54 protein-coding genes and 1 tRNA gene (1 of these 55 only partly in view) are annotated in these 57,671 nt (G+C 49.1%); 35 read left to right on the forward strand and 20 right to left on the reverse strand.

Features of this window, described 5'->3' with window-relative positions; genetic code table 11:
• Positions 1-42 precede the first annotated feature (42 nt).
• Together Q1B04_RS14210 and cdd are read right to left on the reverse strand one after the other, a co-directional pair.
• Positions 43-690 carry a phospholipase gene (locus Q1B04_RS14210; RefSeq protein WP_299759876.1) on the reverse strand — a complete coding sequence of 216 codons (648 nt, stop codon included), beginning with the start codon at positions 688-690 and terminating at the stop codon, positions 43-45.
• A 177-nt stretch (positions 691-867) separates the two neighbouring features.
• Complete coding sequence (gene cdd / locus Q1B04_RS14215; RefSeq protein WP_299759878.1) at positions 868-1,350, reverse strand: cytidine deaminase; 483 nt, start codon at positions 1,348-1,350, stop codon at positions 868-870.
• 130 nt (positions 1,351-1,480) lie between these two features.
• Here cdd and Q1B04_RS14220 point away from each other — a divergent pair, with 130 nt between their 5' ends.
• On the forward strand, positions 1,481-2,821 hold the full coding sequence (locus tag Q1B04_RS14220) for a saccharopine dehydrogenase C-terminal domain-containing protein (protein ID WP_299759880.1): 1,341 nt from the start codon (positions 1,481-1,483) through the stop codon (positions 2,819-2,821).
• A 9-nt stretch (positions 2,822-2,830) separates the two neighbouring features.
• The gene (locus tag Q1B04_RS14225) at positions 2,831-3,217 is read left to right on the forward strand and encodes a nuclear transport factor 2 family protein (RefSeq protein WP_299759882.1); all 387 of its coding nucleotides are present in this window, start codon (positions 2,831-2,833) and stop codon (positions 3,215-3,217) included.
• A 77-nt stretch (positions 3,218-3,294) separates the two neighbouring features.
• On the opposite strand, the gene Q1B04_RS14230 is transcribed toward Q1B04_RS14225, so the two are convergent.
• The 5 genes from Q1B04_RS14230 to aroQ form a co-directional block, all read right to left on the reverse strand.
• Positions 3,295-4,011 (reverse strand): methyltransferase, encoded by a 717-nt coding sequence (locus Q1B04_RS14230; RefSeq protein WP_299759884.1) that lies wholly within the window; start codon positions 4,009-4,011, stop codon positions 3,295-3,297.
• Positions 4,012-4,185: 174 nt separating this feature from the next.
• Positions 4,186-4,650: a ribonuclease HI gene (gene rnhA / locus Q1B04_RS14235; protein ID WP_299759886.1), complete on the reverse strand. Its 465-nt coding sequence runs from the start codon at positions 4,648-4,650 to the stop codon at positions 4,186-4,188.
• A gap of 79 nt (positions 4,651-4,729) precedes the next feature.
• Positions 4,730-5,290: a MarC family protein gene (locus Q1B04_RS14240; protein WP_299759889.1), complete on the reverse strand. Its 561-nt coding sequence runs from the start codon at positions 5,288-5,290 to the stop codon at positions 4,730-4,732.
• A gap of 142 nt (positions 5,291-5,432) precedes the next feature.
• Positions 5,433-6,494, reverse strand: a complete 1,062-nt coding sequence (locus Q1B04_RS14245; protein ID WP_299759891.1) for an aminotransferase class V-fold PLP-dependent enzyme — start codon at positions 6,492-6,494, stop codon at positions 5,433-5,435.
• 80 nt (positions 6,495-6,574) lie between these two features.
• A complete protein-coding gene (gene aroQ / locus Q1B04_RS14250) occupies positions 6,575-7,021 on the reverse strand; it encodes a type II 3-dehydroquinate dehydratase (protein ID WP_299759893.1) in 447 nt (148 codons plus the stop codon).
• 183 nt (positions 7,022-7,204) lie between these two features.
• On the opposite strand from aroQ, the gene xerD reads away from it, so the two are divergent.
• From xerD to Q1B04_RS14325, 15 genes are all read left to right on the forward strand, one after another.
• The gene (xerD, locus tag Q1B04_RS14255; protein WP_299759895.1) at positions 7,205-8,104 is read left to right on the forward strand and encodes a site-specific tyrosine recombinase XerD; all 900 of its coding nucleotides are present in this window, start codon (positions 7,205-7,207) and stop codon (positions 8,102-8,104) included.
• Positions 8,105-8,136: 32 nt separating this feature from the next.
• Entirely contained in the window at positions 8,137-8,856 is a 720-nt protein-coding gene (locus Q1B04_RS14260; RefSeq protein WP_299759897.1) for a VIT1/CCC1 transporter family protein, read from the forward strand.
• 192 nt (positions 8,857-9,048) lie between these two features.
• Entirely contained in the window at positions 9,049-10,080 is a 1,032-nt protein-coding gene (locus tag Q1B04_RS14265; protein WP_299759899.1) for a quinone-dependent dihydroorotate dehydrogenase, read from the forward strand.
• 75 nt (positions 10,081-10,155) lie between these two features.
• Complete coding sequence (locus Q1B04_RS14270) at positions 10,156-12,786, forward strand: DNA translocase FtsK (protein WP_299759901.1); 2,631 nt, start codon at positions 10,156-10,158, stop codon at positions 12,784-12,786.
• A 25-nt stretch (positions 12,787-12,811) separates the two neighbouring features.
• The gene (locus Q1B04_RS14275; protein ID WP_299759903.1) at positions 12,812-13,456 is read left to right on the forward strand and encodes an outer membrane lipoprotein carrier protein LolA; all 645 of its coding nucleotides are present in this window, start codon (positions 12,812-12,814) and stop codon (positions 13,454-13,456) included.
• A 155-nt stretch (positions 13,457-13,611) separates the two neighbouring features.
• Positions 13,612-14,439: an orotidine-5'-phosphate decarboxylase gene (gene pyrF / locus Q1B04_RS14280; RefSeq protein ID WP_299759905.1), complete on the forward strand. Its 828-nt coding sequence runs from the start codon at positions 13,612-13,614 to the stop codon at positions 14,437-14,439.
• A gap of 162 nt (positions 14,440-14,601) precedes the next feature.
• Positions 14,602-15,450 carry a hypothetical protein gene (locus Q1B04_RS14285; protein WP_299759907.1) on the forward strand — a complete coding sequence of 283 codons (849 nt, stop codon included), beginning with the start codon at positions 14,602-14,604 and terminating at the stop codon, positions 15,448-15,450.
• 130 nt (positions 15,451-15,580) lie between these two features.
• A complete protein-coding gene (locus Q1B04_RS14290) occupies positions 15,581-16,081 on the forward strand; it encodes a hypothetical protein (protein WP_299759909.1) in 501 nt (166 codons plus the stop codon).
• Positions 16,082-16,146: 65 nt separating this feature from the next.
• A complete protein-coding gene (locus Q1B04_RS14295; protein WP_299759911.1) occupies positions 16,147-16,488 on the forward strand; it encodes a zinc ribbon domain-containing protein YjdM in 342 nt (113 codons plus the stop codon).
• A 106-nt stretch (positions 16,489-16,594) separates the two neighbouring features.
• Entirely contained in the window at positions 16,595-17,059 is a 465-nt protein-coding gene (locus Q1B04_RS14300; protein ID WP_299759913.1) for a DUF1456 family protein, read from the forward strand.
• Between the two features lie 112 nt (positions 17,060-17,171).
• Entirely contained in the window at positions 17,172-18,455 is a 1,284-nt protein-coding gene (locus Q1B04_RS14305; RefSeq protein ID WP_299759915.1) for a DUF2851 family protein, read from the forward strand.
• Positions 18,452-19,750 (forward strand): hypothetical protein, encoded by a 1,299-nt coding sequence (locus Q1B04_RS14310; RefSeq protein WP_299759917.1) that lies wholly within the window; start codon positions 18,452-18,454, stop codon positions 19,748-19,750. The genes Q1B04_RS14305 and Q1B04_RS14310 overlap by 4 nt, the downstream gene beginning before the upstream one ends.
• A gap of 58 nt (positions 19,751-19,808) precedes the next feature.
• Positions 19,809-20,444 (forward strand): NeuD/PglB/VioB family sugar acetyltransferase, encoded by a 636-nt coding sequence (locus Q1B04_RS14315; RefSeq protein ID WP_299759919.1) that lies wholly within the window; start codon positions 19,809-19,811, stop codon positions 20,442-20,444.
• A gap of 244 nt (positions 20,445-20,688) precedes the next feature.
• Positions 20,689-21,657 (forward strand): rhodanese-related sulfurtransferase, encoded by a 969-nt coding sequence (locus Q1B04_RS14320; RefSeq protein ID WP_299759921.1) that lies wholly within the window; start codon positions 20,689-20,691, stop codon positions 21,655-21,657.
• Between the two features lie 169 nt (positions 21,658-21,826).
• Entirely contained in the window at positions 21,827-22,684 is an 858-nt protein-coding gene (locus Q1B04_RS14325) for a nucleoside phosphorylase (protein ID WP_299759923.1), read from the forward strand.
• A gap of 110 nt (positions 22,685-22,794) precedes the next feature.
• Here Q1B04_RS14325 and Q1B04_RS14330 read toward each other — a convergent pair whose 3' ends face one another.
• The 3 genes from Q1B04_RS14330 to Q1B04_RS14340 form a co-directional block, all read right to left on the reverse strand.
• The gene (locus tag Q1B04_RS14330) at positions 22,795-23,094 is read right to left on the reverse strand and encodes a hypothetical protein (RefSeq protein ID WP_299759926.1); all 300 of its coding nucleotides are present in this window, start codon (positions 23,092-23,094) and stop codon (positions 22,795-22,797) included.
• 136 nt (positions 23,095-23,230) lie between these two features.
• Positions 23,231-23,530 carry a hypothetical protein gene (locus Q1B04_RS14335; RefSeq protein ID WP_299759928.1) on the reverse strand — a complete coding sequence of 100 codons (300 nt, stop codon included), beginning with the start codon at positions 23,528-23,530 and terminating at the stop codon, positions 23,231-23,233.
• An 81-nt stretch (positions 23,531-23,611) separates the two neighbouring features.
• The gene (locus Q1B04_RS14340) at positions 23,612-24,622 is read right to left on the reverse strand and encodes an acyl-CoA reductase (RefSeq protein ID WP_299759930.1); all 1,011 of its coding nucleotides are present in this window, start codon (positions 24,620-24,622) and stop codon (positions 23,612-23,614) included.
• Positions 24,623-24,737: 115 nt separating this feature from the next.
• Between Q1B04_RS14340 and Q1B04_RS14345 the strand changes: the two genes are divergently transcribed.
• The 3 genes from Q1B04_RS14345 to Q1B04_RS14355 all read left to right on the forward strand — a co-directional run bounded on the left by Q1B04_RS14345 (position 24,738) and on the right by Q1B04_RS14355 (position 28,519).
• Complete coding sequence (locus Q1B04_RS14345) at positions 24,738-25,088, forward strand: 4Fe-4S dicluster domain-containing protein (RefSeq protein WP_299759932.1); 351 nt, start codon at positions 24,738-24,740, stop codon at positions 25,086-25,088.
• A 73-nt stretch (positions 25,089-25,161) separates the two neighbouring features.
• Positions 25,162-25,740, forward strand: a complete 579-nt coding sequence (locus tag Q1B04_RS14350) for a pentapeptide repeat-containing protein (RefSeq protein ID WP_299759934.1) — start codon at positions 25,162-25,164, stop codon at positions 25,738-25,740.
• Positions 25,741-25,882: 142 nt separating this feature from the next.
• Positions 25,883-28,519, forward strand: a complete 2,637-nt coding sequence (locus tag Q1B04_RS14355; protein ID WP_299759936.1) for a valine--tRNA ligase — start codon at positions 25,883-25,885, stop codon at positions 28,517-28,519.
• Between the two features lie 87 nt (positions 28,520-28,606).
• On the opposite strand, the gene Q1B04_RS14360 is transcribed toward Q1B04_RS14355, so the two are convergent.
• From Q1B04_RS14360 to Q1B04_RS14385, 6 genes are all read right to left on the reverse strand, one after another.
• Positions 28,607-29,269 (reverse strand): hypothetical protein, encoded by a 663-nt coding sequence (locus tag Q1B04_RS14360; RefSeq protein ID WP_299759938.1) that lies wholly within the window; start codon positions 29,267-29,269, stop codon positions 28,607-28,609.
• A gap of 215 nt (positions 29,270-29,484) precedes the next feature.
• Positions 29,485-31,536: a S8/S53 family peptidase gene (locus Q1B04_RS14365; RefSeq protein ID WP_299759940.1), complete on the reverse strand. Its 2,052-nt coding sequence runs from the start codon at positions 31,534-31,536 to the stop codon at positions 29,485-29,487.
• Complete coding sequence (locus Q1B04_RS14370) at positions 31,479-31,871, reverse strand: S8 family serine peptidase (RefSeq protein WP_299759942.1); 393 nt, start codon at positions 31,869-31,871, stop codon at positions 31,479-31,481. Before Q1B04_RS14370 ends, Q1B04_RS14365 begins: the two co-directional genes overlap by 58 nt.
• 89 nt (positions 31,872-31,960) lie before the next feature.
• A complete protein-coding gene (locus tag Q1B04_RS14375) occupies positions 31,961-32,218 on the reverse strand; it encodes a hypothetical protein (protein ID WP_299759944.1) in 258 nt (85 codons plus the stop codon).
• 467 nt (positions 32,219-32,685) lie between these two features.
• The gene (locus tag Q1B04_RS14380) at positions 32,686-35,616 is read right to left on the reverse strand and encodes a glycosyl hydrolase (protein WP_299759946.1); all 2,931 of its coding nucleotides are present in this window, start codon (positions 35,614-35,616) and stop codon (positions 32,686-32,688) included.
• A 509-nt stretch (positions 35,617-36,125) separates the two neighbouring features.
• Positions 36,126-37,406: a polysaccharide lyase gene (locus tag Q1B04_RS14385; protein ID WP_299759948.1), complete on the reverse strand. Its 1,281-nt coding sequence runs from the start codon at positions 37,404-37,406 to the stop codon at positions 36,126-36,128.
• 748 nt (positions 37,407-38,154) lie between these two features.
• On the opposite strand from Q1B04_RS14385, the gene Q1B04_RS14390 reads away from it, so the two are divergent.
• From Q1B04_RS14390 to Q1B04_RS14400, 3 genes are all read left to right on the forward strand, one after another.
• Positions 38,155-38,610, forward strand: coding sequence for a hypothetical protein (locus tag Q1B04_RS14390; RefSeq protein WP_299759950.1), 456 nt, complete (start codon positions 38,155-38,157; stop codon positions 38,608-38,610).
• A gap of 196 nt (positions 38,611-38,806) precedes the next feature.
• A complete protein-coding gene (locus tag Q1B04_RS14395) occupies positions 38,807-39,610 on the forward strand; it encodes a carboxypeptidase-like regulatory domain-containing protein (RefSeq protein ID WP_299759952.1) in 804 nt (267 codons plus the stop codon).
• Between the two features lie 169 nt (positions 39,611-39,779).
• Positions 39,780-39,861: transfer RNA gene (locus Q1B04_RS14400), tRNA-Leu, on the forward strand.
• Between the two features lie 140 nt (positions 39,862-40,001).
• On the opposite strand, the gene Q1B04_RS14405 is transcribed toward Q1B04_RS14400, so the two are convergent.
• Positions 40,002-41,438, reverse strand: coding sequence for a cation:dicarboxylase symporter family transporter (locus tag Q1B04_RS14405; RefSeq protein ID WP_299759954.1), 1,437 nt, complete (start codon positions 41,436-41,438; stop codon positions 40,002-40,004).
• A 302-nt stretch (positions 41,439-41,740) separates the two neighbouring features.
• Here Q1B04_RS14405 and Q1B04_RS14410 point away from each other — a divergent pair, with 302 nt between their 5' ends.
• From Q1B04_RS14410 to Q1B04_RS14430, 5 genes are all read left to right on the forward strand, one after another.
• Positions 41,741-42,730 (forward strand): enolase C-terminal domain-like protein, encoded by a 990-nt coding sequence (locus tag Q1B04_RS14410; RefSeq protein WP_299759956.1) that lies wholly within the window; start codon positions 41,741-41,743, stop codon positions 42,728-42,730.
• A 155-nt stretch (positions 42,731-42,885) separates the two neighbouring features.
• A complete protein-coding gene (locus tag Q1B04_RS14415) occupies positions 42,886-43,335 on the forward strand; it encodes a MarR family transcriptional regulator (protein ID WP_299759958.1) in 450 nt (149 codons plus the stop codon).
• A gap of 31 nt (positions 43,336-43,366) precedes the next feature.
• Positions 43,367-44,026, forward strand: a complete 660-nt coding sequence (locus Q1B04_RS14420; RefSeq protein WP_299759960.1) for a YceI family protein — start codon at positions 43,367-43,369, stop codon at positions 44,024-44,026.
• 91 nt (positions 44,027-44,117) lie between these two features.
• Entirely contained in the window at positions 44,118-44,786 is a 669-nt protein-coding gene (locus tag Q1B04_RS14425; protein WP_299759962.1) for a YceI family protein, read from the forward strand.
• A 123-nt stretch (positions 44,787-44,909) separates the two neighbouring features.
• Entirely contained in the window at positions 44,910-45,668 is a 759-nt protein-coding gene (locus Q1B04_RS14430; protein ID WP_299759963.1) for a DUF6503 family protein, read from the forward strand.
• A 104-nt stretch (positions 45,669-45,772) separates the two neighbouring features.
• Here Q1B04_RS14430 and Q1B04_RS14435 read toward each other — a convergent pair whose 3' ends face one another.
• The 3 genes from Q1B04_RS14435 to Q1B04_RS14445 all read right to left on the reverse strand — a co-directional run bounded on the left by Q1B04_RS14435 (position 45,773) and on the right by Q1B04_RS14445 (position 49,202).
• Complete coding sequence (locus Q1B04_RS14435) at positions 45,773-46,318, reverse strand: hypothetical protein (RefSeq protein WP_299759965.1); 546 nt, start codon at positions 46,316-46,318, stop codon at positions 45,773-45,775.
• Between the two features lie 4 nt (positions 46,319-46,322).
• Positions 46,323-46,934: a hypothetical protein gene (locus Q1B04_RS14440; protein WP_299759967.1), complete on the reverse strand. Its 612-nt coding sequence runs from the start codon at positions 46,932-46,934 to the stop codon at positions 46,323-46,325.
• Positions 46,935-47,036: 102 nt separating this feature from the next.
• Positions 47,037-49,202: a S9 family peptidase gene (locus tag Q1B04_RS14445; protein ID WP_299759969.1), complete on the reverse strand. Its 2,166-nt coding sequence runs from the start codon at positions 49,200-49,202 to the stop codon at positions 47,037-47,039.
• A gap of 230 nt (positions 49,203-49,432) precedes the next feature.
• Between Q1B04_RS14445 and Q1B04_RS14450 the strand changes: the two genes are divergently transcribed.
• From Q1B04_RS14450 to Q1B04_RS14480, 7 genes are all read left to right on the forward strand, one after another.
• On the forward strand, positions 49,433-49,720 hold the full coding sequence (locus Q1B04_RS14450) for an ATP-dependent Clp protease adaptor ClpS (RefSeq protein WP_299759971.1): 288 nt from the start codon (positions 49,433-49,435) through the stop codon (positions 49,718-49,720).
• A 19-nt stretch (positions 49,721-49,739) separates the two neighbouring features.
• Positions 49,740-50,348 (forward strand): recombination mediator RecR, encoded by a 609-nt coding sequence (gene recR / locus Q1B04_RS14455; RefSeq protein WP_299760099.1) that lies wholly within the window; start codon positions 49,740-49,742, stop codon positions 50,346-50,348.
• A gap of 338 nt (positions 50,349-50,686) precedes the next feature.
• On the forward strand, positions 50,687-52,657 hold the full coding sequence (locus tag Q1B04_RS14460) for a gliding motility-associated C-terminal domain-containing protein (protein ID WP_299759973.1): 1,971 nt from the start codon (positions 50,687-50,689) through the stop codon (positions 52,655-52,657).
• Between the two features lie 10 nt (positions 52,658-52,667).
• Positions 52,668-53,669, forward strand: a complete 1,002-nt coding sequence (locus tag Q1B04_RS14465; RefSeq protein WP_299759975.1) for a type IX secretion system membrane protein PorP/SprF — start codon at positions 52,668-52,670, stop codon at positions 53,667-53,669.
• Between the two features lie 193 nt (positions 53,670-53,862).
• Complete coding sequence (locus Q1B04_RS14470) at positions 53,863-55,077, forward strand: pyridoxal phosphate-dependent aminotransferase (protein WP_299759977.1); 1,215 nt, start codon at positions 53,863-53,865, stop codon at positions 55,075-55,077.
• Positions 55,077-56,096 carry a bifunctional ADP-heptose synthase gene (locus tag Q1B04_RS14475; protein WP_299759979.1) on the forward strand — a complete coding sequence of 340 codons (1,020 nt, stop codon included), beginning with the start codon at positions 55,077-55,079 and terminating at the stop codon, positions 56,094-56,096. The genes Q1B04_RS14470 and Q1B04_RS14475 overlap by 1 nt, the downstream gene beginning before the upstream one ends.
• Before the next feature lie 40 nt (positions 56,097-56,136).
• A protein-coding gene (locus Q1B04_RS14480) for a potassium transporter TrkG (protein WP_299759980.1) crosses the window boundary here: on the forward strand, positions 56,137-57,671 show its 5' portion. It continues 205 nt past the right edge of the window; the window shows 1,535 of its 1,740 coding nt (coding positions 1-1,535); the start codon lies at positions 56,137-56,139; its stop codon lies off the right edge, out of view.

A 57,671-nucleotide genomic window follows, 5' to 3' on the forward strand; every position in this document is an offset into this window, starting at 1 on the left:
CCAAACTAGTTATATCTTCTTCTATTTAAAACTGCAGTTCACCTACAACTCTCCATCCACCAACTCTAAAATTTCAGGATGCAAAGTATGGCTGCCCTCAAAAGTATAAACCTGAGGCTCAATGCCAAGTTCCTGCATCAGCTGCTGTTTGCGCTGAAGGGCTTCAGGAGTGATAAATTCGTCTTGAGTGCCGTAGACCATGGCAACAGGCAGGTTGTTAAAAGCAGCTTTCCCGGCGGCAAAGTCAATATCTTCAGGGAAGGAGGCGGCCCAGAGGATGAGGCGGTGCACTGGCACTTGCTGCGTGGCAAGCCAGCGGCTAACGGTAGCGCCGCCCTGCGAGAAGCCAAGCACGGTAATACGTACGTTCCGGGGTAGTTGCCGGAGCTGTTCCTGCAGGAGCAGGTTGAGGTAATTGGCCTGGTCGTTTATTTCGGAGAGGCGGTCTTCTTTGGTCATCCAGGTGGCGCCAACACGGCCCGAAAACCTCTCCAGGTAAAACCGCGACAGCGCCTCCGGTGCCACCACCAGCGTATGGCCGTCATCCAGCACACTGAAGTGCCGCAGAAAGAAACGCGCCAACTGCCCATAGCCGTGGCACACGATCCAAAGGTCTTTTATACTTTCAGAAGGCATACCTAAAGTATAAAAGCGAGCGGTGCGGGGTACAGTCAGGTTATGTTCAGTCATAGGAACGTAAGTTAATAAAGCCGTTGTGTTTGCACAAATTCAACTCTTGCCTACGTCCTACAAGTATGGCTTGCTGAGTTAAAAACGCAATACCATATCAAGGCACGGGTTACAAACCCGCGCCAGCGAAAAGTGCAGGAAGCAGCAGTTTATTTAACTTTCTAACTCCTAAACTTCCTACAAGTGTTCTTTATTGAACTGGAAAGGCAGCAGGTCGGCTACAGATTTAAAACGGTAGAACTTGCCATCTAAGGCCTGCAGCAGCACCGGTATCGGCTTTTGCTGCTTGTACTCGTACTCGGCCATTACCTGGCGGCAGGCACCGCAGGGCATAGCCGGTAAGAAATCCTTTTCCTGGCGGCGGCGCGCCGTTACAGCCAATAACTTTATTTTAGCTTTAGGGTGATGGGCGCTTAAGGCGAAAAGTGCGGTACGCTCAGCGCAAAGGCCCGAAGGATAAGCCGCGTTCTCTTGGTTACTTCCCTTAAACATGGTGCCGTCTTCCAGCACTAAAGCTGCCCCAACTAAAAAGTTAGAGTACGGGGCATAAGCATCGTTGGCGGCCTCCTGGGCAACTTGTATAGCCTGGCGCTCCTCAGCTGTTAACTCCTGCGGCTCCAGCACATCAACACTTATTTGTACTTTCAGTTCACTTGCCATTTTATTACAAGTAGGTTCAAAAATTAGAAAAGGGCTATAAATTTAAACTAATATTCTGATAAATCCATACTTAGTGTTTGCCTTGCCAAAGGTAATTTCTAACTTAAGACAAAACCCACTAACCCATACTATGAAAAAGATTTTGGTACTAGGCGCAGGCCGCTCGGCTTCATCGCTCATAAAATATCTCTTCGATAATGCCACTGCCGAGAACTGGCACATAACCATCGGCGACATTTCTGTTACACACCTGCAGCCGCTCGTGGAGCCTATTTCTTTTGCTGATACCATTACTTTTAATGTGCACAACGCAGAGCAGCGGGCAAAGGAGGTGGCAAAAGCCGACCTGGTGATTTCGCTGTTGCCGGCCATTTTCCATATAGAGGTGGCAAAAGAATGCCTGAAGCAGCAGAAGCACCTGATTACCGCCAGCTACGTGTCTTCCGATTTTCTGGCACTGCATGCGGAGGCGCAAAAGAAGAACCTGACCATTATAATGGAAGCCGGCCTCGATCCGGGCATAGATCATATGTCTGCCATGCGCATTATCGGAAGTATAAAATCGAATGGCGGAAAGCTTACTTCTTTTAAATCCTACACAGGCGGGTTGGTAGCCCCAGAATCAGATAACAACCCCTGGAACTATAAGTTTACCTGGAACCCGCGCAACGTGGTGCTGGCAGGGCAGGGCACAGCCAAATACATCAAAAAAGGCCAGTACAAGTATATCCCGTACCACAAATTATTTAAGCGCACCGACGAATTTTATGTAGAAGGCTTTGGTCATTTTGAGGGGTATGCCAACCGCGACTCCCTGAGCTACCGCGAGCCTTACGGCCTGCTCAATATCCCAACTATGCTGCGGGGCACGCTGCGCCGCAAAGGCTTTTGCGAGGCTTGGGACGTGTTTGTGCAGCTCGGCCTCACCGACGACAGCTACACCCTGGATGGCTCTGAGCGTATGACACACCGCACTTTTGTAGAATCATTTCTGCCTCCAGCGGCCTCGCCGAGCCAAAGCATGGCCGAGCGTGTTAGTTTATACTTAGGTATACCTTTAGAGGGCGTGGTGATGCAAAAACTGGAGTGGCTGGAGCTGTTCGAAGATACCCCTGTAGGGATAGAAGCTGCCACACCTGCACAAGTGCTGGAAAAAATCCTGAAACAAAAGTTATCGCTGGCCCCCGGCGACAAAGACATGATTGTGATGCAGCACCTGTTTGAGTATGAGCTTAACGGCGAGCAGCACGAAATTAGCTCTACGCTGGCTGCTCTTGGCGAAGACGAAGTACAAACCGCTATGGCCAAAACCGTTGGCTTGCCGGTAGGCATATTGGCCAAACTGCTGTTGCAGGGCAAAATAACGCATCGGGGCATCGTCATACCAATTCATCCGGAACTGTACGAGCCTGTGCTGGCAGAGCTGGAGGAACACGGAATTGTATTTGTGGAGACAGAGCGGGCGCTTTAAAAGTATGAGATGAGTAACGAAACGCAAAAAAGACAGATAATAGAAAACTACGTAATAGCCTACAACGCTTTTGATGTAGCTGGCATGAGCAAGCACATGCACCCGGATGTAGTTTTTGAGAACATCTCTGACGGCATCACAAACCTCAGGATTCTGGGTATTTCTGCTTTTAAACAACAGGCCGAGGCCGCTGCCGAATACTTTCTGGAAAGGGAGCAGCAGGTTAAAAGTATAAATTTCAACGATGATGTGGCAGAAGCGGAGATTAATTACAGCGGCATTGTGGCAATGGATTTGCCCAACGGAATGAAAGCCGGAGACAAACTAACCCTATCCGGCAAATCAATCTTTTACTTTGAAGGCGATAAAATTAGTAAGCTGCAGGATATCAGCTGACTTCTGCATAATCCTTCAGCGTGAAAGAAGCTTGCAATGCCGGAAGGTGCTGGCGAGTGCTTTGCCCAACAAGGCGCTTACAAGATGAGGTAATAGGCCTGTAGCAAGTCTGCAAAGTCAGAAGTATAGGTTGCCTTGTCTTCTTCTCTGATGAAAAACTCCTTGGTAACGGGTGCTGCAACAGGGGCAAAAGCATACGCCTGGATGTGGCGGATGCATTTACCGCCGTGGTAAGTATACACCTGCAGCACCTCCTGCAAGTATAAATCAGAGGCTAAGGCCAGTTTGGCAAAGTATAATGCTTCGGGGGGAGGTAGCAGCAAGTATAACTTCCCTTGCTCCGTCAGCTGTTGCTGGGCAAAGTATAAAATATCCTCAAACAGCAGTTCTCCAATATGCTTTGCTGTATTTTTGGCAGCATCCGGCGATTTTAGGGAGCTTAAGAAGAAAGGCGGGTTAGAAAGTATAACATCATACTTTGGGCGCTTCTGCCTGGCAAATTCCTGCAGGCTTATGGGGTGCAGGTGCAGTCGTGCTTGCCAGGGGCTGGCGGCAAAATTCTCCTGCGCCTGAAGCTGCGCCTCCGGGTTAATTTCCACGGCATCTATACTTGCCGCGCTCCGCTGTGCCACCATCAGCGAGAGCAGCCCGCTGCCAGTGCCAATATCCAGTATCCGCTGCGCCTCTTTTACGGCAACATGAGCCCCAAACACGCAGGAGTCGGTGCAAACCTTCATGGCGCACTTGTCCTGCTCCACCCGGAACTGCTTAAATTGGAAGTAGGTGTTGGGCATGGGAGGTTGATTTTGGATGAGTGATTGGTCTAAAGTATAACGTAACGCTATCGCTTCAAAAGCATTTTAGTAGCAAGCCGCGGCTTCAATAAAAATCTCCTGACTGTTCAGGTGTGCCACCTCTAGAGGTATAGCGAGCATCAAGTTTTCTCAATCACGCATTCTCTCCTTAAATTAACTCGGCTGGCATGCCCCGGACTCAAAGCCCTGATCTATGAGCAGGTTAGAGGATAGGGCACTGGCTACGGCAAGTTCATCGCAGCGTTCGTTTTCCGGGTGGCCTGCGTGGCCGCGAATCCAGACGAATTTTACTTTATGCTTCGGGTACACGCGCAGAAAGCGAGACCACAAATCGGAGTTAGCCTTGCCTTTAAAACCTTTCTTCTGCCAGCCAAACACCCAGCCTTTCTCCACGGCATCTACCACATATTTAGAGTCGGAGTAAACGGTAACCGGCATGCCCGGTTTGGTAATTGCCTCCAAGCCCTTGATCACGGCAAGCAGCTCCATGCGGTTGTTTGTCGTTTTACGGAACCCCTCTGTCAACTCCTTCTCATGCTGCTTCCAGCGCAAAATAGTGCCGTAGCCGCCCGGCCCCGGATTGCCTCTGGAAGCTCCGTCTGTATATAATTCGATCATAGTATAAGTGGTGAATGAGTGGTTGGGTGAATGAGCGAATGTTTTGTACTCACTCATTCACTCAACCACTCATTCAAAATTACAAATTTGTTTTAAACAGTTTGATGGCGATAGCCAGCAGTATGATACCGAACACCTTACGTAGCACGTTGGCACCGTCTTTACCCAGTTTACGCTCTATCCAGCTGCTTGCCTTCAGTACAATGTATACAAACACTAGGTTCAGCACAATGCCTACCAGCACATTCGGGAGCGAGTAAGCCGCGCGCAATGAGAGCAGCGTCGTCATGGTGCCGGCACCTACAATAAGCGGAAACGCCAGCGGCACAATAGATCCGCTCTTGCTTTCCGGGTCAGAATGAAAGAAGTCTTTGCCCAGGATCATCTCCAGACCTATTAAAAATATAATAATGGCACCGGCCATGGCAAAAGACTCGAAGTCGATACCGAACAGGCTCAGGATAGACTGCCCCAGAAAAAGAAACGCAATCATCAGCACCCCTGAGATAACCGTTGCTTTCTCCGACTCAATTTTCCCCTCCCGCTTGCGCAGGTCAATTATGATCGGGATAGAACCAATGATATCAATCACGGCAAACAGCGTGAGCGTAACCGACGCTATCTCTTTTATGCTAAACACAGTGAGTTAGGAAGTTAGAGAGTTAAAGAGTTAGAAAGTTAGAGCATCTGGAGCTAAAGTGTTAAAAAGTTAGGGATGGTTTGAGAGGCTATAGACTTGCCATGCAAAATAACTCCTAAACGCTCTAACTCCTCAACTCCAATCAGGCGTAGTAATGCAGGAAAAAGCGCTTCAGCTCCTCGTACTCCTCATCCTGTATGGCCGGGAAGTTAGCGATGCGAAACGTATTGCGTGCCCATGCCCCGTAGCCGTTGCCAAGGCGAATGTTGTGGTGCAGCGCGCGCTTCTTGGCATCTTCTACCAGTTTATCGGTGCCCTGCAGCGTTATAACAGTTTTAGACCGGACTTCCTCATTTTCTATCAGCGGCTTAAAATCAACAAACTGCTCAAAGAAAGTATACAAGTCCTGTGCGCGGTCTGTCAGGTGCTGCTCTATGCCTTTTATGAATGGGCGGTCTTCGAGCATACGCTTGAGCAGGTAAATGTTTAGCTCGTTGGGCGTATGAGTGGTCTGGTAGTTCAGCATCTTCTCGTACATCGGCACAAGGCTGTTGTAGTGGTTGCGCTCGGCCATCTTTTTGGCCCTGAAAATAGCGCGTGGCGAACAGGCCATCACTGCCAGCCCCGGAGGCAGGCCAAAGCACTTTTGCACGGAGGCAAACCAGATATCAGCCTTAATCAGCTTCAGGTTTAGCCCAGCCATAGAAGAGGTGGCGTCCACGGCGATTAGCGTGTCGCGGAAGCGGTTGTGTAGGTTCAGGATAGTGGTAGGGCTTACCTGTGTGCCGTTGGAGGTTTCGTTCTGCGTAAAGCAAATCAGTTCTGTATCCGGGCTAATCTGCAGGTCGCTCACCGGCATCGGCTCGTTCACATCAAACTGTAAACCCTCGGACGCAGAACGCAGCTTTTGGGCATACTCAAACCATTTCTCCCCGAAAGAGCCGTTGTAAATATGGTAGCTTTTGTGCTTCGTCAGGCTCTGGATCAGGATTTCCCAGCATTCTGTGGCCGAAGAGGCGAAGAAAATGTAGTAGTCCTGCGGGATGTTGAGCTTGCGCTTGATAGAGTTCACCACCGCCCGCGACATCTGCACAAACTGCTCACTCCGGTGGGGAGTGTTCAGAATGCCCTCGTCGTACGCATCTGCCAGGTAAGTGCGAACTTCAGGGTATACTTTAGATGGGCCAGGATAGAAGTTAAGCATGAGGCGGTGATTTTATATAGCTTTTATACTATATTTTAAAAGTCGTAATAACGAACCTATAACGGCCCGGGTTACATGATTTATACATTAAAACCGATCTGGTTTGGCTTTAGGCGCTCAAAGTGCTGTAGGGCAAGTCGGTAACTTTCTAACCCGAAACCGCTGATGCTGCCTTTGCAGTAAGGTGCAATCATACTTTTCTGGCGCCAGGCTTCGCGGGCGTACACGTTGGATATGTGCACCTCCACCACCGGCGTGTCAATGGCCTTAATGGCATCAGACAAAGCCACCGAAGTATGAGTATACGCACCAGCATTAAACACAATGCCTTTGTGGCTAAAGCCTACTTCGTGCAGCTTATCTATAAGCGTGCCCTCTGTGTTTGATTGGAAATAAGACAGCTCCAGCCCCGGAAAGGCCTCTTTCAGCTCCTCAAAATAATCTTCAAAAGAGCGGCTGCCATAAATTGCTTTTTCGCGCACCCCCAGCAAGTTCAGGTTTGGGCCGTTTAGAATAAGTATCTTCATAGTTTTAAGTATGCAAATTTCCAATGTCACAAAGGTAAGGATTAACTATCTTTGCTGTTTAAAAATTGTTTGATTGTTGGATCAGGATTTACAGGATGGAAGGATGAACAGGATTAAAATCCACTCATTCACACATTCAGGATTCTCTAACTCCCAAACTTCTTAACCATCTAACTCTCTAACGTGAACTGGCGCATCTGTTTAAAGCAATTTGAGGAGTACCTGAAGCTGGAGAAATCGCTGTCGAAGCACTCTGTAGAGGCTTATGGGCGCGATATGCGCAAGCTGGTGGAGTTTTTGGATGCACGGGGGCTGCAGGTGGCGCCGGAGAATATCTCGCCGGCCATACTTCGTGATTTTCTGGAGTGGATAAATGAACTGGGCATGACGCCGCACTCGCAGGCCCGCACGCTGTCTGGCATACGTGCCTTTTACAAGTTCCTCATCATGGAAGACATGATGCAGACTGACCCCACCGATACCATTGAAGCCCCGAAGCTAAGCCGTAAACTGCCTGATACGCTGGCTTTTCATGAAATAGAGCAATTGCTGGCCGCCATTGACCTCTCTACGCCAGAGGGCACCCGCAACCGCGCCATACTGGAAACGCTCTACAGCTCCGGCCTGCGTGTATCCGAACTGCTTGACCTGCGCATCAGCAATTTGTACGAAGATGCCGGTTTTCTCAAAATAGCGGGTAAGGGGGAGAAAGAGCGCCTGGTGCCGATTGGGCGCGATGCCTTAAAGCACATCAAACTATACCGTGAGGGCATCCGCTGCCACCTTACTATTAAAAAAGGCCACGAAGACATACTTTTCCTGAACCGCCGGGGAGCAAAACTGACCCGCGTAATGGTGTTCACCATCATAAAAGACCTGACAGCCAAAGCCGGGATTCAGAAAACCGTTAGCCCCCATACGTTCCGGCACTCCTTTGCCACGCATTTAATAGAGGGCGGCGCTGATCTGCGCGCTGTGCAGGAGATGCTGGGCCACGAGTCCATCACCACCACTGAGATTTACACGCACCTCGACCGCGATTATCTGAAGCAAGTGATCAAAGATTTCCACCCAAGAAGCTGATACTGCGTTAGAGAAACCAAAACCATACGGTTATGGAAGAACCTCATGCAACAGGCGGCACCGGTTTACTGAGCAAAGCGTTTTTGCCGGAGTTTGTGTACGGCGGCATAGACGGAGCCATTACCACTTTTGCCGTAGTGGCCGGTTCTACAGGTGCCAACCTCGATATTCCGGTCGTTATTATACTTGGTTTTGCCAACCTGATAGCAGATGGCTTCTCTATGTCGGTAGGTAATTTTTTCTCCACGAAAGCAGAGATTGATAATTACGATAAGCACAAGGCCACAGAGTATTGGGAGGTGGAAAACCTGCGGGAGACGGAGGTAGAGGAGATCCGCAGCATCTACCGGAGAAAAGGCTTTACAGGCGAACTTCTGGAGCAGGTGGTAGAGGTAATAACATCCGACAAAGAAGTATGGGTGGACACGATGATGAAGGAGGAACTGGAACTGTCCAAAGATCATAAATCGCCCTACCAGACCGCTGGCATGACCTTCGGCTCTTTTCTGCTGATTGGCTTTATACCTTTGGCGGCTTATGTTTTCGCGCTGCTTTTTGACACAAGTAAAGATAGCCTCTTTTTGTACGCCTGCCTTCTCACTGGCCTGGCGCTAAGTATAATAGGTGCGCTTAAAAGTACGGTTAACAATAAAAACGTGCTGCAGGGCATCGCTGAAACACTTTCTTTGGGTGGCATAGCCGCTATTCTGGCATACTTTGTAGGTGATGTGCTGGAGAATCTTTTCAGGTAAAGTATAAATAGCGCTGCCTAACTACAAGCTGCAAGCATACATTCGGGCATCCCAGTAAACGCAAAGCATCGGCCTTAGCAAGTATAAACAAGCTTTAGTTTTACCCTCGCCATCTAAAAAATCCTCTTTACCCAACAATCATTAAATCCTAATCCTATCTTTGCAGGCAAGTATAACCTAACCTGATACACCGTGTACAAAAGCCTCCTGCGCCCGCTGCTTTTCCAACTCGATCCCGAGAAAGTGCATTACTTGTCTACCGACGCTTTACGTGCTTCCCTGAAGCTGCCCTTTGCCAAAAGCATTACCGAAAGTATGTTCAAGGTAGAAAACCCGAGGCTGGAACGCGAGCTGTTTGGCCTGAAGTTTCCGAACCCGGTGGGCCTTGCCGCTGGCTTTGATAAGGATGCAAAACTGGTAGACGAGCTGGCTGAGTTGGGTTTTGGCTTTGTGGAGATCGGCACGCTGACCCCCAAACCGCAAACCGGAAACGAGAAGCCGCGCCTGTTCCGTTTGCCGCAGGACCAAGCCATTATAAACCGCATGGGCTTTAACAACGAAGGCGTAGACGCTGCTGTGCGGAGGCTGGAGAAGCGCAAGAGCAACATTATTGTGGGCGGCAACATCGGCAAAAACAAAGTAACACCTAACGAGGAGGCGCTCAGCGATTATTTATACTGCTTCCGGGCGCTGTTCCACGTGGTAGATTACTTTGTGGTGAACGTGAGCTCGCCTAACACCCCGGACCTGCGCGCGCTGCAGGACAAGGAGCCGCTGCAAAAACTGATGGTGTCGCTGCAAGAGGAGAACCAGAAGATGGGCACGCCTAAGCCGCTGCTGCTCAAAATTGCCCCGGACCTTAACCTGAACCAGCTAAACGATATCATTGAAATTGCGATAGAGGCCAAGCTGAGCGGCATTATCGGTACAAACACTACCATCAGCCGCCAAGGGCTGCACACACCGGAGGCACAGGTAACAGAAATAGGAATGGGCGGCCTGAGCGGAAAACCACTCACCATTCCATCCACACAAATTATACAGCACCTGCGCACGTTTTTACCCCCGGAGATTCGTTTGATTGGCGTGGGCGGAATAATGACAGCCGCCGATGCGGTTGACAAGCTGAATGCCGGCGCTGATCTGGTGCAACTCTATACTGGCTTCATCTACGAGGGACCATCCCTGGTGAGCCAGATCAACAAAAAATTACTTTCCAGGTAAGCTACATTCGGGCAGTTAGGCTAAGGCTTTGCCACGAAAAAGTGTAAATTTGGGATTCTAACGATAGCTGAGGGTATGGCCAAAAACACTTACAGAGACGACACGCTGCAAGCAGGGCGGAAGAATGAGGTGCGTGGTAAGAATGAGCCACGTGGGGCAAATGTGCCAAAAGGGCAGAAGCCGAAGAAAGAAAAGAAAAAATGGTCTTTCCGGATTCCGAGGCCCCGGATTAATCTAAGAATCGGTTTTCTGCAGGACCGTCGCTTTAAGCTGACGATGGGCTTCACGTTTCTGCTTTTCTCCTTTTTCCTGACGATTGCCTTCGTATCCTACCTGTTTACCGGCAACGCTGACCAGAGCGTAGTGGAAACCGTGAGCGGCTCCGGCCTTAAAGAATCCGGGAAAGAAGCAGAGAACTGGCTGGGCCTTTTCGGTGCCTGGCTATCGCATATCTTTATAAATGACTTGGTAGGCATTGGCGCCTTCTTTTTTATACCTGTCCTGTTTTTTACAGGCTCTAAAATCGTTTTTAAGCGGGTTAATGTATCGCTGAGCTATGTGCTGGGGCTTTGCAGCTTCAGTATGCTATGGCTGAGCCTGCTTATGGGCTATATCGTGTTCTCGATGGATGCCGTTGGCCCTTTTGGCTTTTTAGGCGGAGCTGTGGGTATAGAAACAGCCATCTGGCTAAACAGCCTGATAGGTTGGGGCTCCTGGCTGCTGCTTGGGTTCCTGCTGTTGGTGTTTGTGGTAAGCTTCTTCAATATCACAAATGTTAACTGGGGCACTTCTAAGGCTGCAACACTGGCTACCGAAGGTGCCGGCGCAGAACGAAACTACGCCGAAAGCCTGGGCGATGTGCTGGGCGCAAAGGCTAACAGCGTAAACCACAACGCAGACCCAACGGCCTCGCTGGAGTATGAAGACGATGAAGAGGAGGTGCCGTTTGATGATAGCGACGACGCAGAAATAAACCGCGCCCTGGAAATGGAGCTAAGCGCCCTGCAGCAGCAGGAGCAAAAGCCTGAACCGCCAGCCGCGCCCGAGAAACCTGCCGCACCTGCTCTGGAACTGGATATCGACCTGCCGGAAGATACGTTTCTGGATGATGCCATGGCGGACGACGAAGACGAGGAGCCGGAAATGGCGCTGCAAATTGAGGAAGTGCCGGAGGAGGAGACCGCCATCGGCAACATGGAGAACTATGACCCGACGCTGGATCTGGCCCGTTACCAATACCCGCACATCGACCTGCTGACGGACTATGGTGTAAATAAAATTCAGGTAAGCAAGGAAGAACTGGAGGCCAACAAAGACAAGATTGTTGAAACACTTGGCCACTACAACATAAGTATAGCCAGCATTAAAGCCACCATTGGCCCAACGGTTACGCTGTACGAGATTGTGCCTGATGCCGGAGTGCGAATCTCCAAAATCAAAAACCTGGAAGATGATATTGCTCTAAGCCTTGCCGCGCTGGGTATCCGTATTATTGCCCCGATTCCGGGTAAAGGTACGATTGGTATTGAGGTGCCGAACACCAAAAAGGAGATGGTATCTATCAAGTCCATACTTTCCACGGAGAAGTTTATGAAGAGCGACATGGATCTGCCGATCGCTTTTGGTAAAACCATCACCAACGAGGTGTTTGTGACGGACCTAGCCAAAATGCCGCACTTGCTCATGGCGGGTGCCACGGGCCAGGGTAAATCCGTTGGCTTAAATACCATACTTACCTCTTTGCTGTACAAGCGCCACCCATCGCAGCTCAAGTTTGTGCTCGTGGACCCGAAGAAGGTAGAATTATCGCTGTTCAACAAGATTGAGCGCCACTTCCTGGCCAAGCTGCCGGATAGCGAGGAAGCCATCATTACCGATACCAAAAAGGTAGTGAACACGCTGAACTCGCTCTGTATGGAAATGGATATGCGCTACGACCTGCTGAAGGATGCCGGCTGCCGCAACCTCAAAGAGTATAACCGCAAGTTTGTGGAGCGCAAGCTGAACCCACAGAAGGGCCACCGCTTTATGCCATACATTGTGCTGGTGATAGATGAGCTTGCCGACCTGATGATGACCGCCGGTAAGGAGGTGGAAACCCCGATTGCGCGTTTGGCACAGCTGGCCCGAGCCATTGGTATACACCTGGTGGTGGCTACGCAGCGCCCATCGGTAAACGTAATCACGGGTATAATTAAGGCGAACTTCCCGGCGCGTATCTCCTTTAAAGTAACTTCTAAAATTGACTCACGCACCATTCTGGATGCCGGTGGCGCTGACCAACTTATTGGCCAGGGCGATATGCTCTTCTCCATTGGCTCAGACATGATCCGTATTCAGTGTGCCTTTGTGGATACACCGGAGGTAGACAGGATTTGTGAGCACATTGGCGAGCAGCAGGGGTACAGCGATGCTTACCTGTTACCAGAGTTTGTGGGCGATGAAGGCGGAAACGATAAAGCCGACTTTGACGCCAGCAACCGCGATACCCTGTTTGAGGAAGCCGCCCGCGTTATTGTGCAGCACCAGCAGGGAAGCACCTCGCTGCTGCAGCGCCGCCTGAAGCTGGGCTACAACCGCGCAGGCCGCCTGATAGACCAGTTGGAGTCGGCGGGCATTGTTGGTCCGTTTGAAGGAAGCAAGGCGCGCGAAGTTTTAATTCCGGACGAGTACAGTTTGGAACAGTTATTGAATACCCTCGGGTAGAATGTTTAAACGACTTACTTACGACATGAAAAATTTACTATCTCTACTGCTGGTTATGCTGATGTTTGTATCTGTGGCGAATGCGCAGCAGGATCCTCAGGCCTCAAAAATCCTGAACGCCATGAGCCAGAAGTATAGAAGCATGAAAGCTTTTAAAGCTGATTTTGCGCAAACCCTAGAAAATCCTTCCGCTAAAGTAAAGGAAACCATGAACGGCAACATTACCGTAAGCGGCGACAAGTATAGACTGGGCGTTAGCGGCCAGGAGATCATCAGCGATGGCAAGAACATGTACACTTTCCTGAAGGATGCCAACGAAGTAACTATTACTGAAGCCGATGAAGAGGCAGAGGCTATGGCACCAAGCAAGATCTTCGACATGTATAAAAAGGGCTACAAGTATGCGTATGCCGGCACAGAAACCCTGGGCGGCGTGAAGCACGACGTAATCGAGCTTTCTCCTGAAGACCGTAAGAACCCGATCTACAAAGTACGCCTGTACATCAGCCAGAAAGACAAGACCCTGAAAAGCTGGAAAATGTTCCGAAATAACGGCAACCAGTACAGCTACACCATCAATAACTTTCAGGCAAACCCAACCCTCGCCTCCGATGCCTTTACCTTTAACAAGGCCAAGTATAAAGGCGTAACCGTGGTTGATTTAAGATAACATAACCTCTATGATATAGAAAAGGCTGCTCCGTGTGGGGCAGCCTTTTCTGTTACAGACCCGTGTTAAAGCATGCATCCCGTAAAATAGACTGCTAAAGTTTCCGGCTGTGCGCCAAATTCATACTTTTGTAGAAACCAAACAGCCCGCAAGCCATGACAAGAGAGCAGCTTTTTGAGCAAATCCTAAAGAAAAAATCATACTTATGCATCGGCCTCGATACGGACCCGCAGAAACTGCCGCAGCACCTGCTGGAGTTTGAAGATCCGGTTTTCGAGTTCAACCGCCAGATAATTGAGGCAACCGCCGATTTGTGCGTGGCTTATAAGCCGAACATCGCTTTTTATGAGGCGCAGGGGCCGCAAGGTTGGGTAAGCCTGCAGCGCACGCTGGAAATTATTCCGAAGGAGATTTTTACGATTGCTGATGCCAAGCGCGGCGATATCGGGAACACTTCGGAGCTGTATGCGCGTGCCTTTTTCGAGAACATGACTTTTGACTCGGTTACCGTTGCCCCATACATGGGCGCCGACTCGGTGAAGCCTTTCCTGAAGCAGGATGGCAAGTGGGTTATACTTTTGGCCCTGACCTCTAACGCTGGCAGCCAGGATTTCCAGATGCTGCGCCTGGAGGATGGCAACGAGGAATACCTGTTTGAGCAAGTGCTGCGAACAAGCCAAGAGTGGGGCACAGCCGATAACATGATGTATGTAGTGGGTGCCACCCAGGCAGATTATGTGCAGCGCGTGCGCCGGGTAGCACCGGACAGCTTCCTGCTGGTGCCGGGTGTGGGTGCCCAGGGCGGCAACCTGGAAGAGATTTCGCGGAACGGCATGAACCGCCAGTGCGGCCTGCTGGTAAACTCTGCCCGCGCCATCATTTACGCCTCCTCTGGCTACGACTTTGCCGAACGCGCCCGCGAAGCTGCCTTCGTAGTACAGCGAGAGATGGAAGCGCTGCTTGAAGAGTTGGTGGTAGGGTAGGTTTAGCTTCGTAGAAGTATTATAGGTTCTATATATAGTGTATTCGTTAGTCTGATTCCGTTTAGCCGCCGTTTTTGGGCGTATATATGGATTAGACATCCTTATATACAGTAGTTGGCTGTCATTTGTAGCTTATTCCTAATAAATTGATACCAAACTTTGATGATAGAAGGACTGTTCACTAAAGAGATCTTCCATTTTACACAACCTATTGATTACTCGATTGCAGAGCAATTGCTACAGTTGCCTAAATTAAGAGTAATTCAGTTTCATGAAACTAAACCAGACGAAGTAACTTTAAATATTTTAAATGAAGTCGTTTTTAAAAAAAGGCAAGATATAACACTGAGAGTTTACGGTTATAAAGATAAATGGGCAGACATAAGTTTTTTGCATTTTCTTCCTAATGTTGAGAGGTTTAGCTGGAACACAGCTGTTTTTGGTTCGGTTGAGCCACTATACAAATTAAAGAAACTTGTTCATCTGGGTCTTGGGTTTCGACAACCGAAAAAGATTAGTTTAAAGTTTGGTTTAGATTTTAAAGATACTTTGGAAAGTATTGATCTTATAGGAGACTATAAAGATATTACCACAACCGTTTCAGAGCTTAAAAATTTAAGAACAATCGGATTTACCTCAACAAAATTAAAGGGCTTCGATTTCTTACAAGACATTCCAATAGAATCATTTGCAAACTATGGGGGACGGGTAAAAGAATTTAAGTTCTTACAAAATATTCACTCACTTAGGAAATTGTTTATAAAGACAAATTCAAAAATCGATAGTATTGATTTTATAGAACAATTACCCAATCTTGAAGAAATAAATCTCCAATATATTTCTAAAGTGGTAAGATTTCCAAAGTGCGATCATTTAGTAAATTTAAGACGATTATACGCATTTCAATGTAATCGTCTCGAAGACATAAGTGAAGTAAAAAAGTTGAAAAATTGTGATATATATATTGTAGGAAATAGCCTTCCAAATCGACACTATATCAAAAACATTTAGTAAAACTACAGCTAACCCTTTGCAGTTTAAACCCTTGCTGTGCTACGGGCTTCAGCTACACCACACCGTTACCACCAATTTAAAAATGCGCTAAGAGAGCGCATGAACAAAGTATCTACAATTAGAAAACGTGAACGATTCAACGAATATTTGTTTGGCTTGTGGGTGCTGCTGCGACGGTACCATGATTGGTTTTGTTGAGGTTGACTCTGATGAAGTTCCAAGATTAAGAGAGTTATTAGAGTTGGAGGAGGCAAACGAGAGGGGCTTCTTCATGCAACCCTGCAAAAGGTTTTGCGATGGCTGTACCATTTACGAGCAAAGGCCCAAGAGATGTGCCAGCTTTCAATGCGGACTTTTAATAGCTGTCGAGCAGAAGGAGATAGCTTTCAACGCGGCTGTTGAAATAGTAAAGGTAGTCAAGCAAAAACGAATCGACATTGAAGAAAAGCTAGCAAAACTAGATTTAGAGCTGCAATCTAAGTCGTTTTACTTTAAAATGGTCGAGTTGAAAAATCTGTTCAATAGAGCAACTCCTGAATCATCCTTATTGCAGGGCCATCAAGATTTAAAATCGGATCTCGAGCAACTCGATCAATTGCTGTCAGAAAAATTTAATCTCTCTTTTTAATAAAACTTGCAAGAGAGCACCTTGGTAATCAGTTTAAGACAAAATAGTAGAAATAAAACAGCGCTATGCCAGAAGAAATGAAGCAGTGCCCCAAATGCAGTTCGCCGTATGGCTATGCGATGGGCGACGAAACGTATGCCTGCCCGGAGTGCGGAAATGAGTGGAATGTTAATGAAGTTGAAGAGGAGGCAGGGGCAAAGGTACTGGACGCTAACGGGAACGTACTTCAGGATGGAGATGCTGTTGTTGTAATAAAGGACTTACCGGTAAAAGGCGCCCCGAAACCGGTAAAAGCAGGTACAAAAGTTAAAAATATCCGCTTAACGGACGGAGACCACAACATAGACTGCAAAATAGATGGCTTTGGCTCCATGGCACTTAAATCAGAGTTTGTGAGGAAGGCATAGCTCTCAAGCAAAATATTCAGAGCCATACTTTGAAATAAGTAAAAGTAACAACCCATGCTATGTGCGCCAGCCAATAGCCTGCTGCATACAGAAATTTAAATAATCAATGACAAAAAACGATATACTACGCCGCATCCGCTATACTTTTGATTACGGCGATAATAAAATGATAGACCTTTTTGGCTCCGGTGGCCAGCAGGTAACGCGTGCCGAGGTAAGCGACTGGCTTAAAAAAGAGGATGACCCGGAGTATAAAGAGCTGGGCGATGAGCAACTGGCGGCTTTCCTGAACGGCTTCATCAACGAAAACCGTGGCAAAAAGGAAGGTCCGCAGCCCGAGCCGGAGAAAAAACTGAACAACAACATCATTCTGCGCAAGCTTAAAATCGCCCTCAACCTGAAGGACGAGGATATACTGGACATACTCGATTTAGTGGATTTCAGGCTGAGCAAGCATGAACTCAGTGCATTTTTCCGTAACCCAAGCCAGAGCCAGTACCGCCCGCTAAAAGACCAGATACTGCGTAACTTCCTGCATGGTATGCAGCTAAAGTATCACGGCAAAAGCTAGAAGCAGCTTAGCCACGAACGATATAGCGCCTGCTCCTTAATCCGGGCAGGCGCTGTGGTTTACAGTTGATTTTAAAGTATACTTTCCGCATCTTGAAGTATAAATCCGGCTCATGAAAGAAGATTTCCTGCACTACATCTGGCAGCATCAGTATTTTGATAAAACAGCACTTGCCACTACCGATGGCGAGCCGCTGCAGGTGCTGCGCGTAGGTTTCTACAACACCGATGCCGGCCCGGATTTTAAAGAAGCCATACTTAGGTTGGGCGAAGTAGAGTGGTCGGGGAGTGTGGAAGTGCACCTGAAAGCATCTGACTGGCACCGCCACCAGCACCAGCACGACCTGAAGTATGACCAGGTGGTGTTGCATGTAGTATGGCAAGCCGACCAACCTGTGCTGCGAACAGATGGCTCCACGGTGCCAGTCGTTGAACTGCAGGGGCGCGTAGACCTGGGCATGATCCATACCTATGAGCAGCTGCAGCAATCAAAAAACGAAATTCCCTGTGCGCCGTTTTGGCCAAGCGTTCCGGAAGTTAACAAGGCCCTAATGCTGGAGCGGGCACTGGTAGAGCGGCTGGAGGAGAAAGGGGAGGAGGTGCTGCAGGCATACCGCAGTTACGGCAATGATTGGGAACAGGCAACTTACCACACGTTGCTTCGCGGCTTCGGCTTTAAAATTAACCAGCCCGCTTTTGAGCAGCTGGCAAAATCGTTGCCGTTCCACGTGGTGCGCCGGCACCAACACAACCTGCCCCAACTGGAAGCGCTGCTTTTAGGGCAGGCAGGTTTTTTGGCCGATGCCGAAGATGCTTATGCGCAGCAGCTGCAGCGAGAGTATACTTTTTTGCAGCACAAGTATAAACTGCAGCCTATGCCCCGGCACCAGTGGAATTTTCTGCGCATGAGGCCAGCTAACTTTCCTACTGTGCGGCTGGCGCAATTGGCAGGGCTGCTGCACCAGCATCAATCGCTTTTTACTAAATTGCAGGAGGCAGGTGCCGTTAAAAAGTATGAGCAGTTGTTTCAGGCGCCAGTTTCTGATTACTGGCTAAAGCACTACATGTTCGGCCGTGAGAGCAAGGGTATTTCCAGAGGTTTGGGCAAAAGCAGCGCGCAGAATTTGGTGATTAACGTAGCTGTGCCTATACTTGCCGCCTATGCCAGCCACAACAGCGACCGCACCTTGCTGGATAAAGCCATAAATCTGCTGGAGCAGGTACGAGAGGCAAGCAACAAATACACGCGGCAGTACGAGGCACTTGGCTGGCAAGCTAATTCCGCTGCCGACAACCAGGCGGCGCTGGGGCTGTATAAACGCTACTGCCACCCCGTAAACTGCATGCGCTGCGCCATAGGCAACCAAATCATGAAAAAGAATAAAGCTGCCCTGTGAGTATCCTGCTCGTTTACCTGCTCAACGCACTCATACTCTCGGGCTTAGTGTACTGGATGTACCGGCAAAACTGGGCACGAACTATTCAGCCATATTTTACGCCGGCACTGGGGCTGAAGGTGCTGGCGGCGGTGGCGTTGGCCATTCTTTTTGCTAACGGGCTCATGCTCGGTGATCGGTCTACTTACCATTTGGGAAGCATGAGGCTGTGGCAGTATGCGCAGGAGCAACCTATGGCTTACCTAAGGCTGCTGCTCTTCAACCAGTTTGCTAGCGAAGAGATAAAGGCTTCGCTGCCGTTTACAGATTGGGCTGATGTTTTGAACTCCTTCTTTTTTATTAAGCTCATCAGCATATTAAATTTTATTACAGCAGGCAATTACCTGATCAATAACCTTTACTTAGCGATTTATAGTTTCTGGGGCAGTGCCTACCTGGTGGCAGTGCTGGCCAGGCAGTACCCAAAGTATAAATTAGCGGCAGCCATTGCCTTTCTTTTCTTCCCGACGGTGCTGGTTTGGAGCGTAGGCTTACTGAAAGACCCGCTGATGTACGGCAGCATGTGTTGGCTAACGGGGGCTGCGTTGGCATTAGCGCATCGGCAAAAGCTGGCAGCCGGCAGTTATCTGTTGCTGCCTCTGCACCTATATTTTTTTGTTAAGATCAGGATGTTTTATGCTGCTTTGCTGCTGCCGCTTCTGCTGGTATACCTGCTGTTGCAACGGCTAAAGGCAAACTATACTGTACTGCGGCCTTTGCGGGCACAGTTGCTGTTTTACGGAGTAGTGGCCGCAGCGGCAATAGGTGTGGTCGCTTTTATTTTCAGAGATAAGCTGCTGGTTAATTACCTGCCGCTCTACATTCATAAAAGTTACGTTGAGATGCTGCCGCGTGCCTTGGGCAAACCTCATGTAGCACTGGAAGGACTTCAACCGACGTTGCCAAGCCTGCTGCTGCACTACCCCAAGGCTATGTTAAGCTCTATTTACCGCCCCTTTATCGGAGAGTCCTGGAAGCCGTTGTATTTGGCAAGCGCCCTGGAAAATCTGCTGTTACTGTTCCTGACGGTTTTAAGTATGGCATCGGCATTCAGAAAAAAGGCAAGTATAAAGATAGAGCTGTTGCACGTAGTATTCTTGGTTTTTATACTTGTGATGGCGGGCGTAACGGGGCTCTCAACCCCAAACTTTGGCACCCTGAGCCGCTACCGCATCGTGTACCTGCCGTTTCTGGTATACCTGCTGCTGCAGAACGTATATGCGCAGCGCCTGCTGCAGCGTTTGCGGCTGCCGTAGCCATACTTTTAAACTCCCGCACTTCTTCGTAACTTTGCGCCTTATTTAAGATTGATTTATGCAAAATCCTGTGATCATACTAGGTGCCCAAAAGCTGGGTACCACCGCATTAGATATATTTAACAGTAACAGCGTTATCGTGTACTGCTTTCTGGATGATAACCAAAAGCTGCAGCAGGAAGAGGTGAACAACGTGGCGGTGATGAGCAATACCGAAGACAATGAGTTTCTGAAGCTGGTAGGTAAAACCTGCGACGTGTTTGTGGCGGTGGAGGATTCCGCGGCGCGCAAAGGCTTGATCAAAATGCTGAAGGATGAGCACAAAGTAGTGCCGGTAAACGCTATTCACCGTTTCAGTGCCGTGTCAGAGCATGCTTGGCTGGGCCATGGTAACCTGGTGGGTGCTGGTGCTATTATCAGCAACAACGCCAAGGTTGGCGATAACTGTATCATTAATGCAAGAGCGTTGGTAGATGCGAAGGCGGAGATTGGCAACGATGTAGAGATCGGCGCTGGCGCTATCATTAACTCAGAAGCTGTGGTGGAAGACGGAGCCTTTATCGGAACGGGCGCTGTTATTGTGTCTGGTGTAAAGGTAGGGAAGAACGCCCGCGTTGGCGCCGGTTCTGTGGTAGTGGCCAATGTGCCTGCCAAAGCCACTGTTTTCGGAAATCCCGCTGCCGCAGTAAAGTAAACTTTTATACTTGCCCCGGCTGTTACAAATCTGATAAAAGTCATTTTGCGGCAGAACGGTAATTTATACTTTTGCAGTGAAATTTTGAGTAAGCGATTGATTGAATGAGCGAATATGAAAGATCAGACCTGATCCTATTTGTCCGCACTTATCCTGAAAATCCTGATTCAGACAATTAAACAATATAACCATAGCTCCGAAGGAGCAAATAATTTATTTAACACTTAGCCGAAACTAAGCAGTTATGAACAAACCATACAGCATACTACTGTACTATTGCTACGCGCCGATCGAAGACCCGGAGGCGTATCGTGAGCAACACCACTTACTTTGCCTGGAGCTTAACCTGCTCGGCCGTATCATTGTATCCAAGGAAGGCCTAAATGGCACCGTTTCCGGTCTGAAAGAAGACTGCGAACAGTACATGGCCACTATGCATGCCGATCCGCGTTTCGCTAAAACCGACTTTAAGGTAGATACCTCGGATGCTCATGCTTTTACCAAACTGCATGTGCGTACGAAGTCCGAAATCGTGCATTCAGGATTGCTGCACATCGACCCGAACGCGCGCACAGGCAAGCACCTGGAGCCGAAGGAGTTTAAGGCGATGAAGGACCGCGACGATGTGGTGGTACTCGATGTGCGCTCAGATTACGAGCACAGCGTAGGCCGTTTCAAAAATGCGGTTACCCTGGACATCGAGAACTTCCGTGAGTTTCCGGAGAAGGTAAATGAGCTGAAGGAAAAGTATAAAGACAAGAAGATCCTGACCTACTGCACCGGCGGCATTAAGTGCGAGAAGGCAAGCGCCTTTTTGCTGGAGCAGGGTTTCGAGGATGTATACCAGCTGCACGGCGGTATCATAAAGTATGGCATGGAGGCAGGCGGTGAGGATTTTGAGGGCAAATGCTACGTGTTCGATAACCGCGTGGCCGTTGACGTGAACAAGGTGAACCCAACTGTTGTTTCGGAATGCCATGTATGCCGCACTAAAAGCGACCGCATGGTGAACTGCGCTAACCCGGTTTGTAACCTGCACGTGTCCATCTGCGAAGCCTGTGGCTGGGAAATGGAAGGCGCCTGCTCTACCGAGTGCAAAGAACACCCGGAAAAACGCCCTTACGACGGCACCGGCTATTACCAGAAAGAGCTGAACGGCTATAATCCGCTTAAAGGGTTTAACCGCAGAAAGAAAACTGACGTACAAGTATAAGTATTCTCTAAAACTCAGAAAAGCGTGCGCTCACAAGCCACGCTTTTCTTGTTTTTATACCTTTGTATCAGGACCACTCTTTAAAGAGATAAATAAAGCTCCCCTCCTTGGTTAAGGCGGGCTAGGGGTGGTTTGTCAATATTACCAGATAAAAGCATTAACTAAAACTATGGCTGCTATTCCAGAATCAGAACTGATCATCAACCCAAACGGCACGGTTTATCACCTTAACCTACTGCCCGAGCATATATCCGATACGATCATAACCGTAGGCGACCCGGAGCGTGTAGCTAAGGTGAGCCAGCATTTTGATACGATGGAAGTGCAGATTGCCAAGCGCGAGTTTGTTACCCACACAGGTTACTACAAAGGCAAGCGCCTGACCGTGATCTCAACCGGAATGGGCACCGATAACATCGATATTCTGATGAATGAGCTGGATGCGCTGGTAAACATCGATTTTCAGAGCAGGGAGGTAAATGAGGAGAAGATAAAGCTGAGCATTGTGCGCATTGGTACCTCCGGCTCTCTGCAGGAAACGGTACCGCTCGGAAGCCACCTGGCCTCGCATACAAGTGTTGGCCTGGACACGCTGATGGAGTTCTACCCACTGGAGCAGACGGAGGAAGAGCAAAGTATAACTGCCAAACTGCAGCATGAACTGGGACTGGGCTTCAGGCCATACTGCGTGACGGCTTCAGAAAGCCTCCTTCAGAAAATTGCTTTCGACATGGTGCCGGGCAACACGCTTACCTGCCCGGGTTTTTACGCACCGCAAGGGCGTGTGCTGCGTGGCGGCTTGCGTAACCAAAGCCTGCTGCATACTTATCAAAACTTCCGCCACAACGATTTTAAGCTCACAAACTTTGAGATGGAAACAGCTGGCTATTATAGCATGGGCCGCATTTTGGGCCACGAGATGTTGTCATTGAACGCCATTGTAGCCAACCGCATCACGCAAAAGTTCGCTGAAAACGCCGAGCAGGTAATAGACGATTTAATTGTGAAAGTGCTGGAGCGGATCTAAACAGTGCCTTTAAATTGGCATAAAACATAACAGCCTGCTCAAGTATGAGCGGGCTGTTATGTTTTATACTTACCTGAAATTAACTGGGGCGAGGGTTTGGGTTTCATGACTTAGCAGTAATTGATCTCTAAAATGGAGCGCAGCGGCAAAAACATACCTGATCGCAGCAGTACAAAATCCTTGTCTAACCCCCAAAGTGCGGCTTCTACTTTTTTCTTCTCGCCGGAGGCCGTCTTAAACGTGATGATGGACTTATTACGGTACGTGTTGCTTAAGATGGTGGCGCGGTTGGCAGCATAGTAACGGCGGCTTTTCGCATCAGAGTCTTGCAGCACGTCTTTCTTGCTGAACTGTAAGGTGGGGATTCGGTCTTTATTGATGAGTTGAGTGTCTTTCTTTTGATTTAGCATAGTTATCTATTTGGTTCATACTATATAGAGCAGATATCGTGCCGGAATGTTGTTTAAACATTATTGTGGAAAGGCAGCAAAAAAAAGCAAGTACGGGAATACTTGCCTGCTGCTAAAGTATAACAGGAAACCTATCTTAGAAAAACTCGATTCCAATAATAGAGGTAACAGGTATGGCACAACCGGCTTTAAGTGTCATAAACCTTTCATCTACTGCCCAAACAGTTGTATCCACGCGGTGCGGTTCGCCATCGGCTGTCTGAAAGGTTATTTCTACCTTACCCTGATACACGTTACCAAGGGAAGTGGCGCGGTTCAGGTCCCACATGCGTTTTTTGCGGGCTTCAGGGTCTGTGAGTACGTCATTGCGCCCAAAACGGAGAGTCGGAATTTGCTCCTTCTCCATCATCGGGATGGTGTTTACATAAGTTTCCATGTGCGGTTGGTTTGTTTAACTAAAACCAATATAGGAAACCGCTATCTAAATTGCAATGTTTTAACGCTGATTTTTAAGGAACTACAGGTGCTGCAGAAACTTCATCGTATCCACGCCGTCGGCATAATCCCATACCATCGGGCTCTGCGCCTCACCAAATGGAATACTGCTTTCAAACCAGCCATGCGCCGATACCAGCACCTGTGTCTTGTCTTTTACCTCTTGCAGCTTCTGGCGCAGGTCTGTAAGCGAGCTGAAGGTATCGTAAAATAGCACTGAGATAGGAGACACGAGCTTTTCACTTTGCTGTACCAGCATAAAGCCGTTATCGAAATGGGGCACACGGTTTACCAGAAGTATAGACTTGTTGTAGTCGTAGTTGTTCTGGTACTTGTGGTGGTCCAGTATGTTTTCGCGGTGCTGATTGGCTTCAAAGAATTTATCGAACTTATAGCCTTCTGGCACAAATACTTTGGATACGTTGCGGCAGCCCAGGCCGTAGTAACGGAAAATGTCCTCGCCCAGTGCCTTTAAGTCGTCAGGTTCCTCGTGGCCGGTAAGTATACCTATGCTGCTGCGGTTCTTGCGGATGATGTGCGGGCGGTTGGCAAAGTAGTACTCAAAGTAGCGAGCCGTGTTGTCGGAGCCGGTGGCAATAATAGCGTCCGCCTCTTTCAGCAAATCCACAAACTCAATGCAGCTGGCAAAAGCCGGCTCTATACCTATCAGCATGTTGGCGATGCGCTTCATGAGCATGTCGTCGCTCGAGCTGAGCTTGCTTAAAAGGAAGTGCCCGCTGATCAGCACCGACAGGAAATCGTGAAAACCGACCATTGGAATATTACCCGCCATCACTACGCCAACCTTCTTCGGTGAAACCTGTTTAAGGTGGTACGGGTAAAGCCACTCTCGGAGGTACTGCTCTTGCAGCATAGTAATAACGCCGTTGAGGGCACAGGATACATTCTCCTCTGTAAACCAGGTATTACGGGAGGCTGCCGCGTAGGCCCAGCTCTGCCGCTCTTCAGGCGTCAGGTTCTGCAGCTGTTTCCCGAGTTCTACAAAGGCTTCTATCCTGTTCTCTAATGTCATGGCAATTTGCGTGGCTTGTAAAAAATAACTTGATAGGGATACTGATTGTTCCTAATTTTGTTCGTTAAAAGAAACAGAAGTACAAAAGTATAAAAAATATACAGGAGATACGACTATGGCTATAATGATAACCGATGAGTGTATAAACTGCGGAGCCTGCGAACCAGAGTGCCCGAACACTGCTATTTACGAAGGCGGCGCGGAGTGGACCTGGGGCGGCGGTACTGCACTGACAGAGGTGGAGATAGACGGAGGCGAGGTAATTGCAGGAGATGAGCCGCAAACACCTATTTCAGATGAGTTTTACTACATCGTTTCAGATAAATGCACGGAGTGCATGGGCTTCCATGAGGAGCCGCAGTGTGCCGCCGTTTGCCCAGTGGATTGCTGCGTAGACGACCCGGACTACCGCGAGACGGAAGAAGAACTGCTTGGCAAAAAATCCTGGCTGCACCAGGAGGCATAAGTATAAACAGCATCAAGTCAGAAAACCTGTCTCTACAAAGGCAGGTTTTTTCTTTAGATAACCAGCAAAGTTGATGACGATGGAAGGACTGACGCACCAGGATAAAACGTTTGAGAAGATCGTGTACCAGAATAAGTCTGTCAAAAACAGGGAGTTTGAGGCATGCACCTTCAGAAACTGTGACTTTTCCGGAAGTGATTTTTCGCAAACCCGGTTTACAGACTGTACTTTTACAGGTTGCAACCTGGCTATGCTTAAGCTGCACCGGGCCACGCTTAGCAACGTTGTTTTTCGGGAGTGTAAGCTAACAGGCATAAACTTTAGCGAGTGCGAGGATGTATTGTTTACCGTTCGTTTTGAAGGAAGTATGCTGGATTATGCCTCCTTCGTGAACCGGAAAATGTCTAAAACGCACTTTACCCATACTTCCCTGAAAGGCGTAGATTTTTCAGGCGCGAACCTTAGCAGCGCCATGTTTGATAACACTGATTTGGACAGAGCTGTTTTTAACTACACCAACCTCACCACCGCTGATCTTTCCACAGCTTTTAACTTTGAGATAGACCCTGAGCTGAACACCATCAAAAAAGCAAAGTTCTCCCAATATGGCCTGCAGGGGCTGCTGGTAAAGTATAACCTGCACGTTGTCTAACTCTGATTTATACTTGCTGCAGGCGCAGGTTCACATTCCTGGCCTGTTCTGTCATTAACATTCCGCAATAATCAAGCAACAATTAAGACAAAATGCCTAATTTTGCTTTTTAGCGCAACACGCCCAAAACAACCCAAATACGATGTCGATTTCAACAAAATATAACCCCAAGGAAGTAGAGAAGAAGTGGTACGACAGCTGGATGCAGCGCGGCTTCTTCCACTCTGAGCCAAATCCGAATAAAGAGCCTTACACCATCGTGATTCCGCCGCCCAACGTTACAGGCGTGCTGCACATGGGCCATATGCTCAACAACACGATTCAGGATGTGCTTATTCGCCGTGCGCGTATGCAAGGCAAAGAAGCTTGCTGGGTACCGGGCACCGACCACGCCTCGATTGCCACAGAGGCAAAAGTAGTGGCCATGCTCAAAGAAAAAGGCATCAACAAAAGCGACCTGACGCGCGAGGAGTTTCTGGAGCACGCCTGGGAGTGGAAAGAGAAGTATGGCGGTATTATTCTGGAGCAGCTGAAAAAGCTCGGCGCCTCCTGCGACTGGGACCGTACCCGCTTCACGATGGAAGATGACATGAGCGCCGCCGTAATTGAGGTGTTTGTGGACCTGTTCCGCAAAGGCCAGATTTACCGTGGTGTGCGTATGGTAAACTGGGACCCACAGGGCCGCACGGCCCTTTCTGACGAGGAAGTGATTCCGAAAGATACAATGGCCAAGATGTACCACCTGCAGTACGAGGTGGTAGCAGACAGCGCATCTACAGAGCCGACTTATATTACAGTAGCTACCTCACGCCCGGAAACCATTATGGCAGACGTGGCCGTAGCCGTTAACCCGAACGATGAGCGCTACACGCGCCTGCACGGCAAATCTGTTCGCATTCCGCTTTTGGGCAAGGTGATTCCGGTTATACTTGATGAGTACGTAAGCATAGACTTCGGTACGGGCGCATTAAAAGTTACACCGGCCCACGACCTGAACGACTACGAGCTAGGGCAGAAGCACAAGCTGCCAACCATCGATATCCTCAACAACGACGGCACCCTGAACGAGCAGGCGCAGCTGTATGTGGGGCAGGATAGGTTTGCCGCCCGCCGAAACATTGTGAAAGATTTGCAAGAGACCGGAATGCTGGTGAAGATAGAAGAGTACGCCAGCGTGCTGCAAACCTCTGAGCGTACGGGTGCCGTAATTGAGCCGCGCCTCTCTATGCAGTGGTGGTGCAAAATGGACAACATGGCTAAGCCAGCGCTGGAGGCCGTGATGAACGACGAAATCCGCCTGCACCCGCCGAAGTTTAAGAACATGTACCGCTCCTGGATGGAGAACGTGCACGATTGGTGTATTTCGCGCCAGCTGTGGTGGGGCCAGCAGATACCGGCTTACTACCTGCCGGATGGCTCTTATGTAGTGGCTACCACGGCAGAAGAAGCACTTCGTCTAGCCCGTAAAGAAAGCGGCAATAACGAGCTGCAGCTGGAGGATCTACGCCAAGACGAAGACGTGCTGGATACGTGGTTCTCTTCGTGGCTGTGGCCGATTTCGGTGTTCAACGGCTTCAAAGACCCTGACAATAAAGATATTTCATACTATTACCCGACCAACGACCTCGTTACCGCCCCTGAAATTCTGTTTTTCTGGGTAGCGCGTATGATTATGGCGGGGTACGAGTTCCGTAATGAATTGCCGTTTAAAAATGTGTACCTGACAGGTATTGTGCGCGATACGCAGGGCCGCAAAATGTCGAAGCAGCTAGGCAACTCTCCGGATCCGCTGGACCTGATTGAGCAGTACGGTGCCGACGGTGTGCGTGCGGGTATGCTGTTCAGTTCTCCGGCCGGTAACGACCTGTTGTTTGACGAAAAACTGGTGGAGCAGGGCCGTAACTTCAGCAACAAAATCTGGAACGCTTTCCGTTTGATCAAAGGATGGGAGGTGGACGAGAGCCTGTCGTTCCCGAACGAAACGGCTGTGGCTTGGTTTGAGTCCCGCTTTAACGAGGCCTTTATCCAGATAGAGGACCACTTCAGCAAGTTCCGTATCTCTGACGCGCTGCTGGCGGTGTATAAACTGGTGTGGGATGATTTTTGCTCTAATTACCTGGAGATGATCAAGCCAGCCTACCAGCAGCCGATTGATAAGCAGACGATAGATGCCACCACCGCTTTCCTGGAGAAGGTGCTGAAAGTGCTGCACCCGTTCATGCCGTTCATCACAGAAGAGATCTGGCATGAGCTGAAAGAGCGCAAGAACAAGGAGTACCTGATCGTTTCGGCCTGGCCTAAGAAAGAAAAGTTCAATAAAGGCGTCATCGAGAAGATGGAAAGCGTGCTGAATATTGTGGGCGCTATCCGTAATGTACGCAACTCTAAAAACATCCCGAACTCCAAACAGCTGGATCTATCCATCAAGAACCTGAGCGGCACAAATTATGAGCCGTTCCTGGGCATTATCCGCAAGCTGGCAGGCATCAGCGAGGTAAGCTTTGTGAGCGATAACCTGGAGGGTGCGATCAGCTTTGTAGAGGCCGGAGACGAGTTCTTCATCCCGATGGAGGGCAACATTGACGTAGCCGCCGAGCGTGAGCGCCTGACAAAGGAGCTGGAGTACACCAAAGGCTTTTTGGCATCAGTGGATAAAAAGCTTAGCAACGAGCGTTTTGTGAGCGGTGCACCAGAGGCTGTGATCACCGCCGAGCGCAAGAAGAAAGCCGATGCAGAGGCAAAAATCAACGCGATTGAGCAAAGCCTGGCGGTGCTGTAAAGTATAAATCTATATAAAAAACAAATCGGCCGCTCTCGTAAGGGAGCGGCCGATTTGTTTTTTACTTGTAAATAAACTCTACACTGGTTAGTTCAAGTCAGCCGTTATTGCCTGCTGTTTTATTTTTGCAGCAGGTTTTTTGGAAGTTTTGATATAGCTGGTCTCTAGCTCAACGAAAATGGCGGTCAAATGTTTCTCAAATTTAGAAGAATGGCGCAGGCGTTGGCGCTCGTCTGTTCCAAACATGCCGCCACTGGTGTACACACGGTTCATGGTGCCCATGGTAGGGTGCGCGATGTCTTGGCTTAAGGCAAGCACCGCCTGAGTTTCATTTGCCGGGAAGTAGTAAAAGAAGGCATAGAACGGCAAGCCTGCCGAAACCATGGCCACTGGTACACCGAGTATACCGATGGCGCTTACCGCTAAACCGGCAGTACGTTGTTGAGGCGTGGTGTACTGAACATTTTCTATCCGGAGGAGCAAAGAGCTTTCGTCTTGGCAATCGATTAACTTAAAGGGGTGCGGCTGTGCATTGTATTGCACAATGTATGCATCAAGTTTGCTCTCGAACTGCTCCTGAAACTCCGGTGGCACCTCTTCTCCAAAAACCAGGCAAACGCCCAGTTGGTCAATTTGCTTCCCTTCCTGCATCGAGAGCTTTGCTGTGGTACACTGTGTGAACAGCAGCAGGCATAGGGGTAAAAGTATGTGCCAGCGCAGCACATGTGTTTTTCTGTAAATTTGCATCATAATAAGAGAGTTGGATTTGTATGGTGCAATATACTAGTTGCCAGTAATATACAATATAGTTGAAGTTTTATTTTTAATGAAGATGCAAGCTGGTGCATGTCCTGATATGAGGTATAGCATGGGGAAAGCATGTGCAGGAAATCTTGCAAAGTATAAAAGCAAATCGGCCGCTCTCGTAAGGGAGCGGCCGATTTGCTTTTATACTTATTGGTTGTTTAACGCACCAGCACCATTCTGTTAGAAGATACTTTGTCCCCGGCATTGATGCGGTACACATAAGTGCCTGCCGGCAGGTTGCTGCCATCAAACTTCAGGCTGTGTTTGCCAGCTTGTTTGTTCTCAGCCACGAGCGTCTGTACTTTGTTGCCCAGCACATCAAACACCTTTACCGATACAAAACCGTCCTGCGCCAAGCCGTAGCTGATAGTAGCCACGCCGTTGAACGGGTTAGGGTAAGCGAAACTCTGCTCCCACATGGCTGGGGCTGCCTGCAACTCAGAGCTGGAAGAAGCGGCCAGTAGCTGCGTGGTTGCCTCCCAGTTGGTGTGCGTGCGGGTAACAATTACGGCAAACTCGCCACGCGTTACGTTCTGCAACGGCTTAAAGTTGGCGTGCAGCTTTGGCATCAGGTCAAACGGACCCTGGGTTACGGAGTAGAAGGCATTGATCAGCCCCATGTCCAGCGCCACGCTCACGTAGCCTTCCAGACCAGCCGGAATGTCTTTGGCATCCTCCACAGCTATTGTCTTTCCATCTACAATTACTGTTACCGCTTTGCCGTTGCGCTCCAGGGCAAACTCCTGTAGGCCCAGGCTTTGTACCAGCGAGTAAGCCAAATGTACCCGTTTAACAGCGCTTTTTGGGTTAAACTTGCCAGAGCCATCTGTCAGCATCACCCCGTTGTAAGCGTGCATACGGTCGCGAAGAGCGGCTCCTTTTGCTGTTGCCGACTCAGCTAATAATAAGTCGATTCCGCTAACATCTCTGAACGATACTGCACCGTTTGTCGGGAAGTGCTGGCGCACGGCCTGGCCCATCATCAGGTAATCTGCCAATTGGATGCGCTTCAGCGGTTCGTCTGGCTTATAGCTGCTGCCAAGTCCGTCAGCCAATCGGGCGCTCACAGCCATCTTGATAGAAGCCTCGGCCGGGTGGCCTGCAATATCGTTCAGGCCGGTAGTGCGTGTTAGTTGCATGCTGGTGATGGTTCCGGAAATAGCCTCTGGCAATGCAATGCCTTGTAGCCCTTCAATTTTCAAAGTCCAAGTGCCCGGGGTTGGTGCTGCTACAGCCATCCCTCTGTCTAAAGACTGCGCGAACAAAACAGGTATGCCAGAGCGATACTCCTTACCCTCCGGTGAGAACAGAATCAGGTTAACCGGGTTGCCTGTCAAGCCGAATAATCCACCAGAAGTGATTTTAGCCTCGAAGTCTGTGGTACCTTCTGCCACATTAAACTGCATCTGGTTGTTAGCTGCCAGCAGTGGGTTGTAGTCGATGGTGAAGTCTTGTACTTCCTTAGCAGTGTTGATGCTGCTGTTAAACTTTCTGTTCAGGTTAAGCGCTGTACCAAACGGTACGCTTCTGAAGATGTAGTCTACCGCAGCATAGGCATTCACATAACCAGCACCAACCTCCCACGACTCGCGGTTTGGCATGTTGGTAGCTGTCTTCTGGATGATATCCTTTACCTGGGCTGGAGAAAGCGATGGGTTTGCCTCCAGCATCAGGGCCACAATACCAGCTGCAAGCGGAGTAGCCATAGACGTGCCGCTCATGTGCGCATAAAACGGTACATGGGCAGGCTCCAGGTTCTCCACGTCCTGCTGCGCGCTCAAAGATGTTACCGGGGCCACTACTCTGGTAGAAATGATGTCTACGCCTGGTGCCACAATAGTTGGTCTGTTTTCGTAAGACCAGGTTTCGCCGTCTATTACAAACGTGCCGCCTTCGCCTTTCACGCCTCTGGAAGAGAACTTTGCCAGTCGGCCATACTTGTCGCCGGCTCCTACAGAAATTGCCCAAGGGGCAATAGCGTAAGGGTTGTGCGTGTCAGAGCCTGGGCCATCGTTACCGGCTGCGAACAGCGATACAATCCCACGGCCATAGGCTTTTTTGGAGGCAATGTTAACTGGGTTTTCAGGCTCAAAGTCACCGGAAGTACCCCAGGAGTTGCTGATAACTCTGATGCCATACTCATACTGGTGCGTTAGCGCATAGTCATACCCGCCAAGGGCATCAAGTATAAACATCGCGCCAAGAGCCATAACCAACCGATCAGGTCGGCACCCGGAGCAGATCCTTCGTACAAGCCGCTTGATCTGGAGCCGTTGCCGCCTACGCTACCGGCGCAATGTGTGCCGTGGCCAGAGTTAGTATCGGTGTTGGGCACGTTCTCGAGCCATGTTACCGGCAGCATGGCATCCAGCCCGTTTAGATTAGTGGTGCCCATCACGTTCTGCACCAGGTGCGTGCCCAGCTTTATGTCGTCATGGGTGCCGTCAACTCCACTGTCGTTGATCATCACACCTACGCCTCTGCCAGATACTGGCATGCCGTTGTTGCGGGCGGTGATCACTTTATCGCCGCGCAGCCGTTGCACACCGGTAAGGCTGGTGCCGTTGTAGTTGAAGTAGGTTAACTTCTTGTTCAGGTAAACAGACTTTACAGCGGGGTTATTGCTCAGGCCCTCTATTTGAGCGGCTGTTGCCAGTACACCTGCAATCGGGAGAGATTTAAACGTAACTCCTTTGGTGATGCCCAGGGAGTTAAGAGTGAAAGGTTCGCTGGAGTAGGGGCTCCATCGCCGTAAAAGGTTACAACCACGCCCAATGAGACGGAGGTGGTAGCTTGCAGGAGCTGTTTCAGCTCCTTGTCAACAGTTGTTTGTGCCAGGGCAGTGCCCGCAAACATAACAAGAGCCACAACTAAGGTTACAAGTTGTTTCATGGTGAGATGTGTAAAAAGTGTTACATATATCAATTGTATTAAAGGGGTAATAAGTTGCGTGGGTTAACACGGGAAAAGTTGCCCTATGCTAAGGATCGAATGATCATATAGTAGTTAAGTAGTTGTGGAGGCGGTAACAAATGCATTAACTATTAAACTAACATACTGGTTTTATATGTTTAAACAGATTGTTCTGTTAATATTTAGTATGTTATAACGCTAATTTAAAATAAAGCGGAGGTCTTGCTGCTTTTTAAATAAAATTGTATTATAAAAACATATATTGATAGGATTTAAAAATTTAAAAATATAACTATAATATTTTATTATCTGATTAAAATATAATTTATCGTATTGTGCATCTATGAAAATATTTTTTTAGTTCATCAGTTTTTTTGCTGTGCAACACATAAAAAAAGCAGCGACCTGAGTGGCCGCTGCTTTTATATATCTGAAGCAAGTTTAGCTTAGCTTCTCGTTCTGCGCTCTGGGGCTTTTATAGTCAATTCTTGCGTCTCAGTAGTGCCTCCGGCTGTTGTTACTTCAACGGTATACTTGCCTGGCTGCAGGTACATTACTCCGTCCTGGGCTGTTTTTACCTTTGCGGCTTCCTCGCCTTCCTTTTTCTTACTGTTTAGCTCAGCCTCGTAAGCATTAGCCTTAGCAGCGTCTACTGACAGGTCATAGCTGACATAATTTAGACCGCGCTCGCTCTGATCCTGCAGTTCTTTTAGCACCTCGCCTTTTTCTGTTTTAATTCGGATGGTGCTGTTGCCTGCCGCGGAAGAATAGAACGGAATCGTGAGTTCAGGTTTGGTTACTTCTCCCCAGGTATACCGTTTTTCGCCCCAGCTGCTGCTGTGGGTTAACTGATTTACGGCGAACAGGTGTAGCGGCTGGTTCATCAACTCCGGCGTCAGGCTCTGGAGGTGCGCTACATTGGTTACAAAAATGGAGCGGCCGTGTGTGGCTACCACCAGATCGTTCTCACGCGGATGCACCGTAAGGTCGTGCACGGCTACGGCTGGCATGCCATTGCTCATGGCCATAAAGGTTTTGCCTCTGTCCAGAGAGAAGTATAAACCGTGGTCGGTGCCCACATAAAGCAGGTTTGGGTTCTTCGGGTCTTCTTTTACCACGTTAATGGCCTCAGCCGGCAGGTTATCACCAATGCGAGTCCACTTTTTGCCGTTGTCTTCGCTCACGTACAGGTATGGGGTAAAGTCATCATAGCGGTAACCGTTCAGCGAAGTATAAACCCTGTCCTGCTTGTGCGCCGAAGCTACTACCGTAGATACCCAAAGGTGCTGCGGCAGCTTATCAGAAATGCGCGTCCAAGTATAACCACCGTCCTTCGAAGTCTGAATAACGCCATCATCAGAGCCACTATACAGCAGCCCGAAACGCAGCGGCGACTCATCTATACTTGTCAGGGTACCATAGCCTACGTCTCCTTTGCGGCCGCCGTTGGTCAGGTCGCCGGAGAGCGTTTCCATATCCTCACCACGCTTCATAGAGCGGTGGAACTTGTTGGAGCCAAAGTATAGAATGTCTTGGTTATGGCGGCTCAGGTGGATTGGGGATTCCCAGTTAAACCGTAGCGGTGTTTCGCCTAGCTTATGCGTTGGCTTAATAAAAGTGCGCTCACCAGTCTGCTTGTTCAGGCGAGTATAGTTTCCGTACTGCGAGCCGTAGTATACCGTGTTGTTATCGCGCCAGTCTACCTGCACCATCATGCCGTCGCCGCCGCCAATGCGCTCGTACGGGTATTTGCCACGGCTCGTCCAGTCGAGGCTATACTTATAGTTGCTCGGCCCAACCCAGGTGCCATTATCCTGAAGTCCGCCGTACACGTTATAAGGCTTGGCCATGTCAACGGCAATAGAGTAGAACTGCGCCACGGGAGGGTTGTTGGCGTAAAACCAGGTTTTGCCGTCGTCATAAGTAATATTGATACCACCATCATTACCGTTGATCAGATAGCCGAGTTTATCCGGGCTCACCCACAGCGCCTGGTGATCAGAGTGCACGTTATCTCCCTCGATGTTGCGGAACGTTTTGCCGCCATTATCCGAGGTAAGCAGGGGCACGCCCAGTATGTAGATCTTATCAGGATTTAGAGGAGACACACGAATCACACCAAAGTAGTAGCCGTAGCTGGAATACATGTCGTTGATGTAGCTGTCGTGGGTTTTCTTCCAGGTTTTGCCTCCATCGTCAGTGCGGTATACTTCAGCGCCTTTTACCTCAGTAGCATAGCGTTCTGCCGTTGGGTCTGTCAGGTAATTATACAAGGCAGCTGGCTTAAGCTCACCGCTCTTTACTTTTGCTTTTATACTTTTGGCTGTATACTCTTTCGGAAAACGGTTCTGGTCCAGGAAGTCGTTCAGGCTCTTGTCGTCAAGCTTCAGGAACTCCTCGGCCGTCATGCCTGTAAACAGATCGTTGTCCAGCATCTCAGGCTTGTCCTCCTGCTGCTCTACCGGACGGCGGTCATAGTTATCCACCAAGGCATACATAATGTTCGGGTTGCCAGGGAATAAGCTTAGGCCAATGCGGCCTACGTTCTCATTGTCTGGAAAGCCGCTGCTGGCAGTGCTTATGTCGGTCCAGGTATTGCCGCCATCTGTTGATTTATGAATACCGGAAGATTTGCCGCCTTCTACAAAGTTCCAGGCGCGGCGTTCGCGGTGCCACAGAGCGGCAAACACATTGTTCGGGTTCTGCGGGTCTACCTGCAGGTCGATGGCACCTGTATTATCGTCCACGTACAGCGTCTTCTTCCAGGTTTTGCCGCCATCGGTGGTTTTGTAGATGCCCCGTTCTTTGTTTGATGAGTATAAATGGCCCACAGCTGCTACCCAAACGGTGTTAGGGTCAGTTGGGTGCACAATTATTTTACCAATGTGCTGCGTATCGCCCAGGCCCATATGCTGCCAGGTTTTTCCACCGTCGGTGCTTTTGTAAACACCAACGCCGGAGTAGGAAGAGCGGCTAGAGTTGCTCTCGCCAGTCCCAATCCAGATCGTCTCCTTGTTGTTCCAGTCAATGGCAATGTCGCCAATGGTCATCACGGCCTGCTCATCAAAAAGCGGCTCAAACGACTGCCCGTTATTGGTAGTCTTCCAGAGACCGCCAGAGGCGTAAGCTGCGTAAAAAACAGTTGGGTCTTTGGGTGATACCTCCAGGTCAGAAATGCGGCCGCTCATGACGGTTGGGCCGATGTTCCGGAGCTCCAGGTTGCCTGCCAATGATTGCTGCTCCAGTTGCTGGCGTATCTGGAGAGCCTGAAGCCGCTGCTCGGCGGGTGTGGCGGTAGGCTGGCTGACTTTCTTCTGGGCCACTGCGCAGCCGGAAAGGACCATCAGCAGCGCAGCCGAAAGTATACGTTTTTGCATATGAACTTTTTGGGTTAGTTGATCTAAAGTGATGTATGGGATAAGAGAATTTACTGTAATCAATAGCTGTATTATATTTTCTATAGTCTGCCACTTTGAGTTTAATCTATTGCACTTATAAGAAGCAACAGGTTTTAACTTTGGTTTACAATATATGAGGAAAGAATAAGTATGGCAGCAAAGGCATTTACCCGAAGTTATATGCGAGATAACTGTCCAATTAAAGTGCCTCTACTGCCATAATATGAAGGTAGTGAAAAACCCCATGAAGCCCACAAGCAGGGAGAGTTTTCTTTGCCGGGCTTGTGCCAAGCAAGTGTAGCTTGAGCATGTAAAGAAGGACGGCAGGTTATATTAAAATACCTGGTTCTGTGAAGTTGCGCCCTCTGCTTTTCTTTAAATGGGAGCTTCCAATACAGAAAGACTATATTGTTTTACACTATAACCCACAAAAAAAGCAGCTAAAATTTAGCTGCTTTTTTTGTGGGTTATAGTGTAAGTTAAGCTTACTATCTTACTTTAACAGTGAACTTTACTGTTACAGGTGTGCCAGCTGTTCCTGTTCCTTTTGCTCCTGAGTATGGAGTTGCAGTTAAAGTATAGTTGCCTTCTGGCATTGTCAGGTTTCCGTAGTAGTAGTTGCCTTTGCCGTTATCACCAAACATAGCATGAGGTGCCGCATTGTCAGTGTATGTGCGGTTCATAGCACCACTAAGCTCAAACTTTACGCTTCCTACGCCTGATTTTAAATCTGCACGGAAGTTAAGCTTTTTAGTGCCAAGTGCACTAAAGCTCAATGTATTGTTGTCACTGTTTAACTTCATCACATCTTTTTCAGTGCCTGCGTCAACTAAAGTGATGCTTGCAATATCTGAAGAAGATGCTGGCTGCTCTGTCGGCTCAGAAGGAGCTGGCGCTGGAGTAGGCTCCGGTGTAGGAGTAGGAGTTGGCGTAGGATCAGGAGCTGGTGCAGGAGCAGATGGTGTAGAAGTAGAACCTGTCATGCTAGCCAGTGTAGCGTTCTCGTTGCCAACACGGATGTTGTCGTAATAAAGTACGCGCTTACTTGTTTCGGTGCTGCCGCTGTTCCATGATGCCTTGTAAACACCGATCTTCCAGTTAGGCATCTTGTCGTTGTACATGTTGCCGCCCTTCCGCTCAAGAATCTTGTTGCCGTTGCGCCACACCTCGATCAGGCCGTCGCTGCCGTTCGAGTGGATGAAGTGGAACACGTACTCCTGCCAGCTGTCCTTGGTCACTGCGCCCAGGTCGATCTCCTTCAAGGAATTCGGGTCGTTGCCTGTTCTCAGGATGAGCCTGTCCTTGCGCACCCGAAGGGAGGTGGCCTGGGTGCTGCCCGATGTCTGCCACCACTGGCTGATCACCTCGCTGCCCGAGTCGTAGGCGTAGTCCTTGGCCGGGAAGTAGGCCGCGAAGCTGTACCACCTGTTCTTGTTGGTGGCCGGGTCGGCCACGATCACCTCGGCGCGGGTGCCGTTGGCTACCTGCCCGTCTGAACTGCGCAGCTCAAAGCGGCCCGACTTGGCCCCGGCGAAAACCGGGTTGGTGGCCATCTGGAACGAGTAAGAGGTGCCGAACTGCGTGTGGCGGCCGGAGAAGGCGCTGCTGCCCTCAAATGTTTCCTGGAAAATGTAATTAGAAGCTGCTGCCTCGCTCACTGTTTCCGCCGTTGTTACCGGAGAAACTTCATCTAACTCTTTCTTGTCGCATGAGGTTGTTAATAGCCCTAGTAATACAGGGGCCATCAGGTAATGTGCTCTAAGCTTCATAAATACTTTGGCTAAATTGAAAATTGATTGTAATAAGGTTAAGTAGAGGGTTTTACCAAATTGTTTTATTAAGATTGAAAATGCCTTTGTCTTGTAAAGTTATATTTTGCCTTCCTGACCATCGTTGTTCAGAAGCAACGGGTCAAAAGTATTTAGACTTTTTTTTTATCATCATACGTTTACAAAGTTCTTTAAAAAATTATACAACTTATTGTAAATGTTTACGTTAAGTGTGGAAAATTTCCCCAATTATATTTTTACAAGTCAATAAAATAAGGATATAGTTAAATATATATAAACTATATTCTGCTCTGCTATAAGTGCTTAATCTGGTTGCCAAACGCATCTTAGCTTCTTATTTTGAGAGAGTTGTTTAGGACTAGGTTTTCAGCTGCTAAACACTAGGGCTAAGGGTGTCTATTAATTTATGAGGAGAAGTGCAAATGAGGATGTATAAGCTAAATTAAGGTTTTCTGCCTAGCACCTTACGCTCTTAATTTAAGAGTATCGTGCTATCTGATAAAAGAGCCTTGATAAGTACAATATTTTATGGAAAAGAGAAGTTGTGTATGCTCGGTTTGCGATATTGTAAGTAACTAAGTATAAAAACTGCACCCACAGTTGCTGTTCTTCTGAATATTAAAAGCAGCCCGTGTTAAAGCCATCATTAAAAAATATTAAGCCTTTGCAACCCTTCGGCACAATTAGGTACTCTATCAGGTAAACTAAGAGATTAAGACCTGAGGCTATGGCAAACTACCTGTTCCTTTTTCTGATGATGCTTTTGTTCTGGCAGTGCCAGGAAGAAATTGTGCTGGATCGACAGTCGGAAGATGCGTTATTTGGAAAGGCATTTGTGCTGGAAGAGGGCAAGCAGCTTTCGGTTTCAGGAGATGGCAATACGCCACTGCTGATAGAAGCGGAAGAGGTAAACGACTCGCGCTGCCCGGAAGATGTGGTGTGCGTTTGGCTTGGCAATGCCACCGTCTCCCTAAAAGTTTCTACTGCCGAAGCTAAAAGCCAAAGTATAGATTTCTGCATCGGCGACTGCCGCCCTGAGCCAGTTCGGAGGAAACATGCGGTTAATGCGAAAGTTGGCGGGCAGGAGTATGAAATTATACTTCTGGAGGTGCTGCCCTATCCCAACACCAAAAATAAAGCAACTTATAGCCAGGTAAAGCTGCTGGTAAACAAAGTAGAATAAGTAGCTCCCGCACTTCATTACCTTTATAGTAAGAAGCTTTTGTGCTGTGGCACCTATTCATCACCCTTCAAGGGGTGATTAGTCCACCTCAGTTTACTTGTATTCTGCGGTAAAATCCTTTGTCCAAAAACCACTTACTTAAATGGAAAAGCAAAGTATACTGTTCTCTTGCCTGTCGAGGTGTGTTTTCTTGCTGATGTTAATATCGATAGCACATGTCGCACAAGCTCAAAGTGTAAAACTGCAGGGGCAGGTGGTGTCAGAGGAGACCGGAAAGGCGTTGGCTTACGTTAACATTGGCATCCGTAGCAAGAATATGGGTACAGCCTCAGATGAGAAGGGGAATTTTATACTTCATGTTCCGGAGCAACATGTGCAGGATACCCTTTCCTTTTCTGCAATTGGCTATGAGGTGCTGTCGGTGCCAATACTAACACTATGGGAAAGGCAACCGCTAGAACTAAGGCTGCGGGAGAAAGTAACCACGCTGCAGGAGGTGGTGGTGCAAAGCCGAAAACGCAAAGTTAAAAAGCTGGGCGTAACCGGGCGGCTGCCTGTGGTGTGGGGAAGCCCGGAGCAGAAAGAAGGTAAAGACATTTATGAATTCGCCAATTTTATAGATGTAAAAGGAAGGCAGACAGAGTTAATTTCCGCGCACTTTTACGTGAGCAGTTCCGTGCTCGACTCCGCATTGTTCCGCATAAACCTTTACCGGAACAGCGAAGGACTGCCCGGCGAGCGACTAGTCGAGCAAAGTATACTTCAGCGTTTACCGGCCCAGGAAGGTTGGGTAAGTATAGATTTGCTGCCCTATGATATCTACACAGACGAAGACTTTTATTTAGGAATAGAGTACTTGCCAGGCACGGGTGCAGATAAGCTTTCTCTTTTGTTAGGCGGAAAGCTAGGCGGTACCAGCTACTCCCGAAAATCAAGCTTAGGCAATTGGGAGAGGTTTGTCGGGGCAAGCCTTAGCGGCTACGTAACGGTGCGGCAGTGATAAAGAAGTATGGCTTTGCTGAGCTGATGAAATATTAAATGTTTAAAGTATAAGAGGTGCAGCCTGGGTATATAGCAACGGAAAAATATCCTGCAAAAGAAGTATTGCATATATACTTTCACCTGTTATATTTGCAGAACCAATCCCTGACAAGTTTGGTGATCATAATGCGCAAGTGGCGAAATTGGTAGACGCGCTGTCTTCAGGCGGCAGTTCCGCAAGGTGTGAAGGTTCGAGTCCTTTCTTGCGCACATTAAAACAAAAAGGCTGATCCTAAAAGATCAGCCTTTTTGTTTTGCCCCCATTTTATACTTCAGAATGTGATAGAATAAGTATAAAAGCCTCTCCTGGTTGTATATCAGGAGAGGCTTTTATACTTGTGAGGTAAGTTTTAAACCAGCTGCGGCTGTTTTTCTTCTTCCTGCAGGTCTACTGTAAGGTCAGGGTTTGTGGTTTCAACCAATCCAGTTTCTGGTTGCGGGTTAAACTCACCCTCCCAGCGGGCCACCACAGCTGTGGCAAGGCAGTTGCCGGTTACGTTTACAGAGGTACGGGCCATGTCCATCAGTTCGTCAATGCCAAGTATGGCGAACACTGGCCAGACAGGTAAGTTAAACGATGCCACCGTGCCTAGCAATATCACTAAAGAGGCGCGCGGTACACCGGCTACGCCTTTTGAAGTAAGCATAAGCGTAAACACCATCACCAGCTGCTGCTCCCAGCTCAGGGGCACGCCAGCGGCCTGCGCCACAAAAACAGAGGCCAAGGCAAGGTACAGCGTAGTGCCATCAAGGTTAAAGCTATAACCTGTAGGCATTACAAAAGCCACAATACGGCGCGGCACCCCCAGTTTCTCCATCTCCTCCATGGCACGCGGCAAAGCAGCTTCCGAGCTAGTGGTGGCAAACGCAATGGAAACCGGCCCTGAAATAGCCTTTAAAAACCGTTTAATCGGAACGCGGGCAATAAGCGCCACAGGCAGCAGCACCAGCAGCGCGAAAACAAGCAGCGCCACATACAAGGTTGCCAGCAGCTGGAACAGGTTCAGCAGGATGCCAAAGCCCATATGCCCGACCGTGTAGGCAATGGCAGCGCCCACGCCCACCGGCGCGAAATACATGATCACGTTTGTGAACTTGAACATAGTTTCAGAAAGGCTCTCGCAGAAATCGAGCATTGGCTTGCGCTTTTTCTCTGTTACCATGGCCAGGCCAATGGCAAACAGCACGCTGAATACCACAATCTGCAGCACCTGCCCTTCTGCAATAGATTTGGCAATGTTTTCCGGGAAAACGTGCAGGATGATCTCAGAAGTAGATTGTGCAGGCACAGCGGTAATTTCCTCGTGGCTCTGCGCCAAACCAGCGTCAATTCCTTCGCCAGCTTTGGTCAGGTTAATGGCCGCTAAACCAATAAACAAGGCCAGCGTAGTAACCACCTCAAAGTATACAATAGCCTTCCAGCCCATGCTGCCAACCTGCTTCAGATTGGCGTGCCCGGCAATGCCCACTACAAGCGTGGCAAATATAAGCGGGGCGATAATTGTCTTGATGAGCTTTAAGAATACTTTGCTCAGCACGTTCAGGTTAACAGCGAACTCCGGGAAATCATAGCCTATCTCGGCGCCGACTACCATGCTGATCAGAATCCAGGTGGTGAGGGAGCGTTTCTGCAGGCCGTAGAGCAGCAGCACCAGAATGCCCGCCCAGCGCACCATCATCAGCGCCTCCGGGGGTAATGAAATAAAACTATACTGCTGCAGTACAGTAAGAATAGCCGCTATTGTGATACACAACAGTGTAGCTAGGGGTAAAAAAGACTTTTTCATAAAGAAGGTTGAAAAGAAGTATGGCCGGAGCCTGAACCAATAAAAAAGCCTTTGTAGCGGATGCTGCTGTTTAGCCTCATTTTCAAGGATTTGCCGACAGGGCACACCTACATTAGCTTAGCAAATATAGAGGTTAGAAACACAGCTGCAAATAGGGGAGAGGCTGCCGCAAAACAATTTTTTTCAGGGCTATTTAAATGGAGGCAATGTTTATACTTTAGGGGCTATTACTGAGGCTAAAAGTGGCTTAATCGGGATAAAAAGTGCAATTTGTGCGAATTATCCCCTAAACTGAAATCTCTATGTTAAAATGGCATATAGAGGTCCTGCACCTCAAGTTAAAGCACACGGTAACTTCAGCCCATGGCACCCAAACCACCAAGATAAATTTTTTGGTGCAGGTGTCGGACGGAGAGTTTAGCGGCTTTGGAGAAGCGGCACCGGACGCACGCTATGGCGAAACACCAGAGTTGCTGCTGCAGCAGTACAAGGTGCTGCTAATGGGTGGGCTGCCGCAGGTGGGCAGTATGGAAGAGCTGCTGCAGCTGCTGGAGCAGCACCCCCCCGCCAACGCGCTTCGATTTGCTGTGGAGGCCGCTTACCTGCACTACTTCTGCCAGCACAAGGGTTTGCCGGTGCACCAACTCTTAGGCCAGCCTGTGCCGCAGCCACAGGTAACCTGCTTTACGCTGCCGGCTATTGCGCAGGGCCAGGTGCAAGCGTATATCCGCAAGTATAACATAGAGCGTTTCCGCTACCTGAAGCTGAAGGTGAACCCGGAGCATGGCACGGAACTGGTGCAGGAGGTGATTCGCGCCACAGACCAGCCGCTGGTGCTGGATGGCCACGAGAGTTGGCAGAATCCGGAAGAGCTGCTTCAGTTTTTAAATTCTCTGGAAAGAGGCCGGGTACTTTTTATGGAGCAGCCTATGCCAGCCGCTAAGGCTGCAGCTTACGCGCAGATTAAAAACATTAGCCCAGTTCCGCTTGTTGCCGATGAGTCTGTTACGGATATGGCTGATTTTCAATTGCTGCGGACTCAGTTTCATGGCGTCAGTATAACCCCGATGCGGGCAGGAGGCTATCTTAATACGGTGCGGCTGCTGCAGGAGGCTAAAAAGTATGGCCTGATGACAGTGCTGGGCTGTGGGGTGGAAACAACGCTGGGCGCCTGGAGCGCGATGCAGTTGAGCAGCGCCTTTAACTTTATTAGTCTGGACGGCTTTTTGATGCTTGAGGAGGAGCCTTTCGGGCTGGTGCTGGAGGAGGAAGGTGTTTTGTACCTCAAATAAGCGCTTAGTTAGCAAACCGATCTAAAGTTAACTCTGCGATTCTTTTTGAATTTCAATAGATTAAAGAAACTTTTTCAAATAATTAATGTTGATATGTTTGTACATTAAATGTATGTACATATATTTGCAACGTTATCCCGAAGTATAAGCTGTACATGAAGATAGAAGATGAAATAAAGCAAAGTGCTTTTAAGAATGAGTATCAGAAAGCCTATATAAATCTGCTATTTACCTCAGGTTATCTGCAGCAGGCGCAGGCTGCCTTGTTCAAGCCTTTCAGTGTAACGCTGCCGCAGTATAACATTCTGCGCATTTTGCGGGGGCAGCACCCTAAGCCGGCCACAATAAGCCTGCTGATTGACCGCATGCTGGATAAGACGTCCAACGCTTCGCGCATAGTGGATAAGCTGGAGGCCAAAGAACTGGTAACGCGCAAGCAGTGCCCAGCCGACCGCCGCACCGTGGATGTGCTGATCACGGATAAGGGCCTGGAGCTTTTGAAGCAAATGGACGGAATGGAAGGGGGCAAAGGCATCGGCATCACTAACCTTACCGAGGATGAAGCCACACAGCTGAATACACTGCTGGATAAAATCAGAGATTAAACATAAAAACTATATATCAAATATACAACCGATGAAAAAGTACGTAATTCTTGCCTCTCTTGCTGGCTCTCTGCTGTTTACAGCGCATGCCGGTAACACAAACAAAGTAGCTGCAACGGCTGCTGCCACAGAGGTAGCCGCTCCTGCCAAGGCTCGTGCTTACAAAGTAGATGTTGCCAAAAGCGATCTGAAATGGCACGCTAAAAAAGTAACTGGCGAGCACATGGGCAATATTGCTTTGCAAAGCGGTGAAATGCAGGTAAACGGCAATAAAGTTGTAGGTGGCACTTTCGTGATCGATATGAATGCCATCACCTGCACCGACATTAAGGATGCGGAATACAATGGCAAACTGATCGGCCATCTTAAGTCAGATGATTTCTTCAGCGTGGAGAAAAACCCGACCGCCACTTTCAAAATTAACAGCGTAAAGCCTATTGCAAATGCTGCGGCTGGTAAGCCAAACGCAACCGTAACCGGCGACCTGACCATCAAAGGCATCACAAACCAGGTTTCCTTTCCGGCTACTTTGGCTGTGAAAAACGGTGTAGCCTCCGCCAAGGCTGATGTAACCATAGACCGTTCTAAGTTTGATGTACGCTACGGCTCTAAAAGCTTTTTCGATAACCTGGGCGACAAGGCCATTTATGATGACTTTGTAGTATCCCTGGACGTTACCGCGAAGCAGTAATCACGCCTGATTTTATAAACCGCTCCTGCCGTCCGGACGGAGCGGTTTATTCATTTATAATTTATTCGTTCATACATAATCCCAAAGAAACATGAAAAGAACAGCCATTTATGCCTCGTTTGCCGCCGCTTTATTTTTCTCTGCCTGCAGCAGCGAGACTGACACAACAGCCGAAAACACCACAGCCGTAACCACAGAGGCCACAGCCGCTACCGGCGACGGAGAAGTATACCAGATTGCCCAGGACCAGAGCAGCGTAAACTGGCACGGCACCAAAGTTGCCGGTGAGCACAGAGGTGAGATTGAGGTGCAGAGCGGCGAGCTGACCGTTAACGGCGACCAACTGACTGGCGGTACTATCCTGATCGACATGAACACGATTACGAACACAGACATTGAGGCTGAAGAGGACAACGCCAAACTGGTAGGCCACCTGAAGTCTGACGACTTCTTCGGGGTAGAGAAATACCCGACTGCCAAATTTGAAATTACAGGAGTGTCGCCGATTGCTGACGCAGCAGCAGGTGAGCCTAACTATAACGTGCAGGGCAACCTGACGATCAAAGAGAAAACAGAGCAGGTAAGCTTTCCGGCCATCGTTACAGCAGGCAATGGCAGCGTAAAAGCCAAAGCTGACGTAACTGTAGACCGCTCTAAGTTTGACGTGCGATACGGTTCTGAAACCCTTCTGGGAGATTTGGGTGATAAAGCCATCTCAGATGAGTTCACGATCACGTTCGACGTAACTGCTGCGAAATAACATACTGTAATAAGTATAACGGGGAACCGCTTTGGCTAAAGAGCCGGGGCGGTTTTTCTTTTATACTTGCCCGCCGTTTTTCTACCTTTGGATATCCATACTTGAAGTATAACTACCCGCCCGATGAAAATTTATACCTATACCTGGCTGATGCTGGGGCTGATGATTTTATTACTTGCTTGCTCCGACACAGACAAACCCGATAATGCCCAGGCTGTAGTAGATGCTGCCCTTGCGGCGCACGGCACCAGTAACCTGGACCAGAGCGTGGTTGCTTTCCGGCTGCGCGACAAGCAGTACCGTGCCCTGCGCGATAACGGGGCCTTTGTGTACAGCCGCACCTTTACCGATACTACGGGGCAGCGCATACACGATGTGCTAAGCAGCAGCGGCTTTAAACGCACTGTGGGTGATGTGGAGGTGCAGTTGCCGGAAGAGGAGCAGCAGGCTTACAGCAACTCTGTTAATGCGGTAGTTTATTTTGCGCTGCTGCCATACTTCCTGAACGACGCTGCCGTGCAGAAAACATACTTGGGAGAAGTCTCTGTTAAAGGGGAGCCTTACGATAAGGTAAAAGTCACTTTTGCGCAGCAGGGCGGCGGTGAGGGCTACGAGGATCAATACATTTACTGGTTCCACAAAAAACGCCACACAATGGATTTCCTGGCTTACAACTTTAAGGAGAACGGCGGAGGCTCACGCTTTCGGGAGGCTACAAATGCCCGCGAGGTGGGCGGCGTGCGCATACAGGACTACAACAACTACAAAATAGCAGACACAAATTTCCCCATCGAGAATTACGACAGAGCCTTTGAAGCGGGCAAGTTAGAAACAGTGTCGGAGGTGAACCTGGAAGAAGTGCAGGTGAGGGGGCTGGAGTAAATAATAACTGGAGTAGTTGCTAAGGTTGGTTTGCTAATTAATTAACAGCTGAACGCGAGCAAACACAACAATAGTTACTGCATTTTAAACCACAAACAGATAAGCTACTCTATCTCAAACTCTGCCGGCAGTGCCACGGTCAGGTGCTTGGGGCGGCTATGGATCTGTTGCAGAAAATCATCAAGCTCAGATTTATACTCCAGGTGATAATCTTCGTGCAGGTTTTTACGGATAAGCTGAATGGTGCGCAGCAAGAGGCGCGCAGTAGCGGTATAAAAGCCTTTGTAGTAGCTGTCGAACTGGCCGGTAAAGTTGTTGAAAATGAGGCGCAGCGCGTACAGGTGAAGCTCCACCTCAGACTTTGGCTCTTTTGTGATGCGTTTAAAACGGGCAATCTCCTTCATCGCTTTGCGCAGTGCCTTGGTTAAAGCTTTTGCCAGGCTGCGGCCGCTAGCGTTTATAAGCAGCTCGTTAATTTTGTCAGCGGCATCCTCATACACCTCTTCCAGGCTTACTTCCTCCTGCAGTTCATACCTGAGTATGTCGTACAGTTCGGCATCGCGGCGGGCGGCTTTCAGAATAATGGCTTCTTTTTCTTTGTCGCTCAGTTTTTTTACCGCCTGGCGAAAAGCCGGTGAGATGGCTGGCATGGCTTTATTTAGGCAAGTTTTCCAGATCCAAGAGGTCCTGCTGTCGGGCGGTTGCCTGCTTGTTTCTCTTTAAATCATCCAAGCTGATAAAGTTGGCAGTGGTGCCCCCAAAAGGCATCATGATCTTGTTCTGCCAGCTACTCTCAAAGCTGAGCCCAGTCATGCCGGTAGAAAGGTCGATGCGGTTTGGCGGATACCCCAGCTGCACCACCACATTTTCGGTAGTCAGGTCTTCCAGGTTTACGTCCTGCGGATCATAACCCAGCTGGTAAAGTATGCTTAATACTTTGAATGCATTTTCATGTGATGGGTTAATCCAGATGTCGATATCGCCGGTATAGCGTGGGTATCCGTAAAGCGCCACGGCAAAGCCACCTGCAATTATATACTCTGCTCCGGCACTATTCAATAGTTGAATAATGTTCTGAAAATCTTGCGTCAGCTTCATTTGTACTAAGAGACTGTACTGGACTCTTAGCTGCTCCACGGCCTTAAGGCGCGCATCGGCGGGCTGCGAGAGCCAGTACGATAAATCATCGTTGCTGTCCGACAAAATTTTTTTGGTTACCGCTCTGTTTGCCGGTTGGGGCAGAGCGGTGCTGTTTTTCTTGTCCAAAGTATAAACCAGTTAAAGGTGGCAGTAGAGACTACGAAAAAGCAGCATATAAGTATATCAGGCTACCGCTATAAGTGGTAACCTGATGCAAAAGTATAAAAATTACAGATTTTCGTCAAAATATTGTGTCACTTTGCGCATCAGATGCACCCGATCTTTGCCTCTAACGTTGTGCGGATGGCCTGGATAAACAAAATAATCGAGCAAAATCCCTTCGTCTACAGCTTTCTTGATAAAGGAGAGGCTGTGCTGCCACACCACCACATCATCCTCCGTGCCATGAATCATTAGCAGTTTGCCTTCCAGGTTTTTTACGTGGTTGAGTAGGTTTGCCTGTTCGTACCCCTCTGGGTTCTGCTCGGGAGTATCCATGTAGCGCTCTGTGTACATTACCTCGTAATATTTCCAGTCGATAACCGGACCACCGGCTACGCCAACCTTAAATACGCCAGGGTAGCGCGTCAGCAGTGAGGTAGTCATATACCCGCCAAAGCTCCAGCCGTGTACCCCTAGCCGCTCTGCATCCACGTAAGGCAATGACTTCAGGTACTCTATGCCCTGTAGTTGGTCAGCCATTTCCATAGTGCCCAGCTGCCGGAACGTTGACTGCTCAAAAGCCAGCCCTCTGTCACCGGATCCCCGTGAGTCGAGCGTGAAAACGATGTAGCCTCTCTGCGCCATCAGGTGCATCCAGAGGTTAGCTCCTGCAAGCCAACTATTAGTTACCAGTTGCACATGCGGGCCTCCGTACACATACACTACCACCGGGTACTTCTTATTTTTGTCAAGGTTGGGTGGCGTAATCATGCGGGCGTATAAGTCTGTTCCGTCTTCGGCCTTTAGCGGGAAAATAGTGGTTTCGCCAAGTTCATAAGCTGTAAGCGGGTTTTGGGCTGTCAGTAGCGTCTGCAGTACTTTGCCTTCGGTGTTCAGCAGCCATACTTTGCGTGGCGTGGCCTGGCTGCTGTAGTTGTCTAGAATATACTTTGCGTCGGGGCTTAGCTGCGCGTGGTGCGTGCCGCTGCCCTGCGAAATGCGGCGGGTGTTGCCGTTACGCAGGCTCACTGCATAAATATGGCGCTCCAGAGGGCTTTCGGCAGTAGACATATAGTATAGCTCATCGCCTTTTTTGCTGAAGCCAAGCACTTCGGTTATCATCCAGTCGCCGCTGGTTAACTGCCTTATTTGCTTACCGTTGGTGTTGTACAAGTATAAATGGTCGTAACCACTGCGCTCGCTCACCCAAACAAACTGGTCTGGCTGGCTGGGTACAAAGTATAAACCATGCTCCGGCTCCACATACTTCTCCTGCTTCTCTTCAAACAGCGTTGCCTCAAACGCTCCTGTCTGAGCGTTATAGCGGTTCAGTTTCAGGTGATTCTGATCCCGGTTGAGCATAGCAATGTAAATGTGCTTTTCGTCGGGGCTCCAGGTAATGTTGGTCAGGTATTGCTCTGCCGGCTCACCGGTATTCAGGTAGATGGTTTTGTCCTTTTCAGTATCGTATACGCCAACCGTAACACGGTGACTTTTGCCGCCGGCCATCGGGTACTTAATGTTTTTCTGCTTTGCCGGAAGCGGAGCGATATCCACCAGCGGATAATCAGTTACCATACTTTGGTCCATGCGGTAAAAGGCCAGCTTGGTACCTGTCGGCGACCAGAAAGTGCCTTTGGTGTTGCCGAACTCGGAGCGGTGCGCCGCCTGCCCGTATACAATGCCTTCGTCCGCTTCCTCTGTAATGGCTTTGTCTTCGTCTCCCGGAGTTGATAAGTATAAATTATTGCCTTTGGTATACGCCAGGCGCTGCATGGTAGGGTCCAGCTCAGTGTAATCAGCCTCCCCCGAAAAAGTCATGGTTACTCTAGCTTTGCCCGATTTCAGGTCGTAAGCGACAATTTTATTCTGCACTTGCATTACAAAGTTGCTGCCGTCGCGCCAGTATAATGCGGGAAAGCTGCTTAACTTCTCTGCGCCTGCAGCCTCCACTGCCGCACTCAGCTTTTGCAGTGCCAGGATGCTGCGCTTTTTAGAAGAAGTGGCGCTGCCGCGTACCAACTGCTGGTCGCCATTGTTCTGGCTGATGTAAGTAAAGTCGTTGGTGCCGGCCACCCATCCTAACTGCCGAAGGTTCTGTGGCTGCAGGGCGGTGTTGAGGATAGCATCCTCCATTGTCAGGGCCTTGTTCTGGGCGTGCAACGGCAGGGTGGCTACTGCAAGCAACAGGAGCAGGGCCAGTCGCTTACGCAAGTATGAAATTTTCATCATTCTGAAGTATGAGGCTGAGTTAAAATCCAGTACGCAAGAAACAGTAAATATCGTTGTGTCGCAAAAATGAGCTGCACCTGGCAAGGCAAGTATAACCCTGCAGGGGAATCATACTAGCTTCCGGTTTGTTCCAATCAATACGCCTTTCTTACTTTAAACTACCCCTGAAGCAGGTGGTTTACTTAGTGGAGAGGCTTCTTTTAATGCTTATATTTTTGTAATTTTGCGGTATGAATTGGGATACAGATATTTTTCATAAAGAGGCAGTTGACGTCGAATTACTCGAGGAAACCACAGACCTGCGCAACCTAGTGGTGTACAACGATGATGTAAACACCTTTGACCATGTGATTGACACGCTAATTAAAGTTTGCGGCCACACAGCTGAGCAGGCAGAGCAGTGTACCATGCTGATCCATTATAAAGGGAAGTGTACTGTAAAAGTAGGGTCTTTTGAGGAGCTGGCGGGCATGTGCACCGCGCTGCACGACAAAGATCTTTCAGCTGACATACAATAGAGGAGGCGCTTTAGGTTTGATGAATTTCCCTTCTAAATTAATTGAGAACGCCGTAGAGGAGCTGGCAAAGCTGCCTGGCGTAGGCAGAAAAACTGCGCTCCGGTTGGCTCTCCATCTGCTTAAGCAGGAATCTGAAGATACGTTATCGCTGGCGGAGGCGCTGGTAAAGATGCGTACCGAGGTAAAACACTGCAAAGAATGCCATAACATATCCGATACCGAAGTATGCTCTATTTGCTCCAATCCGCTGCGCGATAGAAGTATGCTGTGCGTGGTTAGCGATATCCGTGATGTCATTGCGATTGAGAACACTTCGCAGTACAAAGGGCTTTACCATGTGCTGGGAGGCGTTATTTCTCCCATCGAAGGCATTGGCCCGTCCGACCTATACATAGATTCGCTGCTGGAGCGCCTGCCGCAGTCAGAGGTGAAGGAAATATTGCTGGCCATTAGCCCAACCATGGAAGGCGACACAACAGCCTTTTATCTCACCCGTAAACTCCGGGACTTTGACTTGCGCATCAGCACGATTGCCCGAGGGGTGCCAGTAGGGGGCGAACTGGAGTATACCGATGAAGTTACGCTTGGCAGAAGTATTGTGGAGCGAACACTTTACGGCAAAGTATAAGTCTATTTTCAAAATACAAGAAAGGCTGCAGATGACATCTGTAGCCTTTTTTTATGTCCATACCAAAAAGAAATAACATAGGATAATGCCATATCTTAAATATTCTTTTGAATCATTCTAATATTTATTATTCTATAACAGTGAACTTAATGCAACAAATGTAAGTTAGATCAGTAATTTTATGACATAATAAATATTTAAAGGACTTAATTCACCTTGCGCCTATGGAAGGAAAATCTTTACCTGCCAAGGAATCTAATTGCAGGAACTGGCTCTGTTTATCTGCTTTTCTGATTACCCTTCAATTTTTTATCGCATTCTCTGGTTATAGCAAGGCTTTGGAAGAGACGCCCTATGCACTTCAGGTTACTTCTTGTTCATCTGCCGTAAAACCTAAGATCAGCTTAAACGGCCCCTCCACAATCTGCACCGGAGGCAGTGTGCTGCTGACGGCAAGTGCGGGCAAGAGCTATAAATGGAATACTGGTGCCACCTCCAGATCCATAACGGTTACCCAGCCTGGCGAATACACTGTGGAAGTAGTGGACGAGAACGGCTGCGTAGGCAAGTCGGATGTGGTGTTGGTGCAAGTAGCAGGAAAACTGAAGGCTCCCAGGATTGAGTACACAGAACCGCTGATTGTATGCGAAAAAGGCAGCCTGAAAATGACGGTGCCGGAGCAGGAGGGCGCTACCTATGTCTGGAAGAAAGACGGCGTGCCGGTGTACGATAAGTCAAATGAATACACGGCATCTGAGGCAGGGGCATATACAGTGGAGTTGTCTAACTTCTGTGGTTACGTTAGGAGCTCTAATAAGGTAGAGTTTGTTATTCAGGAGCCTGTTACTGCTTTTAAAGTAGAAGCAGCCGGAGACTTGGCGTTTTGTAAAGGCGGTAGTGTAAAGCTATCGCTGCCAATGTATAAAAACATGACCTATGCCTGGTTTAAGGATGGCAAACCTATAAGTGGCACCAGCCATGAACTGATAGCGGATGAAGCTGGCATGTATACAGCTGAAATAACAAATATGTGCGGAACCTTCCGGAGCAGCACGGGCCAACAGGTGGAGCTGCTGGAGTTACCTAAACCTCCCACGGCTGAAAATGTGGTGGGCTGCACCAAGAAAACGCTAACGCTTCAGGCTACTGGCGGCAAAAGTGGCATGTACAGGTGGTATACGGCAGAAAAAGGAGGTGCGCCCATAGCAGGTGCAGATGGCCCGTCTTTTACCACACCCGTACTTTCGAGCTCAACTACTTACTATGTTGCCGTTACCAACGGACAGTGCGAGAGCGAACGTGTTGCCGTTAAGGCGATCATCAACACGAAGCCTGAAATGCCTGCCATCGAGGCAAAAGGCGCCCTTGAGTTTTGCGAGGGAGGTGCTGTAGAACTCCAATCGGCTGTTTATAAAGATCTTGACTATATCTGGCTGCGTGACGGGAAGGAGTACGCCAGCGGCTCCAACACTTTACACGCCACCGAAAGCGGAGTATACACGCTCAAGCTCCAAAACGAGTGTGGGGCTACCCTTTCCTCTAATAGTATAAAAGTGAAAGTATGGCCTGCGCCTGATGCTCCTGTAACACATGATGGCATCTCCTGCGGACCCGGAAAAGTGATGTTAGCTGCTATAGGCGGTGCCGCAGGTGAGTACCGATGGTACCAGGATGCCACTTCTGAGGCCGTTATACCGGGAGCTACGGCAGCTGCTTTTGAGACGCCAGTGCTGCAGAGTTCCCGCACATATTATGTGTCGGTGGTGCGAAATGGCTGCGAAACAGAGCGGGTGCCGGTGCAAGCCTACGTCTATCCTGTGCCAGTAGCCGTGGCCAGTGTGCAGGATTTGGAAATTGATTCGGGGCAGAGTACACAGCTGTTCGGAAGCGGCGGCGGGAGCTATTCCTGGAGCCCGGCGCATGGACTGGACGACCCTACCAGCGCCACGCCTGTAGCTACGCCAGACCAGACCACCCGCTACACCCTGACAGTGCAGAACGAGCAAGGTTGCGAAGATACGGTAAGTGTGGTGGTAGAGGTGCGGCAACTGCTCGTGATACCCAATGCCTTCTCTCCGAACGGCGATGGTGTTAATGACACTTGGGAAATCAAAAACATCGAATATTACCCGCAAGCAAGAGTGGAAATTTACAACCGTTGGGGCAATCTCATTTTTGATAGAACCAGCTACCGGAGTGAGTGGGACGGAACCTACAGAGGAGCTGCTTTGCCTGTAAGCACTTATTTCTATGTGATTACCGTGCCGGGCAAGGCAAAGTTTACCGGTTATCTAAACATCGTGAATTAAGAGCCAGCCTATGATACGATTCATACCATTCTTGTTTATTTGCCTATTACCGCTTGTAACCCTTGCGCAGCAAAAGCCGCAGTATAGCCAGTATACAATCAATAACTATCTGCTTAACCCTGCTATTGCGGGCATAGAGGAGTATGCCGATGTGAAAATTGGCAGCAGGTCGCAAATGTCCGGGATTGATGGCGAACCGACTACTTTATACTTAAGCGCCCATGCGCCACTAGACTTTGCATCAAAACGAAGAAAGAAAAGCCATGCCCGGAGCACCCCTTCCTTTGGCGGTAACAACAGTGGCGGCCGCATAAGCGAACGGTTCAGGCCGCACCATGGTGTTGGGGTGTTGGCTGTGCATGACAGGTTGGGCGCGTTTTACAGAACAGAAGCAAGCGTGGCCTACGCGTATCACCTGAGCCTTTCACGGGATGTGAGGCTATCCGGAGGGGTAAGTGCCGGCCTGATACAGCAGCAGCTCCGCTCCAACGAGTTGACATTTGCTAACCCCGGTGACGGAGCGCACTCTGACTGGAACATGGTGAAACCCAATCTGGCGGCAGGTTTATGGCTCTACGGCAACAACTTCTACGTGGGCACTTCCGCAACGCAGCTATTGGGCAACACTATTAACTTCGATAACTCTTTAGAAGAACGAAGTATACTTTATGAGCATTATTTCCTGACAGGAGCTTACAAATTTAACATTACAGAAGAAATTAGCCTTGTGCCTTCTGTTATGCTCATGTGGCTGCAACCTCTTCCGGGTTCTGTAGACTTTAACCTGCGCGCAGTATACGATGACAGGCTTTGGGTAGGCGGCTCGTACCGGCAAAATGGCAGTTACGCTGTTTTAGCTGGCGTTACCATCAACCATATTTTTGACCTTGGTTACGCTTATGATAGAGGTGTGCCGGCGTTTAACGGCATGGGTAACGGTAACCACGAGGTAGTGCTAGGGATGCGCATCTTTAATAAAGCTAAAGTAATGTGCCCACAGAACTTATGGTAGGGCTGCAAGTATAAATATTATACTTTTTTAGGTAAAGGTAGCTGGCTGTACCTCTGCTCATCCCTTAAGAAATCCTGGAAATTGTGTCACATCCTGTAAATCCTGATTCAGATAAACAACAAATCCGATATTCCACTCTGTAACTGGAAAGTCTGTGGCTTTATGAGTAAATTGCCGGCTTAACTCTAAGCATATGCAAGAAACAGAAGAAGCGAAAGCCATCCTTTCTGATAGAATATTATCACTGGCTGAATCGCAGACCATTGCCATGGCCAAAAAAGCCCGCGAACTGGCTGCTAAAGGCTACGATGTCATCAACCTGAGCTTTGGAGAACCAGATTTCCAGACGCCGCAGTATATTAAAGATGCCGCCAAACAGGCCATAGACGAAGGGTTTACCTTCTATACGCCAGTACCCGGCTACCCGGAACTGCGCCAGGAAATTGCTAAAAAGTTTAAACGTGATAACAACCTGGACTTTGCGCCGGAGCAAATTGTGGTATCCACGGGTGCCAAGCAAAGTATAGCTAACGCGGTGCTCTGCCTTGTAAACCCAGGCGACGAGGTGGTTATCTTCTCGCCATACTGGGTGTCTTACGAGGAGATTGTAAAGCTGGCGGAAGGTGTGCCGGTGCCGGTTATGGGCCGCCTGGAGAACGACTACAAAGTTACAGCCGAGCAGCTGGAAAAGGCTATTACAAGCAATACCAAGCTGGTAATGTATTCTTCGCCGTGCAACCCTACAGGTGCAGTGTTTGAGGAGGAGGAGCTGATGGCCATTGCCCGTGTGCTGGAGAAGCACCCGCAGGTATACATCATCGCCGACGAAATCTACGAATACATCAACTTTGGTGGCAAGCAGTTTAGCATGGCCAACATCGACTTTATCCGCGAACGTGTGGTAACGGTGAACGGCTTTTCTAAAGGCTATGCCATGACGGGCTGGCGCGTTGGCTACCTGGCTGCAAGCCGCGAAATTGCCGCCGCCTGTGATAAAATGCAGAGCCAGATAACGTCCGGTACCTGCTCTATCGCGCAAAAAGCTGCCGCTGCCGCTCTGAAAGGAGGCAATGCCTGCGCCCTGGAAATGGCTGAGGCGTATCGCCGTCGGCGCGACCTGGTGCTGGAGCAGATGAACCAGATTCCCGGTTTTAAGACATATCTGCCAAACGGCGCTTTTTACATTTTCCCGGATATCAGTTCATACTTCGGAAAGCAGTATGATGGTAAAACCATTGAAAGCGCTCTGGATTTAAGCATGTTTATACTTAGCGATGCGCATGTGGCCGTAGTGAGTGGCGAGGCGTTTGGGGCACCGCAGTGCATCCGCTTCTCTTTTGCCACTTCCGATGAGAAACTGACGGAGGCGCTGCGCCGCATTAAGAACAGCCTCGCAAAACTGCAGTAATGGATTCATTTAAAAGCTTGGAAGATATTTTTGAAGCCTTCAACCACCTGAAAGTGCTGGTTGTAGGCGACGTGATGATTGACTCCTACCTGTGGGGCAAAACCTCGCGCATATCGCCGGAAGCACCTGTTCCTATCGTGAACGTGGTGAATCGGGAGAAGCGCCTGGGCGGTGCGGCCAATGTAGCCCTGAACGTGCAGGCCATGGGTGCCACACCGCTGCTCTGCTCTGTCATTGGCGATGACCAGGACGGTGCCGATTACCTGCGCCTGATGGAAGAGAAAGGCCTGCCAACAGAAGGCATCGTACAAAGCCCGGAGCGGGTAACCACCATCAAGCACCGTATTATAGCCGGGGCGCAGCAACTGCTGCGTGTAGATTCTGAGATAGAGCATAACCTGACCGATTATGAGGAGCGCCACCTGGAGGAGCGTTTTCTGCAGCTGCTCAAGCAGGCCGATGTGGTGATTTTTGAAGATTACGACAAAGGTGTTTTCTCAGAGCAGAACATCAAGCGGTTCCTGCAGCTGGCCAATGAGCAGGGGGTGCCAAGCGTGATCGACCCTAAAAAGAAAAACTTTCTTAGCTATGTGGGCTGCACACTATTTAAGCCAAACCTGAAGGAGCTGAAAGAGGGACTAAAAGCAGACTTTGCCGATGAAAACCTGCCTGCCTTTGAGGATGCCGTTGAAGAGCTGCAGCAGCGCCTGCAGGTAAGACAGGTGCTGGTTACCTTATCAGAAAGAGGCGTGTTTGTTGCCGATGGGGAAGAGAAAACTTATATAGGAGCGCATCGCCGCTCTATTTCTGACGTGTCTGGTGCCGGAGATACGGTTATCAGTATTGCAGCGCTATGTATGGCGCTTAAAACTTCCCTGCCGTTTATGGCTGGTTTAAGTAACCTGGGTGGCGGGCTTGTATGCGAGCAGGTAGGTGTAGTGCCTATCAATAAGCAGCGGTTGCAGGAAGAGGCTCAGCGTATAAGGTTGTTCGAGACACATGAATACAGAAACGCTTAACAGAGTATTGTATGATAGCAAGTTGGCTGCGTATAAAGTTATGCGCAGAACAACTTATAGCCTGACTATCCTGGCTATTGGTCTGCTGGTGCTTGCCCATGGTGTAGTAGAGGATCCAACACAGTTGCGGATGCTTTTCTATGCCATCGACGGGATACTGGCGATCTTCGTAATCATTTACTTCCTGCGCATACTTTATACTTTTGAGCGGGTCAAGTTTCTAAAGCGTACCTGGTTCGAGGGCATGCTGATGTCCATCGTATTCCTAAACCAGTTTTTTACCTACGGGTTGGGTTTTCCGCTGATTTACAACGTGTTTGAGGGGATGGGAATTCCGCTTTCCGTGGAGTGGTACAGGGTGCTGGTGTCTATGTACATGCTGGTGTTCCTGATTGTGGAGCTGCTGGAAACAAAGGTGCACCTTAAAACCCTGCAGCTTAAACCATCCCTTACTTTCCTGCTAAGCTTCGTGTTTCTGATCCTGCTGGGTACCGGGCTGTTTATGCTCCCAAAAATGACCAACTCACCGGACGGAATCAGTTTTCTGGATGCGCTGTTTATGGCTACCAGTGCCTCATGCGTAACCGGCCTGGCGGTAGTAGACCCCGGCACTTACTTTACCTTTGCGGGGCAGGTGGTGCTGCTTATTTTAATACAGATGGGAGGCTTAGGCATACTTACTTTCGCCACATTCTTTGCCTCGCTGATGCGGCAGGGCATAGGCGTAAAGCAGCACGTGGCCATGCATGAGCTGCTCGACAGTGAGTCGTTGTTTACGGCAAAAGGCCTGTTGCGCAGGTTAATATTCCTGACGCTGACCATAGAAGGCATAGGAGCCGCGATGATCTTTATGAGCTGGGGGCCGGATGTGCAGTTTACAAACTTAGGTAGTAAGCTCTTCTTCTCGGTTTTCCATTCAGTGTCGGCATTCTGTAATGCAGGTTTCTCGCTTTATCCCGAAGGTCTGTACACGCAGCCTGTGCGTCTTTCCTATGTGCTGCACCTGATAATTTCGTTGCTGATAATTTTCGGCGGATTAGGCTTTCCGGCTATCATCGATATATTTTCGCCTGCCGCCATGCGTGCCCGAATGGCGGCACCCTGGAAAAACTGGAAAATGCTGACCCGCGTGATCGTTTATACCTCAACGTTGTTGCTGGCATTGGGCACTGTCGGGTTTTTCCTGCTGGAGTACTTTAACTCGCTCTCGCACATGACCTTTGCTGAGGCATTGATCACATCCTTCTTTCAGTCCGTTACCACCCGTACAGCTGGCTTTAACACAGTAGATATCTCCGCGCTGACTGTGCCGACTCTCATGATGTTTATCTTCCTGATGTTTATCGGGGCATCGCCGGGGTCAACGGGTGGCGGTATCAAAACCACTACGTTTACAGTTATACTGTTTGCGGTGGCGGCCACAGTTCGCAACAAACGGAACATGGAGATTGGGCACCGTACCATTCCACACTCGGTGGCTTACAAGGCTTTTTCTGTCTTCACTTTCGCCGCTATCTTCAATATCTTCTTCATCTTTGTGCTTTCTATTTCCGATGCGCAGTTCGATATCATCAA

Source organism: uncultured Pontibacter sp., assembly GCF_947495565.1.
GTDB lineage: Bacteria > Bacteroidota > Bacteroidia > Cytophagales > Hymenobacteraceae > Pontibacter.

Bases quoted from the DNA above. Each gene is read 5' to 3' on its own strand.
- Q1B04_RS14210 (WP_299759876.1), bottom strand. From the start codon at position 690: ATGACTGAACATAACCTGACTGTACCCCGCACCGCTCGCTTTTATACT.
- cdd (WP_299759878.1), bottom strand. From the start codon at position 1,350: ATGGCAAGTGAACTGAAAGTACAAATAAGTGTTGATGTGCTGGAGCCG.
- Q1B04_RS14220 (WP_299759880.1), top strand. From the start codon at position 1,481: ATGAAAAAGATTTTGGTACTAGGCGCAGGCCGCTCGGCTTCATCGCTC.
- Q1B04_RS14225 (WP_299759882.1), top strand. From the start codon at position 2,831: ATGAGTAACGAAACGCAAAAAAGACAGATAATAGAAAACTACGTAATA.
- Q1B04_RS14230 (WP_299759884.1), bottom strand. From the start codon at position 4,011: ATGCCCAACACCTACTTCCAATTTAAGCAGTTCCGGGTGGAGCAGGAC.
- rnhA (WP_299759886.1), bottom strand. From the start codon at position 4,650: ATGATCGAATTATATACAGACGGAGCTTCCAGAGGCAATCCGGGGCCG.
- Q1B04_RS14245 (WP_299759891.1), bottom strand. From the start codon at position 6,494: ATGCTTAACTTCTATCCTGGCCCATCTAAAGTATACCCTGAAGTTCGC.
- aroQ (WP_299759893.1), bottom strand. From the start codon at position 7,021: ATGAAGATACTTATTCTAAACGGCCCAAACCTGAACTTGCTGGGGGTG.
- Q1B04_RS14260 (WP_299759897.1), top strand. From the start codon at position 8,137: ATGGAAGAACCTCATGCAACAGGCGGCACCGGTTTACTGAGCAAAGCG.
- Q1B04_RS14270 (WP_299759901.1), top strand. From the start codon at position 10,156: ATGGCCAAAAACACTTACAGAGACGACACGCTGCAAGCAGGGCGGAAG.
- Q1B04_RS14275 (WP_299759903.1), top strand. From the start codon at position 12,812: ATGAAAAATTTACTATCTCTACTGCTGGTTATGCTGATGTTTGTATCT.
- pyrF (WP_299759905.1), top strand. From the start codon at position 13,612: ATGACAAGAGAGCAGCTTTTTGAGCAAATCCTAAAGAAAAAATCATAC.
- Q1B04_RS14285 (WP_299759907.1), top strand. From the start codon at position 14,602: ATGATAGAAGGACTGTTCACTAAAGAGATCTTCCATTTTACACAACCT.
- Q1B04_RS14295 (WP_299759911.1), top strand. From the start codon at position 16,147: ATGCCAGAAGAAATGAAGCAGTGCCCCAAATGCAGTTCGCCGTATGGC.
- Q1B04_RS14300 (WP_299759913.1), top strand. From the start codon at position 16,595: ATGACAAAAAACGATATACTACGCCGCATCCGCTATACTTTTGATTAC.
- Q1B04_RS14305 (WP_299759915.1), top strand. From the start codon at position 17,172: ATGAAAGAAGATTTCCTGCACTACATCTGGCAGCATCAGTATTTTGAT.
- Q1B04_RS14315 (WP_299759919.1), top strand. From the start codon at position 19,809: ATGCAAAATCCTGTGATCATACTAGGTGCCCAAAAGCTGGGTACCACC.
- Q1B04_RS14320 (WP_299759921.1), top strand. From the start codon at position 20,689: ATGAACAAACCATACAGCATACTACTGTACTATTGCTACGCGCCGATC.
- Q1B04_RS14325 (WP_299759923.1), top strand. From the start codon at position 21,827: ATGGCTGCTATTCCAGAATCAGAACTGATCATCAACCCAAACGGCACG.
- Q1B04_RS14330 (WP_299759926.1), bottom strand. From the start codon at position 23,094: ATGCTAAATCAAAAGAAAGACACTCAACTCATCAATAAAGACCGAATC.
- Q1B04_RS14335 (WP_299759928.1), bottom strand. From the start codon at position 23,530: ATGGAAACTTATGTAAACACCATCCCGATGATGGAGAAGGAGCAAATT.
- Q1B04_RS14340 (WP_299759930.1), bottom strand. From the start codon at position 24,622: ATGACATTAGAGAACAGGATAGAAGCCTTTGTAGAACTCGGGAAACAG.
- Q1B04_RS14345 (WP_299759932.1), top strand. From the start codon at position 24,738: ATGGCTATAATGATAACCGATGAGTGTATAAACTGCGGAGCCTGCGAA.
- Q1B04_RS14350 (WP_299759934.1), top strand. From the start codon at position 25,162: ATGACGATGGAAGGACTGACGCACCAGGATAAAACGTTTGAGAAGATC.
- Q1B04_RS14355 (WP_299759936.1), top strand. From the start codon at position 25,883: ATGTCGATTTCAACAAAATATAACCCCAAGGAAGTAGAGAAGAAGTGG.
- Q1B04_RS14360 (WP_299759938.1), bottom strand. From the start codon at position 29,269: ATGATGCAAATTTACAGAAAAACACATGTGCTGCGCTGGCACATACTT.
- Q1B04_RS14365 (WP_299759940.1), bottom strand. From the start codon at position 31,536: ATGGCTCTTGGCGCGATGTTTATACTTGATGCCCTTGGCGGGTATGAC.
- Q1B04_RS14375 (WP_299759944.1), bottom strand. From the start codon at position 32,218: ATGAAACAACTTGTAACCTTAGTTGTGGCTCTTGTTATGTTTGCGGGC.
- Q1B04_RS14380 (WP_299759946.1), bottom strand. From the start codon at position 35,616: ATGCAAAAACGTATACTTTCGGCTGCGCTGCTGATGGTCCTTTCCGGC.
- Q1B04_RS14385 (WP_299759948.1), bottom strand. From the start codon at position 37,406: ATGAAGCTTAGAGCACATTACCTGATGGCCCCTGTATTACTAGGGCTA.
- Q1B04_RS14390 (WP_299759950.1), top strand. From the start codon at position 38,155: ATGGCAAACTACCTGTTCCTTTTTCTGATGATGCTTTTGTTCTGGCAG.
- Q1B04_RS14395 (WP_299759952.1), top strand. From the start codon at position 38,807: ATGTTAATATCGATAGCACATGTCGCACAAGCTCAAAGTGTAAAACTG.
- Q1B04_RS14405 (WP_299759954.1), bottom strand. From the start codon at position 41,438: ATGAAAAAGTCTTTTTTACCCCTAGCTACACTGTTGTGTATCACAATA.
- Q1B04_RS14410 (WP_299759956.1), top strand. From the start codon at position 41,741: ATGTTAAAATGGCATATAGAGGTCCTGCACCTCAAGTTAAAGCACACG.
- Q1B04_RS14415 (WP_299759958.1), top strand. From the start codon at position 42,886: ATGAAGATAGAAGATGAAATAAAGCAAAGTGCTTTTAAGAATGAGTAT.
- Q1B04_RS14420 (WP_299759960.1), top strand. From the start codon at position 43,367: ATGAAAAAGTACGTAATTCTTGCCTCTCTTGCTGGCTCTCTGCTGTTT.
- Q1B04_RS14425 (WP_299759962.1), top strand. From the start codon at position 44,118: ATGAAAAGAACAGCCATTTATGCCTCGTTTGCCGCCGCTTTATTTTTC.
- Q1B04_RS14430 (WP_299759963.1), top strand. From the start codon at position 44,910: ATGAAAATTTATACCTATACCTGGCTGATGCTGGGGCTGATGATTTTA.
- Q1B04_RS14435 (WP_299759965.1), bottom strand. From the start codon at position 46,318: ATGCCAGCCATCTCACCGGCTTTTCGCCAGGCGGTAAAAAAACTGAGC.
- Q1B04_RS14445 (WP_299759969.1), bottom strand. From the start codon at position 49,202: ATGATGAAAATTTCATACTTGCGTAAGCGACTGGCCCTGCTCCTGTTG.
- Q1B04_RS14450 (WP_299759971.1), top strand. From the start codon at position 49,433: ATGAATTGGGATACAGATATTTTTCATAAAGAGGCAGTTGACGTCGAA.
- recR (WP_299760099.1), top strand. From the start codon at position 49,740: ATGAATTTCCCTTCTAAATTAATTGAGAACGCCGTAGAGGAGCTGGCA.
- Q1B04_RS14465 (WP_299759975.1), top strand. From the start codon at position 52,668: ATGATACGATTCATACCATTCTTGTTTATTTGCCTATTACCGCTTGTA.
- Q1B04_RS14470 (WP_299759977.1), top strand. From the start codon at position 53,863: ATGCAAGAAACAGAAGAAGCGAAAGCCATCCTTTCTGATAGAATATTA.
- Q1B04_RS14475 (WP_299759979.1), top strand. From the start codon at position 55,077: ATGGATTCATTTAAAAGCTTGGAAGATATTTTTGAAGCCTTCAACCAC.